Source organism: Ilumatobacter sp. (assembly GCF_046290335.1).
Lineage (GTDB): Bacteria > Actinomycetota > Acidimicrobiia > Acidimicrobiales > Ilumatobacteraceae > Ilumatobacter_A.
On the sequence record NZ_JBKAGH010000002.1, the window covers coordinates 800144 to 857814 of the forward strand.

The window sequence follows — 57671 nt, forward strand, 5'->3', positions numbered from 1 at the left end:
CATTTCGCAATCTTACTTGCGGTTCCAGAGCGATCAAGGTAGCTTCACTTGCAATCCGCAAGCGAGAGACGAGGGAGAGACGAGGGAGAGACCGTGCTGAAGGGTTCACGAGTACTGGTCACGGGTGGCAGCTCCGGCATCGGCCGATCGCTGGCGACGGCACTCGCGACCGAGGGGGCAAGGGTGGTGGTCACCGGCCGGGACGCGCAGCGTCTCGCCGAGACGGCCGCGGCCCACGAGCACATCGACGCCGTCGTCTGCGATGTCACCGACGCCGCCCAGATCGCTGCACTTCAACAGCAGATGGCCGCGACCGGCGGCATCGACATGCTGGTCAACTGCGCCGGGGTGATGCACTTCTTCGACGTCACGTCCGGCTACCCGCTCGACCGTCAGCTCCAGGAGGTCGACATCGACGTGGCGGGACCGGTCCGAATGGTCGATGCCTTCCTGCCCGGACTGCTCGAACGACGCTCGACGATCGTCAACGTCAGCTCCGGGCTGGCCTGGGTCCCGTACGCGGCCGCGCCGGTGTACTCGGGTGCCAAGGCGTTCGTGCACGCGTGGACGGTGTCGCTGCGCGAACAGTTGAAGGACACCTCGGTCCGGGTCGTCGAACTCCTGCCGCCGGTCACCGACACACCACTGGCCGACGGGCTGAACCCGAGCTTCAAGCGGATGCCGCCCGACGAGCTCGTTGCGGCGTTCGTGAAAGGGCTCGAGCGCGGTGACGACGAGATCGCCCCCGGGCCAGTCGAGACAGCTGAAGTGGTTGAGCAGGCTGGCTCCCGGCTTCATCTTCGGTCAACTCAACAAGGAACCCGCCCGATGACGATCGCCCATCCCGACCGCGACGTCTCCGGTGATCCGCCGAGCACGCCGACACACCAACTGCAACACGACCGAACCGAGGACACATGCTGGACCTAGGGCTCGTCCGCTCGATGCTGAGCCAGGAGCACGGCCTCGCCGTCGTGAGCACCACCCAGTCCGACGGTCGCGTGCTGTCGAGCGTCGTCAACTGCGGTGTCATCGATCACCCGATCACCGGCGACCGATGCGTGGCGTTCGTGTCGATGGGCCGGGCCGCCCGAGTCGGCCACATCCGGCGCGGATCAGAGGTGACCGTCCTCGTGCGGCGGGACTGGAAGTGGGTCTCGATGACCGGGCCTGCCGACGTGATCGGTCCCGACGATCTCCGCCCCGGCATCGACCACGAGGCCGTCCGGTTGCTGCTTCGCGACGTGTTCCGGGCCGCTGGTGGTACTCACGACGACTTCGACGAATACGACCGGGCCATGGCCGAGGATGCTCGCCTCGCAGTGTTCGTCGCGCCTGAGCGCATCCTCGGAGTGGCGCCGTGAGGAGCAAGCCTCGGTGTCATGCACCACGAGCCGGCGGGCGTTGCAGCGTGATCGAGACGTGAATGCCCTCGCCGGCTGGATCGGCATCCAGGACACCCCCGAAGAGCTGCGTGTGTGGCTGGAGGCGATCGGCGAAGAGCTCGATGCGCTCGGCGCCAAGTCCGTCGACGAACTCGAGGTGTCGAGCATGTGCTGGTTCGTCATCACCGACGAGCCGACCGATCAGACCCGCAACGGGAAGCTGACCAACCTCCTGAGCGGAACGCAGGAGCAGATCACCCAGAACCTGATCGAACTCAAGCAGGCCGGCATGACGATGCCGTTGATCTGGCCGCCGTTCGCGGACGTCCCGACGTCGAAGACGCTCGAGGACCTGCGGGTACTCAACGACGAGATCCTGCCGACGGTCAACGCCGCCTAGGTTGCCCGGATGCGGCTCCCCGAGGACCAGGCGCGTCACCTGTTGCAAGCGAACAGCCACGGGTTCATGGCGACGCGACACCAGGAACTCGGCGTCGACGTCGGGCCGACCGTGTACGCCGTGGTCGGCGACCACCTGGGTTCTCCGGTCGACCTGGTGAAACCCAAGTCGTCGACCCGGCTGCAACGGGAACGGAACCTCGAACACGACCCACGCGCGACGCTGTCGATCGAGCACTGGGATCGCGACGACTGGTCGAAGCTGTGGTGGGTGCGCGCCCGCCTCCGCTGGCTCGGACACGGCTCACACGCGCCGACCGACGCCCTCGCGAACCGACTGGCCGAGTCGTTCGTCCAGTACCGGGACAAGCCCTTCGCGGCGGTGCACGTCTTCGAGATCGTCGCCGTCACCGGTTGGGCAGCGAGTGACCCGTCGCCGGCATGAGCTGCGAACCCTGAGACGCCCCCGCAGCGTGGGTCGGACGCAACGACCGATGCCGTGAGTCGTTTCGATGTCGGGTCGGGTCAGTCGTCGTCGAAGAGTTCGGGTGGGAAGCCTCCGGTGCTGACGGGCCCCCAGCGGGTCGGGCGGATGCGGATCACCGACTTGCCCTGGTCGACCATCGCCTGGCGATACTCGTCCCAGTCGGGATGCTCACCGCTGATGCAGCGGTAGTACTCGACGAGGGCGTCGGCAGCGTCGGGCATGTCGACGACCTCGGCATCGCCGTCGATCTGCACCCACGCCGAGTCGAACCCGTCGCCCATCACGAGCACCGACGCATGGGGGTTGCGTCGGACGTTGTTGGCCTTCGCCCGCTGCGGATAGCTCGAGATCAGCAACTCGCCGTCGGAGGTGATCGTCCCGGTCACGAGGCTCATCTGCGGCCGCCCGTCCCGGCGGGTGGTGGCCAGCACGAAAGCGTGTTTGCCGGTCGCGAACCCGATCAGCCCGTCGCGGTCGACGACGTCGGAGGTGGCGATCCGCTTCGCGCGCGGGTCGTCTCTGGGGATCTTCTTCATCGTGTCTCCTGAGCGGTCTGACTCTCACCCTAGGACGATGTCGAGCAGGGCATCACTCGAGGCAGCGACATCACCACCGCCGCGGACGGCGTCGGCGACGCCAGCCCCGGCCAAGTCAGCGAGACGTCGAACGGCACGACGGCCAACCACCCGAGCCAACCACCCGAACAGTGGAGCCGGACCGCACAAGCCACCGGACCAACCGCATGACCCACCCACCCGCCCAGCCGCAGACGTGCGACGTGCGACGAGGCGCCGGCCGATTCGATCGGATCAGCAGATGAGTCGGGCTGTCGATCGTGCCTTGCTCGGCGGGTCACATGAACGTCGACGATGGATCGTCCGAACCTCGCGCCCCACGCTGCCACGAGTCGGGCGGCGCCGATTCACCGTCGATGAACACTCGCTCCCAATCGTGCACGACGACGCGGGTCGAGATCGCCCAGCGCCCGGAACGTCGCTCCAGTCGGTCGAGGTAGCGCACGCCCTGGCAGACGAGGGTCGTACCCCCACCCCGGCGCGAGCGCGTGTACGAACCGATGCAGTACGCCTCGGAGCGAGCGTCGTCCCCATCGACGACGATGAGCGGCGGGCTCAGGTGGTGGCTCGTGGAGTCGAGCGCTCCAGCGAGAGCGGTGAGGAACCCGATGAGTCCGTCGACGTCGCCACGGTAGAGACCGTGATCGTCGGTGGCATCGGGGTGATAGCAACTGCGCACCAGGTCCCAATCGGCCCGATCCGCACCGCGGACGTAGCGCAACAAGACGTCGGTGATCTCGGTGCGGGCCATCAACTCGTCGAGGTCGGCAAGGTCCATGGTCAGATCTTCATGCCGAGCTCGAAGCCGTCACGGATCGCAGCGGTCAGGAACCGCTGGGTTCGAGCGTCGCCGACGACGTGAACGACGTCGGCGACGTCGCCGAGCAACGCAGCGAGTTCGAGGTTCGGTTGATGGTGACTGATGTGCACCACCGCGGCGGCCCGGACCGTCGTGTCCGAACCACCGTCGAGGCAGCCGATCGTGACCACACCGTCGCCGACCTCCGCGAGGTACGCGCGACCCCGAACCGCCACGTCGGCGCGAGCCAGATGCTGACGAGCCGACCAGGTCGACCAGTCGGGAGCGATGCGGTTCGCCATCCCCTCGAACCGGGTCACGACGGTGACGTCGCAGCCCGAGTCGACGAGGTGTTGGGCGACGACGACACCTTCCATGTGGCCGACATCGTCGAGCACGACGACGGGCCCCGACAGCGGGGGCGCCTGCTCGTCGAAGACCTCCCATGACGACAGCAGCCGGGTCGCGTCCGTCGACTGCAACGAGACGGCCGGCCGGCCGAGTTGGATCGGGTCGCCCGGGATCGGGCCGCCGGCGAGCGCAGCGACGTCGAAGCGCCCGATCGTGGCCGGCGAGGTGGCGTCGATCTCCGAGCCGAGATGGACCTCGACGCCGAGTCGATCGAGCTCCGAGACGAGCCAGTCGACGATGAGGCCCATGTCGTCTCGGCCCGGTGTTCGACGCGCGAGCGACAGTTGCCCACCGAGGTCGGATGAACGTTCGTACAGCACCACGTCGTGTCCCCTCGACGCCGCTACCCGCGCCAGTTCGAGGCCTGCGGGTCCACCGCCCACGACGAGGACGCGCCGGGCGGCCGCTGCGCGACCGAGGTCGGCGTCGTCGATCCTCGCCTCGCGCGACACGGTCGCGTTGACGGTGCAGCCCAACTCCCGCTCGAAGAGACCGCCGAAGCATCCCTGCAGGCATCCGATGCACGGCCGCGGCACCTCGCCTCGCTCGGCACGCACGACGAGGTTGGGGTCGGCGATGGTGGCGCGCACCATCGACACCATGTCGGCATCACCGCGGGCGACGATCGCGTCGGCCTCGGCGAGGGTGAGGATGCGCCCGGTGACGATGGTCGGTGTGTCGACGGCCCGCGTGATCGCGATCGAGTCGGGGAGCTCGTACCCGTGCGGCTCGTCGACCGGACCGATCATCTTGTTCATCGACTGGTACACGCCGGCCGACAGGTCGAGGAAGTCGACGAGACCGGACTCGGAGACACGTCGGGCGATCTCGACGCAGTCGGCGTTGTCGAGTCCGCCCGGGAGCTGCTCGTTCCCCGAGAGCCTGATGCCCACCGGGTAGCCGGGGCTCACCGCGTCGCGGACCGCGTCGAGCACGGCAAGCGGAAACCGCAGCCGGTTCTCGAGCGACCCGCCGAAGTCGTCGCTGCGTCGATTGGTCAGCGGGGACAGGAACTGGGCGAGGAGGTAGCCGTGCGCGCCGTGGAGTTCCACTCCGTCCAGCCCCGACGCTTCGGCACGGCGGGCCGCCGCAGCGAACGCGTCGACGACGTGCTCGATCATCGCGGGCGTCATCTCCTGCGCTGGAACACCAAGTGTCCACCCGGCGATCGTCGACGCCGACCACGGCGCCGAACCGTCGAGTGGGTCGAACTGGTTGCCGCCGTGGAAGAGCTGCGCGAAGACACGCATGCCCTGGCCGTGCACGGCCTCGGCGACCCGGCCCCATCCGTCGATGATCTGATCGTTCGATGCGTCGAGCGGCGCCGGGCTGATCGCCTGATCGACCGACGCGCTCTCGAGGATCGTGAGCCCGACGCCGCCGCGCGCCCGAGCCTCGTGGTAGGCCACGAACTGGTCGGACACCTGGCCGCGTCGAGAGAACTGCGTGAGGTGAGCTGCTCGAACCACCCGATTCGGAATCTCGACGCCGCCGAGCCGGATCGGCGAGAGCACCGCCTCGTAGCTCATGGCAGGCGCAACGGGGCGACGGCGGTCAGCATGCGACGCCGCCGTCGACGACGAGGGTCTGGCCGGTCATGTAGCTGCTGGCATCGGAGACCAGGAGGGCGACCGCGCCGTCGAGTTCGCCGGTGCGGCCGAGCCGTCGCATCGGCACCGCCGCCTCGAACATCTCGGTCACCTCGGCATGGTCGGTGACCCCGGTCGTCATCTCGGTGGGGAACATGCCGGGACACAAGGCGTTCACCCGGATGCCGTGGCGCGCCCACTGCAGTCCCAGCTCACGGGTGAGTCCGATCAAGCCGGTCTTTGCTGCGACATACGACGCCTGAGGGAGCAGCTCCATACTGCGGAACCCGGCGACGGAGGCGACCATGACGATCGATCCGGAACCCTGCGCACGCATCGGGCCGTAGGCCGCCCGCGCAAGAGCGAACGGAGCCACGAGGTCGATGTCGACGACCTCGCGGTAACCGTCGACCGACTCCTTCGCAGCGGGGACTGCGTTGGCGATGCCGGCGTTCGCGACGACCACGTCGACGCGGCCGTGTCGGTCGAGCGCATGCTCGACGAGTGCCTCGTTGGCGCCCGCCTCGCCCACGTCACAGGCGACGGCCTCGGCATGCTCCAGGGTGCCGACGAGGTCGTCGAGTCGTTCCTTTCGCCTCGCCGCGAGTACTCCGATGCCACCGAGGCCATCGACCACTTGGGCGAACCGGACGCCGAGGCCAGAGCTGGCACCGGTGATCACGACGACCTTGCCGTCGAGTCGAAAAGAGGCGAGCGGATCGAAGCCCGACATCAGCGAACCTCGTGCGTCGCCGCCGCGTCGGCGTCCATGTACGCGTCGAGCGTTTCATGGAAGTGGCGGATACGGCTCTCCTGATACTTCATCAGGGTCACGCCCGGCTTCTTCGAGGCGCGCAGTCCGCGTTGGATGCGCATCAGGTTGTCGGTGTCCTGGTCGGCGACCATCGCCGCGGAACCGAGTTCAGGAGCGTCCGACCACATCTCGTCGAGCCCGAGCATCCGCATCTCGGCAGGCTCGGGGTGGCTGCCGTCGGGACCCTTCGCGAACAGGAACATGATCTCCATGATCGACGTCTCCGGATCGTCGCCGTTCGGGCGGAATCGATACGTGAGCGGCAAGGCCTGGCCGCCCCACGGCACCATGTTCGGGAACAGCATGTACTCGATCAGGTCGAGCGCCTCGGTGTCCGACAGCTCGGACAGGTCGGTCCCGGTCGAGCGAGAGATCTTCTCCCGCGAGCGCTCGGCGAGCTTGTCACGAGCACGTTCGCCGCCGGCAACGTCGATCGGTTGACCGCCGAAGAACGGCACGTCGCGCCGCATCTCCTCGATCGTCTTCTCGGGCGGCGTGGTCTTGACCGAGGGGCTCGGCACGCCCTGCACGCTGATCATCCGGCTGACGTGGCGGACTCCCGGCCACACGTCGTACTGGGTGTTGGTGTCGCCGTAGTACGACAGCACCTGCGGATGCGCCGACGACACGTGATACGCCTCGACGAACGCCTCCATCGCCAGCTTCCAGTTGCACGGCATGATCTTCGCCACGTGCGCCGCCTTGTAGCGGTTCTCCAGATCGAACGCCGCGAAGTGCTCGGGGAGGTTCTCGAGGTACGACTCGAGCGGCTCGGCGTCGAGGTCGAAGTTGACGAACACGAAGCCACCCCAGGTACCGACCTGCGCCTCCGGCAGGCGAAGCTCGTCGGGGTCGATGTCGGGCAGATCCCACTGCTGCGGGATGTGGGCAAGCGTGCCGTCGAGCTTCCACGTCCACGAATGGAACGGGCAGCGGAACCGCTGCACGCAGCCGGCCTCGGTGCGCAGCATCGTGCCGCGGTGCAGGCACGAGTTGACGTAGGCGCGGATCTCGTCGGGCGCGGTCCGAACCACCAGGAGGGAGTCGTGGACGATCTCGTAGATGATGTGATCGCCGACGTTCGGGATCTCCTCGACCCGGCAGGCGAGTTGCCAGCACTTCCGCCACACCTGCTCGACCTCACGGTCGTGCCACTCCTTCGAGAAGTAGCGATCGATCGGGACGTCGTCGGTGGACTGCCCCACCGCCGGCGACTCCACGCGCATGAGATCGGGCGCCGGGTTGACGTCGTCGGCGAAGACGTCCTGCACCGACGGGCTCGGGCGGTTGGCGATGAGGTCCATGTGTCTGCTCCAGGTGGATCGATCGTTCAGGTGGGTCGTTGCCACGAGGCGTCGGTGCGCAACTCCTTGCGCAGCACCTTCCCGGTGGCGTTCCGGGGGAGGGTGTCCACGACGTGCACTGCGGTCGGGCACTTGTAGTGGGCGAGCCGGTCGCGTGCGAACGCGATGACGTCGTCGGGATCGAGATCGCGGCCGGGTTCGGGAACGATCGCGGCGACGGGGGTCTCGCCCCATCGGTCGTGTGGCACGCCGATCACGGCGACGTGTGCGACGTCGGGGTGGGCTTGGATCACGTTCTCGACCTCGACCGGATACACGTTCTCGCCGCCGGAGATGATCATGTCGTTCAGCCGGTCGCGCAGCTCGACGTAGCCGTCGGCGTCCATCACGGCGACGTCGCCGGTTCGGAACCAGCCGTCGCCGACGAGCACCTCGGCGGTCTGCTCCGCACGGTTCCAGTAGCCGGACATGATCCGTTCCGATCGCGCCCACAGCTCGCCCGGCTCGCCCGGCTCGACGTCGACGCCCGTCGTCGGTTCGACGACTCGGAGCTCGACGCCCGGCCTCGCCGTTCCACACGTGCGCAGACGTGACGGGTCGCCTCCGTCGGCCAGCGCGGCCCGATGATCGTCGGCGGTGAGCAGGGTGAGCACGCCGGTGGTCTCGGTCAGCCCGTAGGGCTGCATCACCGCGCAGTCGAGGCGATCGAGGACCGTCGCGAGCACCGACTCGCTGATCGGCGCCGCACCGTACGACACCGTGCGAAGCGTGCGGAGATCGGCTGCGGGGAACTCCGGCGCGTCGACCAGGGCCTGGAGCATCACCGAGGCGAGGATGATGTGGGTGAGGCCGTGGGTCTCGATGTCACGCAGCGTCGCCGCAGCGCTCGCGTCGTCGGCGATCACGAGCGTTCCGCCAGCCCACAACGTCGCAGCAGCGGTGCCGATGCCGGCGATGTGGAACATCGGGAGGACCGACAGGACGCGCGAGCCACCGTCGAGCCCCCAGAAGCCAGCCGTGTCGGGCATGGCTGCGGCGAACCCTCGGTGGGTCAGGCGCGCCCCCTTCGGCACGCCGGTCGTCCCCGACGTGTAGAGCTGGACCGCGACGTCGTCGGACGAAGGTTGTACGGGCGGCACCGCGCCGGTGCCCGATGTCATCCACCGGTCGTACTCGACGGCGCCGGTGGGGACCTCGATGTCGCCCGCACCGGATCGAACCACCAGACGGGGTGGATCGACCAGTTCGCCTGCCGCGGCCGCGGCGAGCGGCACGAACATCGCGTCGCACACGAGCAGGTCGGGTGCGCTGTCGGCCAGGACGACGGCGAGCTCGCGTGGGGCGAGTCGCCAGTTGTAGTACACCCCGACCGCCCCGATCCGGGCACACCCGATGAGGAGCTCGATGGACCCGGCGCTGTTGAGACCGAGATACCCCACGTGGTCACCCGGTTCGACTTCCGAGCTCGACAGCGCGGACGCCGCGAGATCAGCCCGCCGGTCGAGCTCGTCGTAGGTGAGCCGCTCTGCGCCGTGGATCACGGCCAGCCGGTCGCGACCGACGTCGACACGAGGCGCACCGAGCGCCGCCATCGAGAACGTGGTCATCGTACGTCGGACCATTCTTCGCGGAACTCGCCGAGCTCGCTGGTGAGTCGATCGCGGCGCAGACGCTTGGCCTGCATCGCAGCGATCGTCCGCGCCCCGACGGAGCCGCCCGTGATCACCGCGGGCGGGGCCGGCGCACGCTCGACCGAGCGCAGCGGGACGAATTCAGGTGCCTGCATTCCGCCAGGCTGACAGGAAGTTGACGGGGTGTCAACTCCCTGTCGTCTCCGTGAACCGTCAATCGACGGGAACGCCGACCGCCCGGGCCCAGATGACCGCAAGCGTCCGGATCGCGACCTCCTCGTCGATCTCCTGGCCCAGCAGATATCGGCCTCGCGCCATGTCCTCGACCATCCCTCCGAGCGCGACCGCCACCGACTCGACGTCCAGGCCTGCAACGGGATCCCGCGGCCGTCGACCGAGCGCATCACTGATCGCACCGGCGAACCGCATTCGGATCTCGAGGCGCACCCCGCGGAACCTGTTGCTGGCGACCGTGGCCTGGTCGAGCACCGCGAGCAATGGCGCCCGATCGCGATAAGCGTGCATGAACTGACGGATGCTCGACGTCAGCGTTTCGAACGGAGTCGCGCCGGAAGCGAGCGCGCTCGTCGACGCGTCGAACAGACCGTCGGCGAGTTCCTCGACCAACTCGAGCAATGCGTCGTCGGCCGACGTGAAGTACGAATAGAAGGAAGCTCGCGAACCACCCGACACGCGCACGATGTCCGCCACCGTCGCACTCGAGTAGCCGACGTCCTCGAACACCCGGCGCGCCGCGTCGAGCAGTTCGCTCCGACGTCGGCGCGCCCGGTCGGTCAGGACCGGATGATCAGGTGAGCGTGCCATCCCGTCGAACCTACGCGGGTCGACGACCGGCGACGCAACACGGGCGCAGTGACGGTGTCATCCCAGCCGATACCGGCCACGTCCGGAGCCGCGGCCAGATGCTGCTGGGCGGGCACGCTCACGTCGTCGGCGACGCCTGATTCACGGGCGAACCGGCCGCCGACGTGATCGGCTTCGATGGATCGAAAGACGGCGGCGACCAGATGGTCCCGCCCCACGAGTGGGCGCGACACACCGTGGCAACGGCCTGTCGCCACGCTGATCCCCTGCGGCCACTACGTAGCTGACCACCGATGACTCGGCGACACCGATGTGGTTGCTTGGGAGCACTGGGCCCCTCCGGAAGGGTCCGAAGGCACAGAGGCGGAATCGAAGATGAACGACATGGCGCACGCTCGTACCGACGAGATCAACAGGCGTCGGATCGTCCGCGCCATCGCGACGACGCTCGCCGCCGCAATGGCGTTCACCGTCGTCACCACGGGTGGGCCGTCGGTCCCGATCGCAGTGGCCGACACGATCCCCATCGACCCGACGCCCATCGAGTGCGACCCGGCCGACTTCCCGGATCTCCCCTTCGATCCGTGTGAGGTCCTCGGCGGTGGAGGAACCCCGGCCGAGCTTCCCCCGGCCTGCACCGGGACCTTCGCAACCGATGCCCGCCGAAATGACCGGGCGGTCGTCGTGCAGAAGTTCAACCTGTCCAATCCCTCCGGCGGACCGGACGTGACCATCAGCGGTGTCCCGGTCTGCCTGCTGGAGCAGAACGTGATCGCCGAGATCACCGAAGAACGCGGCGTCGAACTGAACGCCGAGGAACGAGATGAGATCCTTGCCTTCGGTCGCGACGAGGTCCGGACGCGCCTGTTCATGAAACTGATCGCGATCCAGGAGCGAGTGAACGCTGGCGAGACCGTGTCGGCGCTCGAGCGAGGCGCACTCACCTGGGCACAGACACTCAACCTCGCCACACAGCGAGCGATCGCCCAGGCAGCCGTTGATGAGTATGCGAAGTGGAAGGCGGCGCCGTGCGACTACGAGCCGCCCGCACCACATCAGTACGTTCCCGACTTCGACCCCGGTTGCACCGGCGGCCTCGCCGGCGTCTTCACCTCCGTGACACCTCCGAGCTACACCGAGTTCGCCGCGTACGGCTACGCGGCGTACACCGGTGAACTGCAGCTCGGCTCCACCATCGCCTCCGGCGAGATGTCAGCCTCCCTCACAGCCGGCCTGGCAGCAGCGCTCGTCGGGGCCGGAGTCTTCGGTAGCGCCGTCGGCACCTTCAGCATCGCCTTCCCGTTCGTCACCGCCCTCAAGGCGCTCGTGTTCGTCGCGAAGAGCGTCGGGACCGCGAGTCTGGGTGGTGGCTTCGCCGTGCTTCCGGTCATCGTCATCGCGCTCACGGTGGCCACGATCATTCGAGCCGTTCAGGTCTTCGAGCAGGCGGCGATCGAGGGTCAGCTCAACGACGACCTGGCCGCCGCCAACGCCTCGACGGGCGAACTCGACATCGCCAGGTTCCTCCCGACGTTCGCAGAGGCCACCACACCTCGTTTCGCACCGACCTCCGAGGTCCGCACCTCCTCCACACCGGATCCGACCCTGAACGCGCCGTACTTCGTGACCACACAGGAAGGAACCTCCACCCTGAGCCAGGAGATCACGTTCTCGTCCGGCGGCGAGACCTTCGCGGCCTGGCTGTCGGACGGGTGGTGGGTGGTCGAACCGCTGTCGGCGACCGGCGAGCGCACGCTGTTGCCGTACTTGACCCTGCACGACACCGACGGCAACCCCGAACAGTTCATCAGCTTCGTCGACGGCCGCATCGGCGTGGTCGACCTGACGACCGACGAACCGGACTACGGCATCACCGACTCGTTCTCCGCAACCGCACCACGGCGGTCATCACCGACCAACCCGTCGAACCTCGTGACCGGCACGTTCCGATTGGCCGGACCGCTCGTGGTCGAACTCCCAGCGTCGATCACGGTCGACGAGGGCGAGACGGCGACCTTCGCCGGCATCGCTTCGTCTGCCGAATCCGTCGACATCGAGGTGACCGGCGGGCCGACTCCCATCGCGCTCTCGACGCCGACCGACGCCCGCACCAGCGCCTTCAGCACCGCCCGGCAGTTCACCGACGACGGAAGCTTCAGCGTCAGGATCACGCCGGTCGCCGGTGGCGCGATCGGCCCGGCGAACACCCTCCCGCTGACCGTGCGCAATGTCGCTCCGACGATCGACTCGACCTCGATGACGATCAACGGTTTCGCCTTCGGCACGGTGGCCGCCGAGACCGGCGACACGATCGCGCTCTCCGTCGACTTCGCCGACGCCCCGGGAGCGATCGAGCACCACACGGTCACCGTCGACTGGGGTGACGGCACCTCGTCGTCGATCACCGGAACGCCGGGAGGGACCAACCGACTCACCCACGTGTATGCGGTGAGCGGCGAACAGACAATCGACATCGAGGTGTCCGACGGCACCGACGCCACGACGACGAGCCGGACGCTCGACGTGATCAACCGCCCGAGAGTGGTCGGTCTGAGCATCCCCGGCGGCGGGATCGAGGGTGTCCCGGTGACGATCAGCGGCCAGATCGTGGGGACGGTGCTGGCCGAGTCGGGTATCCAGATCACCGTCGGGGGCCAGACGACGAGCTACCCCGTGTCGCCGCTGACCGGTGAGTTCTCGATCGATCTCGTCTTCCCCGACGAGACCTTCGAGATCATCGACGTCGAGGCGTTCGGCGAATCGGGCCAGCTGAGCAACTCGACCGGACTCGATCTCTTCATCCTGAACGCGGTACCGACGATCGGCGACGTCTCCGTCCTGCGTGTTGCGGGCGCCGGCCCGATCTTCGCGGGCGAAGAGGCCGAACTCGCGCTCGACTTCTCCGACACGGGCGTCGTCGACACCCACACCGTGACCGTGTCGTGGGGCGACGGCACCTCGGAGATCGTGCCGGTCACCAACACCGGTATCGCGACGAGGCGCCCGTCCGCCGTCCACATCTGGACGACGCCGGGCACCTACACCGTCGACATCGAGGTCCGTGACGACTCGGGCGCCGCGGTCGACACCTCGGTCGAGGTCGAGATCGTCGACCCGATCACCACCACGACCACCACGACCACCACCACCACCACGACGACCACCACACCGCCGAGCACCGACGCATCGACCACCACGACGACCGACCCATCGACGACCACCGCGGGACCGACGACGACCGACCCATCGACAACCACCGCGGGACCGACGACGACCGACCCATCGACGACGACCGCGGGGCCGACCACGACGGCGCCCGGCCCGACGATCAGGGTGTCATCGTCGCAGCCGATGACACCGAACCGAACCATCGATCTCACCGTCGAGACGCCGCAGATCCAAGCAGGGCGCACCTATCGCGGCATCGTCCGGTCGACGCCGTTCGAGGTCGGCCCGACGCTTGCCACGGTCGACGGATCGATCACCTTCACCGGGGTCGTCCTCCCGGCCGACTGGGACGCCGGCGAGCACACGGTCACCCTCATCGACGTCACGTCGAACGCGACCGAAGCGGTCGTTACGTTCACGGTCGACGACGACGGAATCGTCGTGGCAGCCGCACCGGGAGCGATCCCGATCGCCGCGCCGATCACCACGCCGTCCGCGCCCGCCGCGCCCACGCCGACGCCGGTCGGTTCGCTCCCGAGCACCGGCGGCGAGTCATTGCCCGTCACGACGGTCGCGATGCTGCTGCTCCTCCTCGGGATCGCGCTCGCAGCCGCCGCTCGCCGCCGCACGACCCGTGGGGTCCGCATCAGCTGAGCCCGTCCACGACGCCGTCGTTCAGGCGCCGTCGTTCAGGCGCGGGCGGCGAGGCGTTGGCGCTTGGCTTCGTACTCATCGCTGCTGAGCATGTCGGCTCGGCGCAGCGCGGTGATCGCCTCGATCAACACGTCGGCCTCGAGGTCGCGCTCGCGCGCGAACGCGTCGGGCCGGTGGACCGAACGACGGATGGTGGCGTCGGTGGGAGCAGGCACGCAGATGTATCGGCAGAGCGTGCTCGATCTTGACCGAGATCACTTCGTCGATCGAGCAGCCACACAGATCGCGTTGCCACACGTAGCGGAGCGGCAGGGTCGCCGCGCCCGGTGACGGCGGGTGCGCTCGTTCGCGAAACCCGCCGCGCATTCCTCGCTCAGGCAGTCCTCCAACCCGCACGCCAGGCCGACCCGGTGCCGCTCGGCCTGCCGACGAAGCACCCACTCCGGATCGTGCAGCGCTTTCACCGAGTCCGACGCCGATCCCGAACTCGGCATTGCGGCGACCCGACCGAGGCCCCGCTGAGGGCAACGTCGACGACGGCCCGATGTCGGCCGTGCCGGGCGGGCCCGCGACACTGGGGTGATGGAGTTCGAACCGGGGACCGACCGCTACGTCGAAGTCGTCGACCACGCGTTGACCACCACCCGCGCCGTGCGCATGCGCCTCGACCTGGAGCGACCGGTCGACGACCAGGTCCTGCTCGACTGCATCGACGTCGCCGAGCAGGCGCCCACCGGCGGCAACATGGGCAGCCGCCGATGGATGATCATCCGGGACCAGGCCACCAAGGACCGGCTCGCGGAGCTCTACCTCGCGGCCGGCGGCAGTTGGGTGATCGAGACGGCCGAGCGGCTGGAGGGCACCGACCATCCCAACGCCCGGATGATGCAGGGAGCGAAGCGGCTCGCCGAGAGCATCGCGTCGATGCCGGCGCTCGTGATCCCGACGATCATCGGCCGCCACGACGGCAGCGGCCGGCCCGGCCTGTTCGACTCGGTCATCCAGTCGGGATGGAGCTTCATGGTCGCCCTGCGCAGCCGCGGGCTCGGCACGGTCTGGACCACGATGTACCTCGGTCAGGCCGATGCGGTGGCCGAGCTGCTCGAACTGCCCGACGACGTCACCCAGATCTGCCTGTTCCCCGTCGCCTACACCAAGGGCGTCGACTTCTCGCCGTCGCACCGGCGCCGCCCGGCCCGCGACATCACCTACTTCGACCGGTTCGGCCGGATCCGGCCGTCCGCCGACGACCCGAGCGTCGTCGAGGTGGTCGCCGAAGCGGACGTGAAGGCGCGTCCCGAGGTGATCATCGCAGCGATCGCCGACTCCGCGCTCGCCGGCCTGCGCGTCGACGTCGAGCAGATCCCCGGCGGCAGCAGGATCCGAGCGCACGCAGCCGCCGGCAACGACCCGTCCGCTCGTCGCTCCGAACTCGTCGCCCAGCTCGCCGACGTCGTGCAACCCCTCACCCACCAGGACTGAGGCACGACACGAACGCTCAGGCGTCTCGGGTGTGCTGCTCGAAGAGCGCCCAGGCGTCGGCGGTGGCGTCGATGTCGAAGGTGCTGTAGCCCTGCAGCTCCGTCAGCTGGTCGACGACCGGCGAGTCCGGCTCGGTGAGCGGTGAGCTCGGCCAGGCGTGCCCGCCATCGACGACCTCGTGGAACACGAGCGGCACGCCGTCGTCGCAGCCGGAATAGGTGGTGGTGACGACATCGGTCGACGTCTGGACCCGCTCACCCTCGGGGTCGCAGCCCATGACCGCCGCGAACTGGGCGAACTGGTCGGGGATCGGCGTCGAGAACAGCAGCTGTGCGAAGGGTTCCGTCTCGAACCGCGTGCCGGCGAGGTCGCCGTCGAACGGCACCGTCGGGTCCTGCGTCCCGTGGATCGCCGTGAACGGCACCGCCTCGGCCGGGTCGCACGATGCCGGGTAGTAGATCGCGGCGACCGACACCGCGGCGGCAAGTCGATCGGACATCTCGCACACGAGTTGGCTGGTGAAGATGCCGCCGCCCGACATGCCCGTCGCGTACACCCTGTTCGCGTCGATGCAGTAGTCGTCGATCAGGAGGTCGAGGAGCTCGTTCGTGAACTCGATGTCGTCCTTCTCGGGGTCGTCGGTGACCAACGTCTCCCAGGAGTTGCGTTGCTGTTCGTCGGCGCTCGAGGGAACGGCGGTCGGATGCACGACGGCGAAGCCTTCGAGCTCGGCGAACTCCTCGTAGCCGGTGAAGGCGGCCTGCTGGTCGCCGTTCGATCCGAAGCCGTGGAAGTTCATCACGAGAGGGAGCTCGGAGCTGCCGTCGAAGGTCGTGGGGACGTACATCCTCACGTCGTGCTCGGCACCACCGGCATCGAGGACGAACTCGGTGACCCCGGTCGGCACCGCAGCGCAGTCGATGGATTCAGCGACCTCCTCGACCTCGGACGCCACGGTCGTCGGTGTGACGGTCGTCGGCGTGACGATCGTCGGCGGAGCCGCGGTCGTCGGCGGAGCCGCCGTCGTCGGCGCGGCGGTCGTCGGCGTGGCGGTCGTCGCTGGGGCGTCCGGGGCCTCGGTGTCGGCAACCGTGGGCGCGTCGTCGGAGCCACATGCCGAGACGAGCACGGCACCGGCGAGTACGGCGCCAGCGAGTCGCCAGCGTGAGCGCCACGGTCGGATGGCGTGGACGGGGAGCGTGGTCATGAGAGGTTCCTTCCGGTGGATGAGCCGGCGCCCGCGATCACGGCCGTGATCGCCGAGATCCAGGCTCGACGGGTCTGGGCCGAGGTCCGGCCGTGGCTGTGGCTTGACTGCTGCCAGGACTCGATCGAGGTCAGCGCGGCGATCGTCGTGACGACGTCCTCACGGTGCTCGTCGTCGAGCGGCTCGAGGTCACGTTCGAAGTAGGCCCGTACCTGATCGGCGAGCAGCGTGCGGCCCAGGTCGATCGTGGCGGCCGCATCAGGATCGGCTCCGTGGCGGCGCTGGAGCAGCCCGAGCGGGTGGAGCGTCTCGTGAAATCTGAGGCGGGAGTCGACGAAGTCGGCGGCCCGGTCCGCGGGCGAGACCGCCGACGGCTCACCGAGCTCGAACAGGTCGACGAAGCGTTCGAGCACCCGGCCCGTGGTCTCGGCACGCAGTACGTCGAGCGACTCGAAGTAGCGGAACACCGACGCTCGCGACACCCCGGCCCGTTCGGCGACGGTCTCCGGCGTCGGCGTAGGGTCGCCCTCGAGCACGAGGTCGATGAACGCGTCGATCGCCCGCAACCGCCGCCGGACGAAGTCGGCGCGCCGCGGCACCTCGTGCGCCGTCACGTTCAGGTCAGTCTCACTCACCGAACTGAGACTAGACGTCGCAGTTGAGAGCCGGGTGAGAACGGCGGAGAGGGTCGGTGCCGTCGGTCGCCGCCGTGAAGATCACCTCGGCGACCTCGTGCGGCTCCTGGTTCTCGTCCGACGCCTCCTCCTGCAACGCGGCAGCGGCCATGTCGACCAACGGCTGGTAGTCGGGAAACCCGGGGTCGTGGGTGAACACGAACGATCGACCACCGAAGTCGGTGTTCACGCCGCCCGGCTCGACCAGCTCCACCCGGATACCGAGCATGCCCAGTTCGAAGTGGAGCGCCTCGGAGAGCCCTTCGACGGCCGGTGCGGATCGCGCCGATCGGGGCGCGGTCATCGACCTCGGACCCCCAGTTCCGCCAGGCCGGTTGCCACGACCGTGTCCGAAGGGATCGTGGCGCGTGGCCGTCGCTCGCCCCGGTCGGACACGGCGACGTCGATGTCGACCGCCATCGAGGAGTCGACGCCAGCATGATCGTGGTGGGCAATCACCGGGTTCGTCGGTGCGATCGGTGTGGAGCGTCGGTCCCGGTCGTTCGTGCGAGGGGCACGGCCTCAGATCCACACAGGTGTCGAGCCTCGCTGGGCTTCGAGCCAGCACCGTGCCAAGCTCTGGCTGATGACGGGCGGGACCACCTTCGAGTTCAAGGTCTTCGGACCCCTCGAGGTGCTCCGCAACGGTGAACTCGTCGACCTGGGCGGGCCGCGCGGGAGGACGCTGCTCGCCGCACTTCTGTGCAATCGCGGCACCGTCGTGTCCATCGACCGACTGATCGAGATCGTGTGGGGATCGACCCACGCCGACCGGCACCGTGCCCTGTGGACGGCGGTGTCTCGCCTGCGGTCCGCACTCGAGCCCGCCCGGCCGAGCCGCACGGACGGCACGCTCCTGCTGACACGACCGACCGGATACTCCCTGAGTGCCGCTCCCGAGACGATCGACGCGGTTCGATTCGAACGACTCGTCGAAGCGGGCAAGACGAGCCTCGTCACGAACCCTGGGGTGGCGTCGGCGGTGCTGCGCGACGCGCTCGACCTCTGGAGGGGGCCGCCGTACGTCGAGTTCGATCACGCTGCGTTCGCCCGGCCGCACATCGCCCGGCTCCACGAGCTTCGGCTCACCGCGACCTCGCTACGAATCGACGCCGACCTCCAATGCGGACGGACCGCAGAACTCGTCCCCGAACTCGAAGCGCTGGTTCGGGAGCATCCACTTCGCGAGGACCTCGTTGCGTCGTCGATGCTGGCGCAGTATCGGTCCGGGCGCCGAGCCGACGCGCTGCGCACCTTGGCTACCCATCGACGCCAGTTGGTCGAGCGAGCCGGACTCGACCCATCTCCCACGATCCTCGACCTCGAGACTCAGATCCTGAACGACGACCCGAAGCTGCGGCCGCCGCGACCGAACCGCGAGACGCGGTCGCGCCGTACCGACAACCTTCGACCCGAACCGAACGAACTCATCGAACGTGGCGACATCGGCGACGTCGTGTCGAAGCTGCAACCACACCGAGTCGTCACCGTGCTCGGGCCGGGAGGTATCGGAAAGTCACGGTGCGCTCGAGCGGCGGCACAGCGCGCACGCGACGGCGACATCTGGACCGACGGCGTCTGGTACGTCGACGTGACCACCATCGACGAATCAGCCGGCGTGTCGAGCGTCGCGGCAGCCGTCGCAACGGTGATCGGTGCCGGACATCAGGCGACCGTGCCCTCCGCTGCGGAGATCGGCACCTACCTGAACGGCCGCAGCGTCGTGCTCGTGCTCGACAACTGTGAGCACATCCGACCTGCGGTCGCGGCCTTCGTCACCGAGGTGTTCGATCGCTGCTCGAGCGCAGCGGTGTTGGTGACATCGCGTGTCCGGCTCGGCCTCGCCTGCGAACGCCCCATCGACCTCCCGACGCTGTCGGTGGCCGAGGCCGTCGCCCTGTTCAACGCACGCACGACCGAACTCGGCTCGGGACCCTTCCCGACCGACGACGTCGAGCGACTGTGCGTCGCGCTCGACAACTATCCGCTGGCACTCGAACTCGCGGCCGCTCGCACCCGAACCCACTCGCCGAACGAAATCGTGGCCCGGCTCGTCAGCCACCCAGCGCTGGCGCAGCAACCCATCGCCGCATTGGCCGCCGAAACCGGCGAACGCCACGCCAGCCTCGACACCGCGTTGGATTGGTCGCTTGCCCAACTCGACGAGTCAGCGCTCACGACGTTGTACCGCTCGGCGGTGTTCGCCGACGATTTCGATCTCACAGCTGCAGAGTCGGTACTCGCAGACGACGCAGCGACACCGGCACGACTCCTCGACGACCTGGGCGTTCTGGTCGAGCAACACCTGCTGGTCCGCGATCAGCCGTCGGCGCGGTTCGCGCTGCTCGAGCCGATCCGACAGACCGTGTTGCGGCGCGCTCCCCTCGGCGAGTCGACCCGGCGTCGCCACGCCGAGCACTACCTGAACGAGGCGGCGCACATCGGGGCGGGCATCGTCGGCCGCGACGAGGCCCAATGGTGGAACCGTCTCCGCACAGAGCGAGCCCATCTTCGAGAGGCTGTGCGTTGGGCAAGCGAGCGCGGCGACATCTCTTCGCTCGAAGCCGCGATGGAGTGGATGCCGCTCGTGGTCATCAACGGCGGTGAGATCGGGCCGAGCGCGTGGGCCGACGACGCCCTTGCACGACTCGACGCCGATCCGACCGATGCGCCGCTCACGGCGCTCACCGCTGCGAGCGGTCACTTCACGAGCCTGCGGCTCCGCGACACCGACCGGACGATCGACCGACTCCGCAATTCATCTGACCCGCGAGTGCGCGCGATCACCGCCTATCTCGCGAGCGTTCGGCACCCTGCCGAGATGATCCGCTTCGCCGGAGAGATGGCAACACACGCTGAGCGGGCCGGCGATGAAACGCTCGCAGTGCTCGCAGCTGCGCAGGGGCGACACTCGGACGCGTTCGCGCGGGCCGACGCATACGGAAACCCGACGCTGCGTTCGCTCGCTCGGTTCTGCTCCTACGTCTCGATGTCGCCCGACGAACGTCGTCGCGGCGCTTCGGTAGCTGACGAGTGCTACGCCGCCGCCATCGCATCGAACAACGCCGTCGTGCTGAGTCAAGGGTCAGCGCTGCGCGGCAACGCCATCTGCCGCACGGGTGCGGGCCTCGACCGGGGCGCACCACTCATCCTCGATGCACTCGAATTGGTACTCCGCCAGCGAGCTGCGCAGATGTGTTGGACACTGATCGAGTCGATGGCGGGCATGCTCGCTGCCATGCGACGCGAACCGGAGACGGCGGCAGCGCTCTGGGCGGCAGTCGACGCGACTGGCTACATCCCGTCGTCACGGATCACTCGCTATCCCGAGTACCCCGAGTGGGTCGAGTCGCAGCTCACAGCGAGCGAACTCGCCCGCGCCCGCGCGCACGGCGCGAGCCTCGACCTCGACGCGGCGGCTCGGGAACTGCGCTCTGCCATCGAACGTTTCGTCGATACCTGACGACCAACGGCCTGACGATCACCCTGAGGCCAGGCCCTCGGCGGCCTTTCGTGCCTGGCGTGCCGCAGTGTCCATGTCGAGTTCAGAACCTTCGGCGCGTGCTCGTCGTCTCTCTTCGTCGGTCAATTGCGAGCCGACCCACTCGGGGAGTCTCGGGTCGCGGGTCAGGCGAGAGTAGGGGACCGTCCCCGATGCGGTCACGCCCGTCCACAGCTTCTCGGACGTGTATGGATCGGTACGCGCCATGGCGAGCAGCACGGCGATCATCTCGACCCCGTGCCAGATCCAGAACGGCGACCTCCCCTTCGCGAAGCGCTCGATCATCTCGACAGCGAGCGGCGACGCGCTGAGCGGGTCGCCGTCGAAGCAGTGCTGGATCGCCATGAAGCCTTGGCCGCCCGCGATGGTGTGCTCGTTGTTCGAGGTGAGGGCGATCCGATACAGATCGATCTTGTTCTGGCGAGCTTCGGCCCCGTGCTTGTCGTGGAGCACGTAGGCAGAGTGGAACGATCGTGCGAAGACCCGCAGCGTCGGATTGCCGAACCGGTCGGCGAAGTCGACGTCTGGGCGTTCCTTGTCTTGGATCGCTGCGTACACCTGCAGCGACTCGTCGCCGCACGCCTCGGCCGCGTCACCCAGCAGCGTGATCCAGCGGCTCGAGGCGGGATCGTTCAACGATCGGATGGCGTAGCTGGTGGCGGCGACGGCCGGGTCGGTCTCGGCACCGTCGAGCTGATCGAGGAGCGCATCGCACGTGTCGCTCTGCTTGTGATGCGCGTAGTACGCCGCAGCCGACAGCGCGATTCCTGGGGCCTGGGCCGGGTCGATCTCGAGCTCGCGCATGGCGCGCAGCGCCCAGTCTCCCGGTTCGACGAACCCACCGACCGGGCTGGAGACCGCGATCTCGCGCATCACCCGGTCGAGCAATTCGACATCTCCACGATCGATCGCGTCGAGCGCCATCGCACGGACGTGCGCCAGGTCGGCGCGCAGACGATCCCACCACACCGCTTCGTCGCGCCCACGCAGCCCGCGGGCAGCTTCGATCGCGAACGCCGCGAAGTGATCCGAGTAGCGCTGATGGGCCGACGAACTCGCTCGACCCGCAAGATGTTGACGGATCGGTTCGAGTACGTGGAAGCGAGCGCGCCCGTGATCTCGGCTCACGAGATGGTGTTCGACGAGTTCACCGAGGTCGGAGACGATGTCCCCGGCACCGCGTCCAGGGGTGCCGAGGACCGCCTCGGCGGTGTCGAGATCGAAGTCGCTCACGAACACCGTCGAGCGGTACAAGGTGTCGCGCACCTCCGGTGCGAGTTGTCCGAGGGACCAATCGAGTGCGGCACCCAGGTCGGCGTGGCGCCGCTGGGACCCGACTGCAGCCGCATCTCTCGACGAGTGGAGCAACTCTGGCTGTTCGGACAGCCTGGCCACGATCTCCTGGGGCGTGAGTGCCCGGGTCCGTGCTGCGGCGAGTTCGAGTGCGAGCGGATAGTTGTCGAGTGCGGCGCACAACTCGGCGCACGCTTCATCGGCGAACGGGCCGGCGCCGGTTTCGGCGATCCTGGCGGCGAGCAGCTTCCGGGCGCCCGCATCGGTCAGGCGATCGACCGTCACGACCGACTCGGAGGCAAGGCCGAGCCGGACACGGCTCGCTGCCACCACCACGGTCGTCGGCGCCACGGCGAGGAGCGCATCGACGAAGTTGGCGGCAGCGACTGCCACGTGCTCGCAGTTGTCGAGCACGACGAGCGCGCAACGCTGTGCGAGGTAGCTGGCAACGGTGTCGGTGAACGACACGCCTGGCTGCTGGCCCAACCCCATCGCCGATGCGGTTGCCACCGCCACGTCGGCGGAACCCTCCGAGAGCGGAGCGAGATCGACGAGCCACACACCATCGGTGAAGCGGCCGTCGGCGATGCACTGTCGAGCGACAGCAGCGACACAGCGACTCTTGCCGATCCCCCCGGCCCCCACCGCGGTGACGACGCGCCCGGGGCGAAGCGCCTCGATGATCGTCGTGATCTCCGCGCGCTCGACCAGCTCGTTCGGTTCCGGTCGGAGGTTGTCGGTTGCCAGGGTGACCTCGGCGACCGGCGGAACACCTCTCGAGGTCGTCGGGTGCCCGAGCAGCTGCTCGTCCTGTTCGAGAATCTGACGGTGTAGCGAACGCAGCTCAGGGCCTGGTTCCACGCCGAGTTCCTCGACGAGCAGTCGACGAGCACGACGGTAGGCCGCGAGCGCCTCCGACTGGCGCCCCGACCGATACAACGCAAGCAGCTGTAGGCAACGGATGTCCTCGCGAAACGGATGGTCTGCCGCCAGCGCCTCGGCGTCGGCACAGCACTGCTCGTGCTGGCCCAGTTTCAGCTGCGCATCGAGCAGCATCGTCTGCAGACGCACCCTCGCATCTCGCAATTCGACGAGGCGCCCGCTCACCACGTCGATACCGAGGTCGTCGGCCACGGGATCGCCTCGCCACAGGCTCAACGCTTCCCGCGCCATCGTCACGAACGAACCCGGATCGCGTTCGGCCAACTCCAACGCCGCAGCAACGCGATGTTCGAACTCGGCCACGTCGCACTCGACGTGCGCAGCGCTCAGCCGATAGCCGTGCTCCGACGTCTGCAGCTCGAAGGACGGGCCCAGTGCGCTGCGCAACCGAGAGATGTGGACCTGGATCGCGTTGCGAGCGCTCTTCGGGGGGTGTTCGCCCCACACCGCCTCGATCAGCGTGTCGACTCTCACCGTCGTGTCGAGGTGATGTGCGAGCGTCACCAGAATCGCTTGCGGACGCAGCCCGCCAACGCTCACCGAGTCGTCGCCACGTCGGACGACGAGCGGGCCGAGCACTCCGATGCCGATCGTGCCGTCGCCGCTGCCCTCCACCTCGCAAGTCTCGCGCACGCTCGTCCGACTCGGACCCGGTGGCGTCGATGGGTGACGACCAGCGCTGCCCGACGATGCGAGCGTCGCACCGTCGGGCAGCGGCCTGGCCCACGTATCGGTTCGAGTTCAGCGCTCGAAGCGGTACAGGCTGTTCACGCCATCGTCGGAGACATAGATCGCTCCGTCGGGTCCGATCGCCACGCTCGACAGTGCACCGTTGGGCAAGAAGCCTTCGATCGGGATCGCCGAGAAATCGAGCCCGGTGATCACCGGTGAGATCTCGCCGGAGGCCAGGTCGATCGCGATGACCTGCTGGGCTCCGGTCTCCACCACCAGCAGTCGATCACCGTCGATCGCAATGCCTTCGGGCTGCGCCAAGCCTTCGACCACCACGTTCGCACCTCCGTCGTCGACGGCCCACACGTTGCCGGTCGCCCAGTCGCTGACGTAGAGGGTCGTTCCATCCGAGGCGAGGCCTGTCGGAATGGCGAGGTCGGCGAGCAGGACATCGTCGAGATCGTCGACGTTGACGACGTTGCCGCCACCGGCCTGTGCGGCCACGATTCGATCACCGTGGCGGATCGCGTTGACCGGGAAGACCACCGTTCGCACGTCTTGGAGGATTTCCCCCGTGGCAGGATCCATCAGCTGGATGGATCCGGAGAACGTGTTCGACAAGATCAGGTTGTCGCCGTCGGCGGACACCGACGCGGCGCCGGCGAAACCGGTCCCGGGCTCGGCGAACGCGTCGTAGAACGACGTGGTCACTTCACCGTCGGCGTCGTAGCCGCGCAGCACGAAGAGCTCGGCGAGCCAGACGGTGCCGTCGGGCGTGACCGCCACGCCGCCGGGGAGGCCGATGCCGAGTTCGCCGAGTTCGGTCACGCCGTCGTCGTCGATTCGGATGATCTGGTTGTCGTTGCCGGCGATGACGAACAGGCGGTCGTCGGTGTCGAACGACATGTTGTCGATGGTGCCGTCGATGTCGAGCAGCATCTCACGGTCGCCGCTTGCGAGATCCAGCTTGAATACCTGTCCTTCCTCGAGGTCGACCACGTGTGGTTCGCCCGCCGAGTCGAACTTCACGGCCGAGGAGATGCCGAAACCCGACGCGACGACCTCGGGAGCGATCGGGACCGCGTCGACGTCGATGCGCAACACGTCGCCGGTGAAGAACGACGGCGCATAGAGCGCACCGTCGGGTCCGAAGTCGAATGCGTTGAGGCCGGCCAAGGTCTCGTCGAGCGGGATCGGGTCGGCGTCGAGCATCGGGTCGATCTCGTAGAGACCGTCGCCGAGGAAGATGCGCGCGACGAACAGGCGACCGTCGTCGGACATGGTGATCGGGTTCACGCCGGGTCCGACCATCTGCTTCTTGAACTCGCCGTCGGGGGTGATCATGCCGACGTTGCCGGCGAGCAGATCGGTCCAGTACACGGTTCCGTCGTCGGTGACGAACACGTCGTCGGGTCCGTTCACGCCGCGTTCGGGTCCGATCCGGTCGAGGATCTCGCCGGTCTCGGGGTCGTGCACGGTGATCTCGTTGCCGCCGACGCTGGCCACGTACACGTTGCCGTCGAGGGGTGACACGCTCACACCGTTGAGCGAACTGGTGTCGGCGGGTCGACCGACGAGCGTGGCGAGCGACACGTCGAACGGTTCCTCCGGCGGGGGTGGCGGCTCGGTCGTCGTGGTGTCGGGAGCCTCGGTGGTCGTCGTTTCCGGCGCTTCCGTCGTCTCCGGAGCTTCCGTCGTCTCGGGGGCGTCGGTGGCCGGCGGCTCCGTGGTGGCCGCTTCGGATGACGCGGGCTCGGTGTCGGCGGGCTCATCGGCCGCGTCGTCGCTGGCGCACGCGGCGCCCACCAACGCGAACGCCGTGGCCATCGCGACCCAGCGTCGACGGTGGGTTCTCCGGAATCGACGAGTTCGAGGCTCGGAGCGGCTGTCTACGAGGTGTTCGGTGTTCACGGATGCTCTCCTGTCCGGTGGGTTCGGACCCGCTGGGTCCGGTTGCTGAACGCCGTCATCGCAGAGCGGGAGACGACACCGATCACGGTGAAGCAACCCACTTACATCTCGCTTACAGCTGCCTGTGAATCACTCGCCATCACGATGTCGGCGGCCAGTGGGGACGGCGCGATGGCGGACGACAGAACCTGCCCGGTCACCGCCAGGTCACCACGCTCGGCCTGCGGAGCTGCCGCGTCGACGCGCACCGCGCGCCAGCGTTCGAGCGGTGGCGTCAGGCGCAGTCGGTGAGTCGCCGGCGCTTGGCTTCGTACTCGTCGCCGCTGAGCATGTCGGCCTGGCGCAGCGCGGTGATCGCCTGGATCAGGACTTCGATTTCGAGGTCACGCTCATACGCGAACGCGTCGGGCCGGTCGACCGAAACGCGGATGGGGGCGTCGGTGGGAGCATGCACGCACGCGTATCGGCAGGCCGCCCCATGGTCTTAACCGAGATCAGTTCGTCGATCGTGCGGCCACGCAGATGGCGTTGTCGCACGTCGCAGATCGGCAGGGCCGACGGGCTCGGTGACGGCGAGTGCGCTCGTTCGCGAAGCCTTCGACGCACTCCTCGCGAGGGCAGTCGTGCGCCCCACACGCCAGGCCGACCCGGTGCCGCTCGGCCTGTCGACGAGACATCCACTCCGGGTCGCCCGAGACCGAGCGCGAGACCGGGCGCGAGGCCGCCCCAGGGCCCGACTCCGGCGCCACGAGCACGTCGACGTCAGCAGCTGATGTCGCAGCAGCGGCCTCGCGGCCGGCGACGCACACCTCGAGTGTGCACCTCCTCCGGCCGCACGGCTGCCCCTTCTCGTGCGCGCGGGCTTGAGCGGCGGCGATGCGTTGCTGCTTCTTCAGTCGACGTTGCTCGACGAGCGGTGCGCACACGACGCAGCCCCGCTTCTTGCAGATCCGCCCGCGATCGTGGGCGATCTCCTGCAAGCTCCGTGGCGGGAGCGGTTCGTCGGGCGTTGCGTCCGCGCGACGGCGCGGCTCGTCGCGCTCGGCGGATCGGAAGTCTGGCGAATCACCCATGGTGCGGTCGAGTATCGCTGACGATTCCCGCGAACTCGGTGATGGAGACGTGCTCGAACAGCCCGGCCACGAGGTAGGGATCGTCCGCGAGCTCGGCGGTCGCGGTCTCGATGTCGGGTGCTTCGAAGATGATCAACGTTCCGCACGCGTCACCATTGCGGTCGAGCAGCGGACCGCCGAACAGGTTGTTCCGGGCCGACTGGAACTCGAGGTGCGCGGCGCGGGTCGTTGCGCGGAGATCCCCCGAGTTCGGACGGTCGATGGCGTGGAAGACGACGAGCATGAAGCAGATCCCTTCGGTGAATCGAGGTCAGACGACCTGGTCGTACCCGCGGCCAACTCGGGCAGCGGCGGCGATCGTTGACGGCGAAGAGTTGAGCGTCTCCATCGCGAAGCCGGCGGCGGCCTTGTAGCTCGACATGTACCGCTCGATCTCGTCGCGCTCGATCACGTCGTCGATGTCGTCGAAGAAGCCGTCGGATCGTTCGTCGACCAGTCCGAGGATGCCGATCGGCCCGTGGCCACGGTTGCGCAGCACCAACGCCGACATCGGCTCCAGCAGGTCCGACTCGTACGCGCGGAGCGCATCGACACCGACGCCGTGCTCGACGAACTTCGCGCCGATCACCCTGGCGTCGACGATGGCCTGGCTCGCACCGTTCGAGCCGACCGGATACATCACGTGGGCGGCGTCGCCGAGCAGACAGACCCGACCGTCGACCCACCGGTCGACGGGGTCGCGATCGACCATCGGAAACTCCCACACCGCCGGCGCACCCTCGACGAGCGACCGGATGTCGAGCCACTCGAAGGTCCAGTCGTCGAACGCCGGAAGGAAGGTGTTGGTGTCGACTTGCTTGTTCCAGTCGCTGCCGGCGAGCCCGGCGCCGGTGTCGACGGTGAGCTCTGCGATCCAGTTCTGGAGCTGCAATCCGGTGTTCGGATCGGGCGACGAGATCGGGTAGTGGACGAATCGTTGGTCGAGCGTGCCGATGAGCGTGAAGGACGAGCCGGTGCGAACCGGCGGGCCGGGGGTGGCACCTCGCCAGAGGATCTGGCCGCCCCACTGCGGTGGCGGCTGATCGGGATGCATCTGGTTGCGCACCGCCGAGTGCAGGCCATCGGCCGCCAACAGCAACGACCCGGTGACCTCGGTGACACCTCCGTCTCGGGTGTCGACCCGGACAACGACCGCGTCGCGGTCGTTGCGATAGCCGACCACGCGATGCCCCGAGCGGACCGCGTCGGGGCCGAGGCGTTCGACGACAGCGCGGTGGAGCAGCATCTGGAGTTGGCCTCGGTGCACGGAGTACTGGGGCCACCGGTACCCGGCGGCTCGACCGCGGGGTTCGGCCCAGACGTCCCTCCCACCACGAGCGACGAGCGCCCACTCGCTGGTCTCCACCCCGATCGAAGCGAGTTCGTCGCCGAGACCGAGGTCGAACAGTTCCCGCACGGCGTTCGGCTGCAGGTTGATACCAACGCCCAGCGGGGCGAGTGAGCGCACCGACTCCAACACGACGGCCGACACCCCGATCTGGTGGCACGTGAGCGCCATGGTCAGACCGGCGATGCCACCACCCGCGATCACCACCGGTGCGCCCGCCGCCGAGTCCGTCGCCAGGCCGGTCACGGCCCGCACCGTGCGTCGACTCGCTCGGACCTGATCGTCACGGCCGCTACTGGGGTGCGAGACATCGGTGTCACGTCGCGGCTCGGAACGGGAACACGTCGTCGCTCGGGCCGTACTCGCGAAGGTGCTCGATGCGGTCCAGTGCCTCGGCGACGCTCGGAATGTGGCCTACAGGAATCCACCAGCACACGCTCACCGGGCCGTCGGGTCGCTCGAACCATTCACGGCGGCGACGCAGGTAGGCGCTGTGCCCCGACCGTGTGACGAAGTGTTGGAGCGAGGCGAGGTCTTCCCACACCGACAGGTTCACGATGAACAGGTCGTCGTCGACACCGGTCTCCACGCCCGTCGCACCCTCGCCGTCGTCGTCGGCCAGCCGCCAGACGAAGCCGGGCGTCGCGTCGGCCAGCGCGTTGATCGGCCCGAGCGCCGCCATGAACTCGGCCACCTCGGGCGAGTCGACGCCCGCGACGAGCCGACCGACGTTGCACTGTGCAAGGTGCCGCTCGACCACGGGGGCGAGTCTGCCATGTCGAGCGAGATCACCGGCGGCTGATCGGCAAAGGGCGACCGGCCAGCTCGGCGGAACAGCGAGACGCAGTGCCGGCCACCGGTTCGCTCGACCGAGCCCCCGATGCCGTCTCGATGACGTCTCGATGACGCCCCGTCATCTACAACGCCCACCATGCGCCAACTTCGTCAGCGAGCCGCTACATCCCGCAGACTCCGGGGTGCTCTCACCATCGGGGCCGCTGCACTCCTCGTCGCCAGCTGTGCCGGGGCCGAACCAACGGAAGGTGGCTCGACGCAAGCGTCCAGCGATACGACAGCCCCGGCAACTGCGGCGACCACCGCCACGACCGCGGTGCCGCGCGATGCGACGCCGGCTCCGTCCACCACCCAGCCCGTCGATGTCGCGACGACACTGGCATCCGCGCCCACCTCCACCGCAGCACCATCGACGACATCATCGACGGCATCATCGACGCCCGTCCCCACCATGGTGATCGGTCGCGACGACAACGGCGACGACATCACGATCGAATTCGAGATCTCGGAAGCGTGCGGAACCACGTTCCACACGTCGCTCGATGCGGAATCCCCGAGCTTCATCCGGTGGGTCTTCCAGGCACCCGGGCTCGAACCTGGTACCGAGGTCCAACTCACCGGCTCGGATGGCTTCATCCAGTTCACCAAGGTCCTCGACGACCGAACGATCGTCACGGAACAGGGAATCTCCAGCTACGGCGACTACGCGTTCCCATCCGTCGAGTGGAAAGAGGGCAGCGGCTCGACCGCCACCATCTCTCCCGACGGGAACCACACCGTCGACGACCGTGAGGGGGAGCCGTCGCTCACGTGCCGGTCATAGAACGCGACCTCGGATGAGTGCGACGCTGCATCGTGCGCACGGGGCAATCGCTCGCGGCGAAACACCCCGGGATCGTCGGCGCGTCGACGCCTGCGGTGTCGTTGCGTTCACAGCGGCAATCGCCCGCGGTGCCGCGTGACGGGGGCGAGCGAGAGCGCTCCGCCTGATCCGAGTTGCGAGGAGGGCGAGGTCGACCGATGATGTGGCCGTGACGTCGAGCGGACCCTTGGAACGCCGACTCGGTGTCGGAGACGCCGTCGTCATCGGCGCCGGCTCGATGATCGGCGCCGGGGTGTTCGCCGCCTGGGCCCCCGCTGCCGACGCCGCGGGCACGGGGTTGATCATCGGGCTGGTCATCGCCGGAGTGGTCGCGTTCTGCAACGCTGCGTCCTCTGCGCAGCTCGCGGCGATCCATCCGGAGTCGGGCGGCACGTACGTCTACGGACGCCGCCAGCTCGGACCGTTCTGGGGGCATCTGGCGGGCTGGGGCTTCGTCGTCGGCAAGACGGCGTCGTGCGCTGCCATGGCGTTGACCGTGGGCGCCTACCTGTGGCCCGACAACGACCGCATCGTGGCCGTCGCTGCCGTGGTCGTCATCACCGCGGTCAACATCGGCGGGTTGTCGCGCACCGTCGCGGTCACCAGAGTGCTGCTCGTCGTTTCCGTCGCTGCGTTGGTCGCGGTGGTGGTCGGCGGCTGGTCGAGCCCGGACGCGAGCCTCGACCGGCTCACACCCTTCGACGGCGATGCGTACGGCGTGCTGCAGTCGGCGGGCTTCCTCTTCTTCGCGTTCGCCGGGTACGCGCGAATCGCGACCCTCGGCGAAGAGGTCAAAGACCCCGCGGTCACGATCCCGCGGGCGATTCCTCGAGCGCTCGCTGCGGTGTTGGCGGTGTACCTCGTGGTCGGGGTCACCGCGCTCGCCGTCGTCCCCACCTCGGCGCTCGGTGCAACGTCGGCACCGCTGCAGCTCGTGATCGAGTCGGGACGCCTCGATGCGCTCTCCCCCGTCGTCGACATCGGTGCCGGTATCGCAGCGCTCGGCGTCTTGCTCAACCTCATCCCTGGCGTGTCACGAACGACGCTGGCGATGGCACGAGAACGCGAGCTCCCGACGTGGTTCGCCCACGTCGACACGAACCGATCGCTCCCCCTGCGCGCCGAACTGACCGTTGCCGCCGTCGTGATCGCGCTCGTCGCGGTACTCGATCTGCGCAGCGCGATCGGCATCTCGGGCGTCGCCGTACTGACGTACTACGCGATCACCAACGCGGCGGCGCTGACGCTGCGACCCGAACAGCGACGGTGGCCGTTGCCCATCGCCGTCGTCGGTCTGATCGGCTGTGTCGTACTGGTCGCAGCACTGCCGCCGATGGCGATCGCGACCGGCTCCGTCACCTTGGCGATCGGTGTGATTGCCAGGATGTCGTTGCGCACCAACCGAGGATGACCTCGTCGATCGACCGGATCAACTCGCTCACCGGTTCGAGGCGAGCCGCACCGAACCCGATGCTCGACACTGCGACGGGGAGTAGGTTTCGCTCATGGTTCGCGTGATCGGGGCCGGACTCGGACGCACGGGTACGGCATCACTCAAGTTGGCGCTCGAGACGTTGCTGGGCGGACCCTGCTACCACATGTTCGAGTTGCTCCAGCGCCGCGACGACGCTGCGACCTGGGCCGCGGCGCTGTCGGGGGAACCGGTCGACTGGCCGACGTTTCTCGACGGCTGGACGGCGGTCGTCGACTTCCCTGCGTGCGCCGCCGTCGACGAACTCGCAGCGGCGTTCCCCGACGCGAAGGTGCTGCTCTCCACGCGAGATCCCGAGTCGTGGTGGGACAGCGCCGATCGCACCATCTTGCAGTTCGAGCGTCGTCGGGTCGACGGCTCCGCTTCCGGCGACATGGGGGCGGCGATGCTCGGCCGGGTCGGGATCGACCCGCACGATCGCGACGTGAGCATCGCAGCATTCGTCGCTCACGAACGACGAATCCGAGAGACCTTCGGCCCCGAGCGCCTGATCGAGTGGCGGTCAGGTGACGGATGGGAACCGCTGTGCGACGGACTCGGGCTCGCCGAGCCTGACGAGCCGTTCCCACACAGCAACTCCTCGGCATCGTTCTTCGACGAGGTCGAGGCCGCGCTTCGCGGCGAGGTGCGTCGCAACGCCGAGCCACCGCTTGCGTACCGGCGAACCGACTGAGCCGCTGCCCGCGGCGGTCTCAGCGGCCGGGATCGCCAGCGACGACTCGACCCGTCGGTTCGTGGTCGCGGGCGCAACGATCGCGTTCGGGCACGCCGGCGAGCGCCTGCTCGATGTGGGCTCCGCAGCCGACCCACGTCGGCTTCTGACATTCGCTGCACGTCACGCGTCGACACATACCCCTACAGATACCCGCTCCATGGTCGCGTAGCTACCGCTACGCCCCTCGACGGCCAGACTTCGCACCCCGACCGCGCGGCGACACGGCGAAGAGAGGCCCGTGTGGACGTCCCGACCGAGGGGCGGCTGCGGTCGAGCGTCGCCGGTTGCGCTCGGCGACTGACCGACGCCGTCACGACCACCCTGCACGGCGTTGTACCGTGACGCTGGTTTCATCAGCGCAGCTGCGCACTACCGAAAAGGGCACCCGTCATGCAACAAGTCGAAGTCACCATTCCCTACGTCGAGTCACGCAACCGCGGCACGGTGGCGGTTCGCCTGATCCTGGCGATCCCCCACATACTGCTCACCGGCATCTGGCAGTACGCGGTGCAGATCGCATCGGTCGTCCAGTGGTTCATCATCTTGTTCACCGGCAAGCGAAACGAAGGCATCTGGAACTTCACCAATCGTTGGTTGGCCTACGCGAGCCGCACGTACAACTACCTCGGTCTGATGTTCGACGAGTATCCCGGTTTCATCGACGACCAGGGCAAGACGCCGGTGGTGTATTCCTCGGCCTACTCCTCCGAGGCGAACCGTCTCACCAACGCACTGCGCCTCTTCTGGGCGATCCCGGCCGTGATCATCATGATGCTGCTCGCCACCGCCGGCTACGTCCTGACGATCATCTGCTGGTTCGCGATCGTCATCACCGGCTCGATGCCGCGCGGGATGTTCGACTTCCTCCTCAAGGCCCACCGCTACGCCATCCAGGCCAACGCATACACGACGCTGATGACCGACACGTACCCGAAGTACGGCGACGCACCGGCCGGTCTCGTCACCACGGCCTGATCTCCGAGCGGTCCGCGGCGACATCGGCGGCCCAGCGCGACCGCACATCGAGCATCGGGCCGTCCAGGCCGACCAGGCCCACTGCTACGGTGCGCGCGTGGCCGATGATCAGACGTTCCACGACGACATCGAGGGGTACTGCACGCCCCAGAGCGTGCGGGCCGACGCGACCGTCGCTGTCCACGTGTCGACGCATGCGGATCGCTACGACGTGGTCGTCGAGCGATGGGGAGCGACGCGCGACGAGGTGTGGCGCGCCGACGGGTTGGTCGGTGTGTTCACTCCCCCGCCACCCGACGCGGCCGCCGCCGGTTGCGCCTGGCCGGTGTCGGTCGAGATCCCGGTCGACGCGTCGTGGCGGCCGGGTTTTCACCTCGTCACGCTGATCGCGCACGGCGCACCAGCCGGACGGGATCAGGGCACCGCGTGGTTCGTGGTCCGCAGCCCCGAGCCGTCCGGGCCGCTGCTCGTGCTCGACACCAACACCTGGAACGCGTACAACACGTGGGGCGGAGCCAGTCTCTACACCGGCGGCTCGGCCGTGTCGTTCGCCCGGCCACTCGCCCGTGGGATGCTCCAGCGGCCCGAGGTCGAGCGCGACGATCGCAAGGCACGACCCGTTCGCTGGCGTGAGGAGCCCGACGCCGACGGCGCGATCTTTCAGGCGTATCGAACCGAGCACGCCTATCCGTCGGCGATCGGGTCGGCCGGCTGGTTCACTCACGCACGCCGATTCGTCGAATGGGCCGAGCGATCGGGCTACACGATCGACCTCGCGATCTCGACCGACCCGCACGACGATCCGTCGCTGCTCGAGGGCTACGACCTCGTCCTCAGCGTCGGACACGACGAGTACTGGTCGGCAGCGCAACGCGCCGCGATCGAGGGACACGTCCGGCGTGGCGGCACGTTCGCGAGCATGTCGGGCAACACGATGTTCTGGCAGGTCCGCATCGAGCCGGGCGACACGATGGTGTGCCACAAGTACGCGGCACACACCGACGACCCGGTCGTCGCCGACGGAGATCCGGCGTCGATGACCGGCATGTGGTGCGATCCACTCGTCGCTCGTCCCGAGTGGAGCTTTCTCGGCGCCGGGTCCGCATTCGGCCTGTACCACCGCTTCGGCAACGCCACCGCGCGAGGCGTCGGTGGCTACCTCGTCTACCGACCCGACCACTGGCTCGTCGCCGGAACCGGTCTCCGCTACGGCGACGTGCTCGGAGCAGCCGATGGCGTCGTCGGCTACGAGACCGTCGGCCTGCCGATCACGTTCGACGAGTTCCAGCAGCCGGTGCCCGCTCCACGCGACGATCTTCCGGATGCGATCGAGATCGTCGGCCACGTGCCGTCGAGCAACCTCGGGGTCGGCGACTACCCGGCGTCGATCGCAGCACTGTCCGACCAGGGCGATCTCGAGTTCATGGCGACACGGCTCTACGGCGACGACGACGACGAGACGTCGCGTCGACGGGTCCGCAACGGCAACTCACTCATGCTCACCTGTCGGCCGTTCGGCATCGACGGCGGCGAGGTGATCACGATCGGCACGACCGACTGGGTGTTCGGCCTGGCCGACGACCCCGCCGTCGCCCAGGTGACCCGCAACGTCCTCGACCGGCGATAGCCGCGACCGCGAGCGACACCGACGCGACCGGGAACGCGATACGTTTCGATGCCGTGGCGGGCTACCTCATCGGCATCGGACTCATCGTGTTCGCGCTCTGGCGGTTGCAGTCACATCGCAAGCCGACCGGCGCAACCGAGTTCACGGGGACGGTCGTGGAGGAAGTCGCCAAGAAGTCATCCGACGCTGCCCGCAAGACGGTGAACTACGCACCGCGTGTCTCCTACCAGCACCCTGGAACCGGCACCACCGAGATCTATGAACCGACGCGATTCGGTCAACACCGATTCGCGGTCGGCGAGCGTACGACCCTGTTCTACGATGCCGAGTCCGGCAAGGTCACCCGACCGCTCGACCGCCCCAAACGCGAGACGTCGCTCCTGCTGGTGATCGGTGTCGGCTTCATCGCAGCGCAGTACTTTTCGCGCTAGGTCAGCTCGACCAGATACCTCCGTCGAGCAGTGCCACCGCACTGTCGAACACACCGTCGGACGCATCGGCCACGGTGATTCTGACCACGACAGCCTGGCCTGGCGTGACCGGCACCGAACACGTGAGCGGCGTCGTCAGACCATTCATGCTGGTGCCGTAGCCCGCAGCACCACCACTGTTGTCGACGTAGAACTCCGCATTCGATCCGATGTTGATCGTGTTGACCGACACCGGAATCTGTGTTCCGGGCACCAACGCACAGTTGGTTCCGCCCACGAACACCGCCATCACGTCGTTGAACTCCGATCCCACGTAGTCCGGGTACTCCTCACTCGCGAACGCATAGCGGACGTGGAGAGTGCCACCCTCGGGAATCACGGTGGTGGTGTATGCCGCAGCATCTCTCGTCTCGAAGCCTGCCAGAGCCGTGAGTGCAGCATCGCCAGATTGACCCAGGTCGGTCGATGCGAAGTCGGACGCTGGGCCGACCGCATCGGCGACGTTTCCGGTGCTCAGCACCCAGGATCGCTCGCCGGGAACGAAGCCGTCGACCTTGCCCCACTGGTCGAATGACCCGTCAATGTCGTCATCCACGACCTCGACACCGTCACCCACGACATCGTCGGATGGATCACCCGCCAGTTCGAAACGGCCTTCGAACAGCACAACCTGGAGTCGGAGAAACTCGATGTTCCCGAATTCCTTGTCGTAGTCGATCGGACCGAGGTCGATCTCGATCTCGAGGCTGGCATCGAACGGCACGACGAGTTGCAACTTCCATGGGATCTCGAGTGCCACGAGGTCCGCGAACGCCTCGAGTTCGATCTTGGGCCTCGCCTCAATCTCGAAGCCAGCCTGCCCCCACAACAGCGCCTCGAGGTCCATTTCGATCCCAGCTGCGACGGTGGCCGAGAGGCCCGCCTTGAACTCAGGACCGCCGCCAGCGAGCCCTCCAGTGAAGCTCGAGTTGCGGTAGGCGCCGCGGCCAGCGCCATCGCCCCGGTACTCGTATCCGGCGACGATGGAGATTCCCAGCCCGTACTCGAGCTTGACCGCCGCATCGACGTTGACCTCGTAGAACGCCTGTCCCTCCACCTCGAACTCGATCGTGATCGCCCCAACCGGCAAGGGGATGACGACGGCTCCGATCTGGAAGTCGTCGAAGCGGGGTCCGAAGCTGTCGGTGTCCTGGAACAGCTCGAGTCCCCGATACGTGAACTCGGCTTCGACGCCGATCTCGATGCCCGCTTCGAAGAAGATCCGGTCGACGATCACCTTGGGGACGCACCACGTGCAGTTGTCGCGCCGGAAGTCGATGTCGATGTCGACCTGGAAGCCGGGGTCGAGCGTGAGATTCGCCTCGAACTCGAAGTCATCCGAGGCGAGCTGCGATGCGGTGGGCAACAGCGGGGGCGGTGCAATCTCGTTCGCAGCGCCGGAGCCGATGCGAGCGAGAAACTCCATCGGATCGTTCGTGCCCGGAGGAACGTAGAAGGAAACGTCGATCTGACGCACGTACTCGGTCAACCCGGCATCGCGGGTCATGACCACGGTGGTCGCCCCGTCGAACTCGAACGCGGTGACGACCTTGAGGTAACCGGCGGGAGCGAGCGGCACCGGATCGCTGACGAGCCCGTCGCCGATGCGCATGTTGGCGGTGACGTCGCCAGCGAACGTGAGCGTGCCGGTCGCCTCGTCGAACACAACGAGATCGCCGTCGTGCTGTTCGGTTTGCGAGAATTTCGGATCGAGGAGCACGTCTTCAGGCGCTGGCGCCACGAGATCGAGCGTGACCCGCCGAGTGTCGGTCCCCCTCGCGCCGTTGGCGGACACGGTGAAGGTGCGGCGCTCGTTCTCGTCAACGATGGCTTCGATGCTCCACGCGGCGAGACAGCCGACGACCGACACCTCGGCGTTGCCGACCTCACCGGCGACGTCGACCAGAACCGCCGCAGCGCTCAACGGTGCGCGGCCACGCAGCACGACCGAACCGCTCGCAGTGCCCGCACCAGAGGTATCGACGACCTGGCCATTCGTGTGACTGTCGATCGTGAGCGACCCGTCGTCCGGGCATTGCGGCGGAGCGATCGAGGCCACCACGTCGATCGCGAAGTGTGCGGAACTCGAGGTGTACAGACACACCTCACCAGCACTGTTCAAACCGACCGTCGTCGCGTTCGCGATGTTCACCCCCGCCGAGAAATTCAACGACGACGCCACCGGCGGTTCCACCGAACACGGATACAACGTCGCGAAGCCGTTCCCTTCCGGCCGAATCGCCGCCACGTTCAACTCCGCCCCGGTCGCATTCCGCGGCACCCCACCGCGACCCGACACCTGCACGCGAATCACCTCGCCCGCGGCCGCTTTACCAACCCCCGCGGACACACCATCCACCGTCATCCCGTCAGCGCGAGTCTCCAACAACCGAGCCGGCTTCACCGTCACCAAATCCGAACCAGCCGGAACGAACGCCACCACGTCGATCGCGAAGTGTGCGGAACTCGAGGTGTACAGACACACCTCACCAGCACTGTTCAAACCGACCGTCGTCGCGTTCGCGATGTTCACCCCCGCCGAGAAATTCAACGACGACGCCACCGGCGGTTCCACCGAACACGGATACAACGTCGCGAAGCCGTTCCCTTCCGGCCGAATCGCCGCCACGTTCAACTCCGCCCCGGTCGCATTCCGCGGCACCCCACCGCGACCCGACACCTGCACGCGAATCACCTCGCCCGCGGCCGCTTTACCAACCCCCGCGGACACACCATCCACCGTCATCCCGTCAGCGCGAGTCTCCAACAACCGAGCCGGCTTCACCGTCACCAAATCCGAACCAGCCGGAACGAACGCCACCACGTCGATCGCGAAGTGTGCGGAACTCGAGGTGTACAGACACACCTCACCAGCACTGTTCAAACCGACCGTCGTCGCGTTCGCGATGTTCACCCCCGCCGAGAAATTCAACGACGACGCCACCGGCGGTTCCACCGAACACGGATACAACGTCGCGAATCCCGTGCCCGTTGCCTGGATCGCGGCGAGGTTGACTTCGACACCCGTTGCCCCCACCGGCACAGCGCCTCGTCCAGCGACCTGCACACGCGCGACCGCTCCGGCCAGCACCTTGCCGGTCGCTGCGTACTCACCGTCGACGGTCGTTCCAGTCGGCCGTGTGTCGAGCAAGCGTGCGGGCTCGACGGTCATCATGTCGGACTGGCTGAGCGACGCCTCGGACACACCGGGCACGATCGCGAGCGCCGTACCGGTCCAGAACATGGCGGCACCGACGGCAAACGCGGTGCACCGTGCGGCGTTGCGACCCTGAACACTCATGTTGGAACTCCTCCGACCCGAGCCCTCGACGTTTTGTCAAGAAAGCTGCCAGACACTACTCACCGGGACCGCGCACCGCAAGGGGTAGTTGGAGCGCTCGCGATCGACCGTCGCCCGGCATCGGCCCCCTTCCGGAGTTCCGCTGCAAAAGACGACCCTCCGGAACGCCAGAGACGACCGGTTAGTTGGAAACGTCAGGGCCAAAACCCCGTGTTTCATAACGACGAGAGCCAGCGCGCACTGGAAATTGCCGTTGTACCCAAACAGCCGGTCGTTTATGATGGGCCCGTGCCGAGCGCTGAGATCGCCCCCCATGCCCCTGGGCTCCCCGACCCTCGGCCGCGGGTCGTCTCGATTGACGACGGCTGGATGGTCGCTGGCTGGCGCTGCTCCAGATGTAGCGTTCCGCGCGCTGTTCCAGCGCCGTGGTGTCCGGACTGCCGAGGTGAGCTCGCCGAGACGGTGTTCGGGCCGCGTGGCGTCGTGTGGGCCTCGACCGTGGTCCATCTGGAGATCGGCGGTCTCGACGCCCCCTACGAACTGGCATACGTCGACCTCGTCGACGGGCCTCGCATTCTCGCGCACGTTCGCGGTGGCGACTCCCCCTCGACGGTGGGCGCAGCAGTCGACGTGATCGGCTCGACCCCCGAGGGAAACGTCGCAGTTCGCGTCAGGAACCCGGTCGCATGATCGCCAGCATTCTCGGCGTCGGCACGTCGTCGTTCGGAAAGCAACCACACCTCCACCCTGCCGAGCTCGCCTGGGCCGCTGTCGCTGAGGCGCTCGAACAGGCGGGCGATGGCCCGGAGATCGACGCGGTCTACGTCGGCACGGTGTTCGGAGCCCCCGGTGTGGCGCAGCGGGCCTTGCATGCGCTGGGGATCGTCGACGTGCCGATCCTCACGATCGAGAACGCCTGCGCCAGCGGCACCTCGGCGTTCCACGAGTCGGTCCACGCCGTCGCGAGCGGCCGCTTCGAGCGAGTACTGGCGCTCGGCATCGAGAAGATGACCGACGCCTTCGACGGGCCGATCATTCCCGAACCGACCGACACCGAAGGCCGTAGTGGCCTGGCACTCCCAGCGCTCTATGCGATGTCGGCGTCTCGATACCTTGCCAAGCACGACGTCACTCGTGACGATCTCGCAGCCGTCGCCGTCAAGAACCACGCAAACGGCACCCTCAACCCTCGGGCCCAGAAGCAGCGTCGGCGAAGCATCGACGACGTGCTCGACTCGCGAATGATCGCCGAGCCGCTGACGTTGCTGCAATGCTGCCCCATCGCCGATGGCGCAGCGGCGGCCGTCATCGGCCCTCCGGGATCAGGCGGGGATGGATCGGTCGGAGTCCGGTCGTCGGTGCTGCGCTCTGGCGGTCTCTGGGATCATCGGTCCGATGCAGCGTGGGGCTTCGAATTGGTTCGGCACACCGCGGAACTCGCGTACACCGAGGCGGGGATCCAGGCGGACGACATCGATGTGCTCGAGTGTCACGACGCGTTCACGATCGGTGAGATCGTCACGACCGAGGCGCTCGGCCTCGCCGAGACCGGACAGGGCGCCGCGCTCGTTCGCGACGGAACCACGTCACTGGGCGGATCGACGCCGGTGAATCCGTCCGGTGGCCTGCTCGCACGCGGGCACCCCCTCGGAGCGACCGGCCTCGCACAAGTCGCAGAGATCTGCTGGCAGCTGACCGATCGGGCGGGCGAACGCCAAGTCGCCGACGCCTCGATCGGCGTGGTCGAAACGATGGGCGGCGGCGTCGCTGGCGTCGACGGAAACGCATGCGTCATCGCCGTGCTCGAACGATGAGGCTCACCCCCACGCCGGTCGGACGACGCAGAGCGTGCGAAAGGACAACCGATGGTTGATGACGAACTACTGACTCCTGAACGAGTCCGCGACCCGTACCCGTACTTCCGACAGTTGCAAGAGGAAGCTCCGGTTCACTGGAACGAGAAGTACCGAGCGTGGGTCGTGTCGCGTTTCGACGACGTCAGCGAGGCGTTCCGCGATCCCCGGTATTCGTCCGACCGAATCTCTGCGTTCTCCGCGATTCGCCATGTCGACGACGCCGACGCCGGATTCGACGAGGTGCTGCGGGTCCTGTCCGGATGGTTGGTGTTCAAGGATCCGCCAGACCACACCAGATTGCGACGCCTCATGCAGGGCGCATTCACGGTGAAGTCGATCGAAGCGTGGCGCCCCCGCGTCAGCGAGATCGTCACCGAACTCATCGACGACATCGACGCCGACACGATCGACGTGGTCCGCGACATCGCGTATCCGCTCCCCGCGATCGTCATCGCCGAGATGCTCGGCGTGCCTCCGGAGGATCGCGATCTGTTCAAGCAATGGTCGGATGAGATCACCGCGCTCGTCTTCGGAGCGCTCGACCAACCCGATCGCCGGGAACGGGCCGTCGCCGGCATGTCCGAGTTGGCCGACTACCTGCGCGGACTGATCAACGCTCACCAGGGCGACGCCGATGACGACCTCTTGGGGTCTCTCCTCAATGCTCGCGATCAGTCCGACGCGTTGACGACCGACGAAGTGTTGTCGACGTGCGTGTTGCTGTTGTTCGGCGGGCACGAGACGACGACGAGCCTCATCGGGAGCGCGACGTTGGCGCTCCTCGAGGCGCCCGATCAGCTCGAGCAACTGCGATCGAATCCGCAGATGATGGGGTCGGCCGTCGAGGAGTTTCTCCGGTTCGACGGACCAGCGAAGGTGTCGGTGCGCATCGTCGCCGACGAGATCGAGTTGCGCGGCGAGACGCTGCTGCCAGGCCAACGGGTCTTCCTGGTACCGAATGCTGCCAATCGGGATGCTCGGCGATTCAGCCAGCCAGACACGCTCGACATCGATCGGCCCGACGGTGGCCATGTCGGGTTCGGCGGCGGCATCCACTACTGCCTGGGAGCCCCACTGGCACGGCTGGAAGGTGGCCTCGCCATCTCTGGGATCATCAATCGGCTGCAGGGTCTCGAGCTCTGCGACCGCGACGCACTGTCCTGGCATCCGACGCTCTTGAGCCGCAGCCTGCAGAACCTGCCGGTTCGCTTCGACGAGGTGGCCGACTAGATGTCCGCGCAACGGCAACTCACGATCTCTGCCGACACGTCGACATGCGCCGGCACCCGGCAGTGCGTGCTGCACCATCCCGAGGTGTTCGGACACGATGACCGCAATCTCGTCGTGGTCCTGCACCGAGAGGTCGCCGACAGCGATCTGCTTCGCGACGCCATCGAAGTGTGCCCGACCCAGTCGCTGGCGGCAACGGACCCCTCGACCGGTGAGATCGTCTACGGCGCGTGACGCCGGCGGGAAACCCTCAGCGGCGCCCGGTTCGGGTGATGAGCCCACCGAGGAACGTGCTGGCGATCTGATCGGCGAGTTCTTCCGCCGACAGTTGGCCGCCTTGCTCGTACCATCGGGTCATCCAGTTCAATGACCCGATCAAAGCCATCGCGCTCAGCGTCGGATTGGTCGACGGGCCGAACAGGCCACTCGTGCGACCTTCGTCGATGATCTGGCTGAGGAGTCGCACGTACCGGCGATCCATCTCGAGCCACTCCTCGGAGTGGCCCTGCCCAGCGATCTCCTGGACGTAGACCGCGACGTACGGGAAGTACTCCTCGAGCACGCCCGCATGACTCTTGGCGACGAGGCGGATCTTCTCGGTGGCAGGAAGATCAGCCTCAGCCAACTCCGACAGCGAACTCAACAACCGTCCGGCGGGCGGACGCACCACGGCGAGGAGCAACTCCTCTTTGCTGCTGATGTAGTTGTACAGGCTGCCCTTTTGCATGCCGAGCGCTTCGGCGATGTCTTCGAGGCGCGTCGCGTGATAGCCCCGTTCTTTGAACACATTCGCAGCGGCTTCGACGACATCGTTCAATCGGCTTGGGCGTGGCATCGTCAGCTACTCGTGATCGCAATCGGAGGGAACCGCCTGAAAGGAAGGCGTCCGGGATGGTATCGGCGACTCATGGTCAATTCGGCAATGTATGAATTGCACGGCCGAGCGCTCCATCCGCCAATTCGCCGAACATCTCGCTCAGGGTCGGATGCGGGAAGATCGTTCCCGCCAGGTCCTCGACCACGGCACCCATCTCGATCGCAAGGGTCGCGGTCGAGAGCAACTCTCCGACCCCGTCGCCAATGAGATGAACACCGAGCACGAGTCCCGAGGATCGTTCGTGCACGATCAGCCCGAAACCGTCCGTTCCCGTGGTGAGCGCACGAGCGTTTGCGGTGAGTGGAAACCTGAACTGTTCGGCGTCGAGCCCACGGTCGAGGGCTTCGTCGAGCCGCAGACCGACCACTGCGACCTCCGGCGTCGTGAACACGATCGCGGGGATCGCAGCTGGCTGAAACCGCACGGAATGCCCCGCGATGACCTCCGCAGCCACCCGCCCTTGGCTCATCGCCCGGTGAGCGAGCGCCGGGCCAGGGGTGACATCTCCAACGGCGAAAACGTTCGCCACCGCGGTGCGCAGCTGCTCGTCGACGTCGATGTGGCCCGACGCCGTGCAGCCGAGACCGATCGTTTCGAGGCCGAGGCCCGCGCTGCGCGGCGTTCTGCCAGCAGCGACGACGACCAGGTCGGTGGCGTGCTCCGACGTACCGTTCGCGTCACGCAGGCAGATGCGCCCCTCACCTGCAGACGCGACCACCGTCTCCAGGCGGACGTCGATGCCAGCGGCGGTCAGGCGTCGACGAAGGTGACGTGTCACGTCGGCATCGACACCGACGAGCATCCTGTCGGTCGCCTCCACGACGGTGACATCGACGCCGAACCCCGTGAGGGCCGACGCGAGTTCGAGGCCGATGTACCCGGCTCCGACGACGTGCACCTTCGACGGCAGCGATGACAGCCCGAGAACCTCTCGGGCCGTCACGACGAAGCGGCCGTCGGCGACCAGCGGCTCCGGGATCACCGCCTGCGAACCCGTGGCCACGATGGCGCGCCGGAACGACACGCCCGTGGCCGATCCACCCACCACATCCAACTCGCCTGGGGTACGAAACGAGCCGGTTCCGCTCACGACGCGGACGCGATTCGCCTGCAGCAGTGCGCCGACTCCCGTCCGAAGCTGACGGATGACCTTCTCGCGATGCGTCAACGACGCAGCGAATCGCTCACCGCGACGCGCGTCGTCGAGCAGACCGAGGGTGCTGTCGCCCGCGACCTCGACCGAGTCGTGAATCAGCGCCTTGCTGGGCACGCAGCCTTCGTTGAGGCACACGCCACCGAGATCGCCGGCCTCGACCAGGACGCAGTCGACCCCGAGTTGTGCGGCGCGAATCGCGGCGACATATCCGCCGGGGCCACCACCGAGAACGACGAGGTCGGTTTCGACGCGGCTCATGACATCGCCACGAGCGGGTGCTCGATCATCTCGGTGATCTCGTTGATGAACCTGGTGGCATCTTCCCCGTCGATGTAGCGGTGATCGAAGCTCAGGCTGCACGACATGACACGGCCCGCGACGATGTTGCCAGCCTCGACCACCGGTTCGTCACGGATCCGAGACATCCAGAGCAGCGCGACCTGCGGCAGGTTGACGATCGGTTGGGTCGAGAGCACCCGCGCTCGTTCGATGCCTCCCGTACTCGAGATGGTGAACGTGCCGCCACGAAGATCACCGACACCGAGGGCTCCCGTTCGGGCCATCGCTGCTCGGTCAGCGATCGCGTCGTGGAGAGCGGAAAGTCGAAGCGTCTCGGCATCGCGCACCACCGGTACGGTCAGGCCGTTCGGCGACGCCACGGCCACACCGAGATGAACGTTTCGATGCATCAGCAGGTCGTGGTTGTCGGGGTCGACGGTCGCGTTGAAGCGGGGGTGACGCGTGAGCGCTTGCACGACGCACATGCTCGTCGCGGCCAAGACCCCGATCTTGCGCTCGGTGTCGGTTCGTCGACCGACCTCATGGATGAGTGCTTCGACCGCTTCGGTCCGCACGGTGAAGGTCGAGGTGGTGGTGGCGAGGTCCGTCGACGACGTCGCCATGTGCTGCCAGATCACGGCGCGCACGCCAGTGAGCGGCTCCCGAGTGACGAGCGCGTCCGACTCGACCGGCCGGTCGACCGTGGGGCGCGCCACCTCTCGATCGTCGGCGATCGACCGTTCGACGTCGTGGCGGAGGATCCGTCCACCGGGTCCGCTGCCCGCGATGAGGAACAGGTCGACGCCGAGTTCGGCGGCGAGTTTGCGCGTCGACGGAGCAGCGATCGGCCGCCCGAGCGCCGCGGCCATCGGAGCCGACGCCGTGGGCGCAGACGGCGTCTCGTGGCGGCTCGGCACGTTTGCCTGACCTTCTTGCTCGGTCGATACGGGACCCGCTGCGGAGGCACCCGTGCCAGTGTCGAAGGTCATCAACACCTGCCCGACCTGGAGCACGTCCCCGACGTCCCACGGGGTCGCCGTGACGACACCGCTGACAGGGGACGGCAACTCGACCGTCACCTTGTCGGTGTTGACGACGGCGACGGGCTCGCCGTCCTCGACGTGGGCGCCGACGACCACCAACCATTCGAGCAACTCGGCTTCGTGGATACCTTCGCCCACATCAGGGAGGAGAAACTCATGCATCAGAACTCGAACTCCATCGCTCGGCGCACCGCAGCTCGGACTCGCTCGATGCTCGGCCGGTAGTACTCGTCTCCCGTACTGAAACCGTACGGCAGGTCGTGTCCGGACACCCGTTGGACCGGGCAATGCAGATATCCGAAGTCGTGCTCCTGGACGGCGGCGGCGAGTTCGGCACCGAACCCCAATGTCTGAGCTGCCTCGTGCAGCACCACCAGGCGACCCGTTCGCCGCACCGAGGCGGACACCGTCTCGCGGTCCCACGGCACCAGCGAACGAAGGTCGATGACTTCGATCGAGTACCCATCGCTCGCCGCCATCTCCTCGGCCGCACGGACTGCGAGATGTCGAGGGGGGCCGTAGGTCACGATCGTGACGTCGGTGCCAGAGCGCACGACTTCGGCCTCGCCGATTCGACCGGGCACTCCGTCTTCGACGACCGGGCCGGACATGGTGCGGTAGAGCGGGACGGCCTCGAGCACGAGGACCGGGTCCGGGTCGACGATCGCTGCGAGCAGCAGGCTGTAGGCGTCCTGGGGTGTCGACGGCACGACGACCTTCATGCCGCCGCCGTGAATGAAATACGACTCCGGACTCTGCGAGTGCCAGAACCCGCCCTTGATCCCGCCGAACGACGGCGCACGCACCACCATCGGACACGTGTATTCGCCGCCGGTGATCCAGCGGTACTTGGCACCGCAGAACATCAACTGCTCGAACGCATCGTGGATGAAGCCGGAGAACTGGATCTCCACGATCGGCCGGAGGCCGTACAGCGCCATCCCGATCGCGTGGGCAGCGATGCCTTTCTCGTCGAGCGGCGTGTCGATGACGCGGTTCGCTCCGAATCGCTGCTGGAGCCCCTGAGTAGCCCGGAAGATCCCGCCCGCGGTCCCGACGTCTTCGCCGAGCACCAGCACGGATGGGTCGACGTCCATGGCTTGCGCCATCGCCGACGTGGTCGCTTGCAACACGGTGAGGTCGTTGCTCATGACGCCCCCGAACCCGCCAGGTCGTCCAGCAGTACCTGCTGCTGGTCGTCCAACATCCAGTTGCTGGCTTCGAAGACGTCCACGAACTGCGCCTCCGGGCCTTCCTTCGGGAGCTGCTCCGCGGCGGAGATCGCCGCTCGAAGCTGCTGAACGCACGATTCGCGGAGCGCCTCGTCCTGCTCGTCGCTCCACCATTCTCGATGCATCAGGTAGCCCCTCGTCCGGTCGAGCGGATCCCACCGTTTCCAGTTGGCCACCTCCTCCTCGCTGCGGTACAAGTCGGGATTGTCCGACGACGTGTGGAACCCCAAGCGGTACGTCACGGCCTCGATGAGCGTCGCACCCTCCTGCGGCATCGCCTCGAGCGCCGCGGTCGTCGCGGCGAACACCGCGAGCGGGTCGTTCCCGTCGACTCGAACGCTCCTCACCTTGTAGGCGTCGGCCTTCTCGGCGAAGGTGTCGGACGCAGTCTGACGGTCGTTCGGCGTCGAGACCGCCCAGCCATTGTTCTGGCAGAAGAAGACGACCGGTGGGCGATGAATCCCCGCGAAGTTGAGCGCGCTGTGGAACTCGCCGCGAGAGGTCGCTCCGTCGCCGAAGTAGACGATGAATCGTGTGTCGTCTCCCTGCAGCTTCGCTGCCCAGGCGGCACCTGCCGCGTGCGGGAGGTACGAACCGACCTGGGTCGTGCACGGCACGATGTTCAACCGGCGGTCGCCGAGCAGGAGCGGCAGCCGTCGGCCCTTGAGCGGTTCGTCCCGACGGCCGAAGAACTGAGCGAACATCTGCGTGAGCTGCGCTCCGCGCCAGATGAACGACCCCGGCTCACGATCGGCGAGGAAGATCCAATCAGACGGATCCAACGCCGCGGTCGAAGCGACGTGGGCTGCTTCTTGCCCTCGCGACGGGATCCAGAACTCGAGCCGACCGGAACGTTGAAGCTGCCAGCCGATTCGGTCGAGTTCTGCGACCATCACCATGGTCTCGTACATCTTGACCACGACCGAACGATCGAGCATGGGGTCAGGATGGTTCCCGTTCGGGAGGCCGTCTCGGTCGAGCACCTGCACGATGCCCAGATCATCGGCGCGCTCGAGGGGTACCGGCTCGGGTGGCCGCGGCGCTCCCTCGAACTGGGTGATGGTCGATTCTTGCATGGTCATGTCAGCTTTCGGTAGGGCGTGCCGGAACGAGACTGCTCCGGTCGAGCGAACGGAGTCGGGGGACACCCAACAGGCGAAGGGTGTGGATCAGATCGTCTCGGAGCTCGTCGAGGACGGCGGTCATCGACGCCTGCCCCCCGGCGGCGAGGGCGTAGATGACGAGTCGACCCAGGCCGACGGCGTCGGCACCGCGGGCCAGGGCGATCACGACGTCCGCGGCGCAGCGAACACCGCCATCGACGAGCACGTCGAGTTCATCGCCGACGGCCTCGACGATGTCTCCCAAGGCATCGAGTGTCGCTGGCACTCGGTCGAGCTGGCGACCACCATGATTCGAGACGTAGACACCCTGCACGCCCGCCGAGACGGCTCGACGTGCATCGCCGGGATGGAGAACGCCTTTCACGTACACCGGCAGGTGCGTCGACGCGACGAGCTGCTCGATGTCGTCCCACGTGATCGACGGGTCGATCTGATCGGCGAAGTAGCGCGCGACGACGGAGCCGTCGGTCGGCCCGCCCAGGTCAGCGGCACCGTACGGTTCCAGGTTGGCCCAACGGATCTCGGGACCGACCGAGAAGTTGTTGCGGACATCGCGGAGTCGGCGACCGAGAACCGGCGCGTCGACGGTCACGACGAGCGCGCGGTATCCCGAGTGCTCGGCCCGACGAACGAGATCGGCGACCACGCCGCGATCTCGAAAGCAGTAGAGCTGATACCAACGCTCGTCGGGCGCAACTGCTGCCAGCTCCTCCATCGAGACCGATGCGGCCGTGCTCGTGACGTACACGGCGCCCGAGGACTTCGCCGCTGCTGCGCTGGCGAACTCCGCATCGGGATGGAACAGCCGGTGTGCCCCACTCGGCGCCACGAAATAAGGAACGTCGAGACGTGCGTGACGGAGCTCGACCGACACGTCGACGGTCGAGACATCGACGCAGGTGCGCGGCAGCAGACACCAGCGTTCGAACGCGCGCCGATTGGCGTCCAGGGTGATCTCGTCCGTCGCACCGCCGTCGAGAAAGTCGAACGCCGACCGCTCGAGCCGCTCAGCCGCCTGCGCAACGAGCACATCGAAGGCGGACGGCTGATCGGCGACGCGAGTCACGACTCCGTGGTCGTCACGGCTGCCGTGTGGCTCCGGTACGCCTCGGACTGCCAGTGGAAGTTGACCTGACGGCGCTCGAAGCGCCAAGCGCCATCGTCGTGGAGTCGCACCTGATCGTCGTAGTGCCCGTACCCGGCCGTCTGACCGGATTCGAGATCGACGACCAAGAAGTAGGCCGTGCTCACCGCGGTGTTGCCGTCCACTTCTTTGACCCAGAGGTTGAGGTAGTGGTGGCGAGGGCGCCCGCCGCCTCGCGAGGCGATGGCGCGGATCGCCTCGTGACCGGCGAACTCTCGTTCACCGACGGCGAATACCCCGTCGGCGTCGAAGCACTCGGCGAGCAGGTCGGGGTCGTTGCCGTCGATCCCGTAGCAGTACTTCGAGTAGAGGGTCTGGATGCCCAGTTGGGCGGCGATGTCGTGTTCGGTCATTGGGAGCTCCGCTTCGTTGGTGGTGGATGGCGAGTGGCCGGTCAGTTGGCTGGTCGGTTGGCTGGTCGGTTGGCCGGTCAGTTGGCTTTGGTGTACACGCCGCCGTCCAGGAAGAGCTCACGTCCGTTGAGCATCTCCGAGGCCGGAGTGGACAAGAAGTGCACCACTTCGGCGACGTCGCTCTCGGTGACGTTGCGCTTCATCGGATTGGCGGCGGCGGCGGCCGCCGCTCGGTCTTCGGCAGCGTCGCCGAAGAGTGTTCGCAGCGCATCGGTCAGGACCAGGCTCGCCGAGACGACGTGCGCTCGGACACCGTGCTCCGCGAGTTCGATCGCGAGGTACCGGATGAACGCTTCACCCATCGCCTTCGGCCCGCCGATCGGCCCGTAGTTCGGCACGGCGACCTTCGAGCCTCGGCTCGACAGGAAGAAGACGGTCGCACCGGGCTTCAGCAGCGGCAGTGCCGACCGGGTCAGATGCACGAGTGCGGTGCCGTTGAGCGCGACTGCTCGGTCGAGTTCCGCGGGATCGGTGTTCAGCAGGCTCGTGGCGTACGGGTAGACCGCGGCGTGAACCAATTGGTCGAGCCGTTCCGTGTGAGCAGCGACGTCTTCGAGCAGTGCTGCCGCCGACGCGGCGTCGGAGATGTCCCGCTTGAGCAGTACCGGAGTGCCGCCGCTGCTCTCGATCAGCGCAGCTGCTTTCTCCGCCGCCTCGTCGTCGCTTGCGTAGTTGAGAAAGACGGTGACTCCGGCACCGGCGAAGCGCTCGGCAATGCCGAGACCGATCCCCTTGGTGCCTCCAGTGATCAAGATGGACATGATGGACCTCTCCTTGTAGGGGTACTGATTCGAAATGTTGAGCGCCGAGCCGGGCTGGCGGTGGGCTGGATGATCGCCATGGTCGTCACTGCACCGCCGAGGCACGCCGCAAGACTCGGCCGGCCTTGACCCCGACCGGCTTGTCGTCGTCGACCACGACGACGCCCCCCACGATCACGGCCCGATACCCCTGCGCCTCTTGAAGCAGTCGAGCGGACCCTCCAGGCAAGTCCACGACACGACGGCTTGGTTGCAGCGCAACGCGTTCGGGGTCGACGACGACGAGGTCGGCCGGCGCCGACGGCGCGATGACTCCCCGATCCTCCAGCCCGAACAACGCCGCCGGTTTGCCGGTGAGTTCATGTACCGCTTGTTCCGTCGACATCGCCAGCTCTCCACGGGCTGCGCTGGCCAGGAGGAACGTCGGATAGGTGTAGTTGGTGATGCTCGACACGTGTGCGCCGGCGTCACCCAGACCGATCAGGGTGCTCGACGCTCCGACCGCTTCGGCGACCTGCCCCGGTTCGAGATTGACGAGAGGCACCTGCACGACCGTCTCGAGGCGGTCACTGATCGCGAGGTCACAGAACGCATCGATCGGATGCGTCTGCAGCGCATCGCCGACCTCACGGAGACTCTTGCCCACCAACTCGGGGCGCGTGGAACTTGCAGCCAACACCCACCGGTCGAAGCACGGGGACAGCATCGCGCCGCAATCCTCCGGTGTGTCACGCAACACGCGCCGGAACGACTCGTCGGCAATCAGCTCGAGCCGTTGCGCGGCGTCGAGTCCGTCGAGGCGCCGTACCGCCGGCGACCACCCGGTGATCGATTCCGCGAACGAACGACCGGAGAACTCGATCGACGAGACGAGAGGCAGGGGCGAGACTTGCGGCAGTACTCGACGACCGCCTCGCTGCTCGAACTCGCTGGCCTGGTCGACGAGGCGACGCCACACGACGGTGTCTCCGGGCGTGATCAACAGCGGCGTCCAGGAGAAGTCGGCTCCGAATTCCTCGCTCCACGAGACGTACTTCGCCACCTCTGCCAGGCTCGCGTCGCCCGTCGGGTCGGCCTTGCTCTGGATGTTGATCTGCCAGATGCGATCGGCGCAGGCTTCGACCAGCGCACGCAGTTCGTCGTCGTCGGCCAGGCGACTCGGCACCGGCTGGCCCGAGCCGTCGACGTGATTGGGTCCCCTCGACGTCGCGAATCCGACGGCTCCTGCTGCCAACGCGGCCGTCAGCTGTTGCTTCATGGCGGCGAGATCGTCAGGCGTCGCTGGCTCGGTCCACGCTCGTTCTCCCATGACCGAATGACGCAGCGGAGAGTGGGGAACGAGCGCCGCGACATTCACGCCGAGATCGAGATCGCCAAGTGCGTCGAGATATGAAGAGAAGTCGCTCCACCCGAACGGAACGGCTTGGCGCGTGCTCTCGTACGGGATCTCCTCGACGGCTTCGAGACATCGAAGCAGGTATTCCTCTGCTCCGTCACCGCATGGAGCGATGCCGAAGCCACAGTTCCCGGTGATGACGGTGGTGACACCGTGGAGCACCGACGGCTGGCCCGACGGATCCCAGAACAGCTGCGCATCCAGGTGCGTGTGCGGGTCGATGAAACCGGGAAGCACCCAGCAGCCGTCGGCGCGGATCTCGCGGGCGTCGACGTCGCCGATCTGTTCCTCCACGACGCTGATCACGCCATCGGTGACCAACACGTCACGCGCCACCGGCGCTGCACCGGTGCCATCGAAGACGAGGCCGCCTCGGATCACGAGCGATTCGTTGGGCATGGTTCTCCTAACGGATCCTGGGATCGAGAGCCCGGTGAACGAGATCGACCACGATGGACGCGATGATGGCAAGACACCCGATCAAGAGCGTTGCTCCTTGGATGAGCGGATAATCCCGAGCCTTGATCGATTCGAGGATGAGGCGACCGAGTCCGGGGATCGCGAAGACGTACTCGATCACCACGACGCCTCCGATGACGGCGACGAAGAGGAGCCCGGCGGTCGTGACGACCGGGATGAGCGAGGGACGGATCACATGATGCGTCAAGACCCGTCGACGAGGCAGGCCTTTGCCGATGGCCGTGCGAACGTGGTCCTCTTCGAGTGTCGACAGCACCGAGCTTCGCATCAGTCGAGTCATGATCCCGACCAGCGACAGCGACATGGCGGTCACCGGCAAGATCAGGTGCCGTGCCCACTCCCACAACCCACTGGACAGCGGCTCGTACCCGAACGACGGGAGCGCATCGAAGCGGCGAGCCACGAAGATCAGCAGCAGCAGTCCGACCACGAAGTCCGGAACGCTGGAACCGATGATCGAGCTCAGCGTCGAGAGCCGGTCGGCGATCCGGTCTCGGCGCAGAGCTGCCACGAGACCCAAACCGACCGAGGCGAAGAAACTGATCGTGACCCCGAGCACCGACAACGTCAACGACGGGCCGAGCTTCGACCGCAACTCCTCGGTCACCGGGTTCAGGCTCCGGATCGACTGGCCGAGGTCGCCCTGCACCAAGTTGCCGATCCACCGCAGATATTGCACGACGACGGGTTCGTCGAGGCCGTACTTCGCGCGGAATGCCTCTCGGACCTCCGGACTGATGTTCTCCGTGCCGAGCATCACATCTTCCACGGAACCGGGCAGCAACCTCACCATGAAGAACGTGACGATGGTGAGGACGAACAAGCCGAGAGCCGCCCCACCCAGCCGACCGAGCAGCGAACGCTTCATCGCAGCGTCACCATCTGCTCGCTGAGGGGCTGGCCGGCGAAGTGGCATGCCGTGGCCGAACCGTCATGATCGAACTCCGGCTCCTGCGTCCGGCAAACGTCCCGCTCGGGATTCGCCTCTGGGCCGACCGGGCAGCGCGGATGGAAGCGACAACCCGATGGAGGATCGGTCGGATTCGGAACGTCGCCGGACAGGATGATCCGCCGCTGCTGGCGCTCGACGACGGGGTCGGGTACCGGGATGGCCGACAGGAGCGCCTTGGTGTACGGGTGCCGCGGCGACTCGAACAGCTCGGTCGTTTCGCGGACCTCGCAGAGACGCCCGAGGTACATCACAGCGACGCGATCCGACACTTGCCGGACCACTCCGAGGTCGTGGGAGATGAACAACACCGTCAGACCGAGGTCTGCCTGCAAGTCACGGAGCAGGTTGACGATCTGGCCCTTGACGGAAACGTCCAGGCTCGAGACCGCCTCGTCGGCCACCAGCAGTTGCGGCGAGACGGCGAGCGCGCGAGCGATCGCGATTCGTTGAGCCTGTCCGCCGGAGAACTCGTTCGGGAGGCGAGCGAGACAGTCCCCTGGCAGGCCGACCTGATCGAGGAGTTCGGCCATGCGCTTCGCTCGCATCGAGCGCTCCACCCCTGCGTTGTTGAGCGCTTCGTCGAGGTGTTGCCCGACCGTCATTCGACGGTTCAGCGAGCTTCGTGGGTCTTGGAACACCATTTGCGCGACTCGCCGCCTTTGACGGTCCGCCTTCCGATGGCCGGTGGCGATCCCGCGCCCATCCAGCAAGATGTCGCCGTCATCGGATGGCTCGAGCCCGACGAGCATTCGCCCGAGGGTCGACTTTCCGCAGCCCGACTCCCCGACGAGACCGAGGAACTCGCCGCGCCGAACCTCGAAGTCGACTCCGTCGACGGCCCGAAGCACCGGGGCGCGCCGCCCCTTGCCGAGTTTGAAATGCCGCGTGAGGCCACGGACCACGAGAAGTGGATCTTCGTCGGCTGCACCGTGCGCGGTGGGCACGTGTTCATCGGCTTCGCGCTCGGCTTCATCGATCAAGGCGACGGCCACCGACCTCGTCACGTCATCGCGAAGACACGCTGTCTGCCCGTTCATTGCCGTGCCTCGAAGTGGCGGTACCGAGACCTCGCACGCGTCGATCGCCACCGGGCAGCGCGGAGCGAAGCTGCAACCCGACGGCAGCGCGTTCGGATCGGGCGGGCGCCCCGGAATGTACGGAAGCCGCCGCAGGCCTCGATCGATTCGCGGAACCGAACTCAGCAACGAGGCCGTGTAGGGATGCTGCGGATCGGCAAAGATCGCTTCGGTCTCGCCGCTCTCGACGATCCTGCCGGCGTACATCACCAGGACGCGCTCGCAGAGGTTGGCGATGACACCGAGGTCGTGGCTGACGATGACCGTCGCGCTACCCGACTCGACGGCTCGTTCACGCAGCATGTCGAGGATCTGCGCTTGGATGGTGACGTCGAGCGCGGTCGTCGGTTCGTCGGCGAACAGCACACTCGGTGACAGTGCGAGAGCCATTGCGGTCATGACCCGTTGGCGCATACCCCCCGACAACTGATGCGGGTATTGCGACGCTCGGCGAAGCGGATCGTTGATCCCGACGCTTTTCAGGAGTTCCACCATGATGGAGTCGTGGTCACCGGGCGCATCGTGTGCATCGAGCACCTCGATGATCTGCGCACCGATCTTCATGACGGGATTCAGGGCCCGCAACGAATCCTGATAGAGCATCCCGAGACGCGGGCCGTGGATCCGACGCAGAGCCCGAGGACCTGCCGAGACGAGCTCGGTGCCATCGAGTCGAACCGAACCTGCGGTGATCGTCGCGTTGGAAGGGAGCAGGCGTGCAGCGGCGAGAATGACCGTGGATTTGCCCGACCCGGATTCGCCGACGATTCCCAGCGACTCGCCAGGGAACAGGTCGAAGTCGACGCCATGCACGACGGGAACCGCGCCACGATCTCCCGCGTACGCAACGCGCAGATCGCGCACGCTGAGCACCGGCGCTTGGCTCGACGGCGCCGGGACGACCCCATTGGAATCCGCCCCCGTCACCGGCTGCCCCCCTTCGCGCTGTACCTCGGGTCGATGCGATCCGAGAGCGCATCGCTGACGAGATTCAGCGACAGGACCGTGACGCTCAACACGATGGCCGGCAAGATCAACTGGCTCGGCCGACTGAAGATGAGATCTCGGGCGTCGGCGATCATGACACCCCAGTTGGGATTGGGTGGTTGGGTGCCGGCTCCGAGGAAGCTCAGACTGGCCTCGACGATGATCGCCCGCGAGACCACCACCGAACCGACGACGAGCAACGGCCCGACGACGTTCGGCAGGATGTGTCGAAGCAGCGTTCGGCTCTCACTGTTGCCGAGGCCCTTCGACGCTTGGACGTAACCGAGGGTGCGCTCTCCCAACACCGCGGCACGACTCACTCGAACGATGAGCGGGGTGTAGACGATGGAGAGCGCGAAAATCGCTGTTCTCGTGCTCGGGCTCATCACCGCGGCCAAGACGAGGGCGAGGAGCAACGGCGGGAAGGCGAGGATCCCATCGGCGATCCTCGTCACGCCCGCATCGACGCGACCGCCGAGATATCCCGCCAGCGACCCAAGCGTTGCACCGACGGCCATGGAGATCATGGCCACACTCAGTCCGACGATCCAGACGAGTCGAGCCCCGTAGACGAGTCGGGTGAAGATGTCTCGGCCGAGTTGGTCGGTGCCGAGGAGGTGGCCGTCTTCCCCCCACGCTCGAAAGCGGTCGACCGGGCTGGCCCGATTCGGTTCGAAGTCCGTCAGCAGCGGCGCCAGCACCGCACAGACCATCGTGACGACGACCACGCCGATCGCAACCGAGTTGATGGTTGCGGCGAGAAGTCGACGCCGACCAGCCGACACGGCGGGCGCAGCGCTTTCTTCGATGGCGATGGTCGTCGTCACGTGGCCGGATCCTCAGGCGGGCACGCAGGCGGACGTCATGCCGCCTCCCCGGTACGAGACGTAGTAGGCGCCCTGCTCGTAGCCAGTGACATCCGCACCGACTCCGACGAACTGGAAGGGTCGCACCGTGAAGAACTGAGCGAAGCTGTCGAGGTTGATCTGCATCGCCTCGCTGTAGATCTCCTTGCGAGCCTCGGGATCGCTCGTCGTCCGACCGTCAGAGACCAGCGCATCGAGTTCGTCGAGTTGGAGGCCGCCCGTCAGGCCGTTGCGAGCCGAATCGGACTCGAAGAAGCTGTACGGACGGTTGGGGTCGGTGATCAGACCCACCCAGAGGTACACGACGTCGAACTCACCGGTACCGGCGTTCTCGACGATCGTGCCGATGTCGACCTTCTCGATCTGCGCATCGAGGCCGATCTCGTTCCAGGCCGACGCCACGATCTGCGCTTCGGCATCCGAGCCGAGGGCGTCCCACTGCAGAATCGTCACCGGAGTACCAACGGCGTCGGCCTCCTCGATGAGCGCTCGGGCAGCGTCGAGATCAGCATCGACACGGAGTTCCTTGTCCAAGTACCAGAACGAGGTCTCGGCGAACGGCTGCAGGGTCGGCGCGGCAAACCCGTTCCATCCTGCCTCGGCGATGTCGGTGCGAGACACCGCAAGCCACATCGCCTCACGAATTCGAGGATCGTCGAACGGGGCCGCGTTCTGGTTGATCGAGAAGAAGTTGCCACGGTTCTGCTGGTTCTCCTGAATCACGAACGAGCCGTCGCTGGCGAGCGACTCGGCGTCTTCGGCAGGCAGATTCCAAGCGAAATCGAGTTCACCGCTCGCAAGCGCAGACAGCCGAGCCGTCGCATCCGGAAGGATCCGCACCTCGAGCCCTTCCAACTGCGGTGCGCCGTCCCAGTAGTCGGCGTTCGCATCGAGGACGAGGCGGTCGGCGGCGGAGTACGAGACGAAGGTGAACGGACCGGTTCCGATGTGCTCGACGATCTGCCCATCGTCCCCAACCGCGTCGGGGTGCATGATCGCAGCACGACCCTGCTGTGCGAGATCGCTCAGCAACGGGCCGCTGGGCTCGGTCAAGTTGAGGACCACCGTTTGCGCGTCCGGAGTGTCGATCGAATCGATGATCGCGAGGACGCTCTGCGACACCGCCGCGGTCTCAGGATCGATGATCCGCTCGAGACTGAACTTGACATGCGACGAGTCGAGCGCTTCACCGTTGTGGAACGAGACACCGTCTCGAAGCGTGAAGGTGTAGCTCAAGCCATCGTCGGAGATCTCCCAGTCGGTCGCGAGACCGTCGGTCACCTCGGCATTGACGTCGACGCCGACCAGCGTTTCGTAGATCAGCGAGAGCCACGTCGCAGGCGTCTCGCCCGACCCGGTGTGGGGATCGATGGCATCGAAGTCCTCCGGCACGCCAGCGACCAGGACGCCACACGCCGCTCCAGCGGGTGTCGTATCGGGTGTCGTAGCGGAGGCTGCGTCCGTTCCTTCGGGCGCCTCCGTCTCCTCGGTGACGTCGTCATCCGGTTCGGCAGCGTCCGGGCTGGCGTCATCTGAGCCACCACAACTCGCTGCCACGAGAAGTGCTGCGACCAAGAGTCCAGCACTGCGTCGGTTTGTGAATTTCATGTCTACCCCCTGAGTTCTACGCGGAAAAGTCGGTCGCATCGGATCTGAACCGTCGAAACGCGACCCCCATTCGACCTCGACCGTGCCGTACGCCGTTGAACTCAACGGAGCACTTCGGGCCGCTCATCCCCTCGTTCAGAATGGCACGCCATCAATGAACGGTTGTTTGTTTATCACTCGGCTCAGAGCATGTCAATCCGAATGATTCGCCGGTAAGTCATGGCGGCTGGGCGATTCCAGCAGTCGGCGTTGTTGACTATCGGTTTGTTTAACTCCGAAGTGCCGGCCCCGGAAAGCAGAGGGGCTCTGTCCGTAGGAGAACCTCTGCCCCCCACGAAAGCACCGACCCGCATCGAACGACGAGACGGGCGAGCGACCGAGAACCGCGGTAGCTCGCAGCACCGCACCTTCTCGTGCGTCGTGTGGCACCGACGGGGTCTCGGCCCGAAGCGGGCCCGCGGAAACAGCGAGGATCGTGCTGTCGGCCACGCTGGCGACAGCCGCGTACGGGCGCGTCGTCGACGGGTCCACCACCCGACGCAGCGGGCGGCGCCACCACCCGACGCGAGACCGGTGACCGAGATTCAATGCCGGCGTCGGTTCGGTCCCAGCGTCGGGTGCGACCACGAACCCGACTGCTGTTCGCAACCGCCGCTGACCAGAGCGACAGAGTGGGTCAGACCCACTCTGTCGCAATCAGCGACGGAAGGGGTTCGCCAGCCTGAAGAACGCCCGTGCCACCGACTTCACCTTCCGCAGCACCCGCTGTT

Annotated in this window: 52 protein-coding genes (2 of these 52 running past the window's edge); 17 read left to right on the plus strand and 35 right to left on the minus strand. The window is 67.1% G+C overall.

Features of this window, described 5'->3' with window-relative positions:
* Positions 1-3: the start of a winged helix-turn-helix transcriptional regulator gene (locus tag ACE37B_RS12270; protein ID WP_409923599.1), read on the minus strand. Its footprint begins 417 nt before the window's first position; only the first 3 of its 420 coding nucleotides appear in the window; the start codon lies at positions 1-3; the stop codon falls past the left edge of the window.
* Positions 4-93: 90 nt separating this feature from the next.
* On the opposite strand from ACE37B_RS12270, the gene ACE37B_RS12275 reads away from it, so the two are divergent.
* Genes ACE37B_RS12275 through ACE37B_RS12290 form a run of 4 tightly spaced genes read left to right on the plus strand, consistent with a single transcriptional unit; the run spans position 94 to position 2229 of the window.
* Positions 94-930, plus strand: coding sequence for an SDR family oxidoreductase (locus tag ACE37B_RS12275; RefSeq protein ID WP_409923600.1), 837 nt, complete (start codon positions 94-96; stop codon positions 928-930).
* Positions 918-1364 (plus strand): pyridoxamine 5'-phosphate oxidase family protein, encoded by a 447-nt coding sequence (locus ACE37B_RS12280; RefSeq protein ID WP_409923601.1) that lies wholly within the window; start codon positions 918-920, stop codon positions 1362-1364. The genes ACE37B_RS12275 and ACE37B_RS12280 overlap by 13 nt, the downstream gene beginning before the upstream one ends.
* A gap of 58 nt (positions 1365-1422) precedes the next feature.
* Entirely contained in the window at positions 1423-1785 is a 363-nt protein-coding gene (locus ACE37B_RS12285; protein ID WP_409923602.1) for a hypothetical protein, read from the plus strand.
* A gap of 9 nt (positions 1786-1794) precedes the next feature.
* Positions 1795-2229: a pyridoxamine 5'-phosphate oxidase family protein gene (locus ACE37B_RS12290; RefSeq protein WP_409923603.1), complete on the plus strand. Its 435-nt coding sequence runs from the start codon at positions 1795-1797 to the stop codon at positions 2227-2229.
* An 80-nt stretch (positions 2230-2309) separates the two neighbouring features.
* Here ACE37B_RS12290 and ACE37B_RS12295 read toward each other — a convergent pair whose 3' ends face one another.
* The 8 genes from ACE37B_RS12295 to ACE37B_RS12330 form a co-directional block, all read right to left on the minus strand.
* Positions 2310-2807: a PPOX class F420-dependent oxidoreductase gene (locus ACE37B_RS12295; RefSeq protein ID WP_409923604.1), complete on the minus strand. Its 498-nt coding sequence runs from the start codon at positions 2805-2807 to the stop codon at positions 2310-2312.
* 316 nt (positions 2808-3123) lie between these two features.
* Positions 3124-3624, minus strand: a complete 501-nt coding sequence (locus tag ACE37B_RS12300) for a nuclear transport factor 2 family protein (protein WP_409923605.1) — start codon at positions 3622-3624, stop codon at positions 3124-3126.
* Between the two features lie 2 nt (positions 3625-3626).
* Positions 3627-5585, minus strand: coding sequence for an NAD-binding protein (locus ACE37B_RS12305; RefSeq protein WP_409923606.1), 1959 nt, complete (start codon positions 5583-5585; stop codon positions 3627-3629).
* Between the two features lie 25 nt (positions 5586-5610).
* Complete coding sequence (locus tag ACE37B_RS12310; RefSeq protein ID WP_409923607.1) at positions 5611-6378, minus strand: SDR family NAD(P)-dependent oxidoreductase; 768 nt, start codon at positions 6376-6378, stop codon at positions 5611-5613.
* Positions 6378-7763, minus strand: coding sequence for an aromatic ring-hydroxylating oxygenase subunit alpha (locus tag ACE37B_RS12315; protein WP_409923608.1), 1386 nt, complete (start codon positions 7761-7763; stop codon positions 6378-6380). Before ACE37B_RS12315 ends, ACE37B_RS12310 begins: the two co-directional genes overlap by 1 nt.
* 26 nt (positions 7764-7789) lie before the next feature.
* Positions 7790-9370, minus strand: coding sequence for a class I adenylate-forming enzyme family protein (locus tag ACE37B_RS12320; protein WP_409923609.1), 1581 nt, complete (start codon positions 9368-9370; stop codon positions 7790-7792).
* Entirely contained in the window at positions 9367-9549 is a 183-nt protein-coding gene (locus ACE37B_RS12325; RefSeq protein WP_409923610.1) for a hypothetical protein, read from the minus strand. Before ACE37B_RS12325 ends, ACE37B_RS12320 begins: the two co-directional genes overlap by 4 nt.
* Positions 9550-9607: 58 nt before the next feature.
* Positions 9608-10219, minus strand: a complete 612-nt coding sequence (locus tag ACE37B_RS12330; RefSeq protein WP_409923611.1) for a TetR/AcrR family transcriptional regulator — start codon at positions 10217-10219, stop codon at positions 9608-9610.
* Positions 10220-10603: 384 nt separating this feature from the next.
* On the opposite strand from ACE37B_RS12330, the gene ACE37B_RS12335 reads away from it, so the two are divergent.
* The gene (locus tag ACE37B_RS12335; RefSeq protein ID WP_409923612.1) at positions 10604-14041 is read left to right on the plus strand and encodes a PKD domain-containing protein; all 3438 of its coding nucleotides are present in this window, start codon (positions 10604-10606) and stop codon (positions 14039-14041) included.
* A 35-nt stretch (positions 14042-14076) separates the two neighbouring features.
* On the opposite strand, the gene ACE37B_RS12340 is transcribed toward ACE37B_RS12335, so the two are convergent.
* Entirely contained in the window at positions 14077-14256 is a 180-nt protein-coding gene (locus ACE37B_RS12340; protein WP_409923613.1) for a hypothetical protein, read from the minus strand.
* A gap of 367 nt (positions 14257-14623) precedes the next feature.
* Between ACE37B_RS12340 and ACE37B_RS12345 the strand changes: the two genes are divergently transcribed.
* A complete protein-coding gene (locus tag ACE37B_RS12345; protein ID WP_409923614.1) occupies positions 14624-15523 on the plus strand; it encodes a nitroreductase family protein in 900 nt (299 codons plus the stop codon).
* Between the two features lie 16 nt (positions 15524-15539).
* On the opposite strand, the gene ACE37B_RS12350 is transcribed toward ACE37B_RS12345, so the two are convergent.
* Genes ACE37B_RS12350 through ACE37B_RS12360 form a run of 3 tightly spaced genes read right to left on the minus strand, consistent with a single transcriptional unit; the run spans position 15540 to position 17708 of the window.
* The gene (locus ACE37B_RS12350; RefSeq protein WP_409923615.1) at positions 15540-16730 is read right to left on the minus strand and encodes an alpha/beta hydrolase family esterase; all 1191 of its coding nucleotides are present in this window, start codon (positions 16728-16730) and stop codon (positions 15540-15542) included.
* Entirely contained in the window at positions 16727-17365 is a 639-nt protein-coding gene (locus ACE37B_RS12355; protein WP_409923616.1) for a TetR/AcrR family transcriptional regulator, read from the minus strand. The genes ACE37B_RS12350 and ACE37B_RS12355 overlap by 4 nt, the downstream gene beginning before the upstream one ends.
* A 10-nt stretch (positions 17366-17375) precedes the next feature.
* The gene (locus ACE37B_RS12360) at positions 17376-17708 is read right to left on the minus strand and encodes a hypothetical protein (RefSeq protein WP_409923617.1); all 333 of its coding nucleotides are present in this window, start codon (positions 17706-17708) and stop codon (positions 17376-17378) included.
* Positions 17709-17990: 282 nt separating this feature from the next.
* On the opposite strand from ACE37B_RS12360, the gene ACE37B_RS12365 reads away from it, so the two are divergent.
* Complete coding sequence (locus ACE37B_RS12365; protein WP_409923618.1) at positions 17991-20867, plus strand: BTAD domain-containing putative transcriptional regulator; 2877 nt, start codon at positions 17991-17993, stop codon at positions 20865-20867.
* Positions 20868-20885: 18 nt separating this feature from the next.
* Here ACE37B_RS12365 and ACE37B_RS12370 read toward each other — a convergent pair whose 3' ends face one another.
* The 7 genes from ACE37B_RS12370 to ACE37B_RS12400 form a co-directional block, all read right to left on the minus strand.
* Positions 20886-23756 (minus strand): BTAD domain-containing putative transcriptional regulator, encoded by a 2871-nt coding sequence (locus ACE37B_RS12370; protein WP_409923619.1) that lies wholly within the window; start codon positions 23754-23756, stop codon positions 20886-20888.
* 126 nt (positions 23757-23882) lie between these two features.
* Positions 23883-25640 (minus strand): hypothetical protein, encoded by a 1758-nt coding sequence (locus ACE37B_RS12375; protein WP_409923620.1) that lies wholly within the window; start codon positions 25638-25640, stop codon positions 23883-23885.
* Positions 25641-25998: 358 nt separating this feature from the next.
* Positions 25999-26178 (minus strand): hypothetical protein, encoded by a 180-nt coding sequence (locus tag ACE37B_RS12380; RefSeq protein WP_409923621.1) that lies wholly within the window; start codon positions 26176-26178, stop codon positions 25999-26001.
* A gap of 40 nt (positions 26179-26218) precedes the next feature.
* A complete protein-coding gene (locus ACE37B_RS12385) occupies positions 26219-26797 on the minus strand; it encodes a hypothetical protein (protein ID WP_409923622.1) in 579 nt (192 codons plus the stop codon).
* Positions 26790-27080, minus strand: a complete 291-nt coding sequence (locus tag ACE37B_RS12390) for a YciI family protein (RefSeq protein ID WP_409923623.1) — start codon at positions 27078-27080, stop codon at positions 26790-26792. The genes ACE37B_RS12385 and ACE37B_RS12390 overlap by 8 nt, the downstream gene beginning before the upstream one ends.
* A gap of 27 nt (positions 27081-27107) precedes the next feature.
* On the minus strand, positions 27108-28430 hold the full coding sequence (locus tag ACE37B_RS12395) for a flavin-dependent oxidoreductase (RefSeq protein WP_409923624.1): 1323 nt from the start codon (positions 28428-28430) through the stop codon (positions 27108-27110).
* 70 nt (positions 28431-28500) lie between these two features.
* Positions 28501-28944, minus strand: coding sequence for a DUF3291 domain-containing protein (locus ACE37B_RS12400; protein ID WP_409923625.1), 444 nt, complete (start codon positions 28942-28944; stop codon positions 28501-28503).
* A 171-nt stretch (positions 28945-29115) separates the two neighbouring features.
* On the opposite strand from ACE37B_RS12400, the gene ACE37B_RS12405 reads away from it, so the two are divergent.
* The 6 genes from ACE37B_RS12405 to ACE37B_RS12430 all read left to right on the plus strand — a co-directional run bounded on the left by ACE37B_RS12405 (position 29116) and on the right by ACE37B_RS12430 (position 35081).
* Entirely contained in the window at positions 29116-29802 is a 687-nt protein-coding gene (locus ACE37B_RS12405; RefSeq protein WP_409923626.1) for a hypothetical protein, read from the plus strand.
* A 208-nt stretch (positions 29803-30010) separates the two neighbouring features.
* Complete coding sequence (locus tag ACE37B_RS12410; RefSeq protein WP_409923627.1) at positions 30011-31252, plus strand: APC family permease; 1242 nt, start codon at positions 30011-30013, stop codon at positions 31250-31252.
* A 94-nt stretch (positions 31253-31346) separates the two neighbouring features.
* The gene (locus ACE37B_RS12415; protein ID WP_409923628.1) at positions 31347-32006 is read left to right on the plus strand and encodes a sulfotransferase family protein; all 660 of its coding nucleotides are present in this window, start codon (positions 31347-31349) and stop codon (positions 32004-32006) included.
* Between the two features lie 432 nt (positions 32007-32438).
* On the plus strand, positions 32439-33023 hold the full coding sequence (locus tag ACE37B_RS12420) for a DUF4389 domain-containing protein (RefSeq protein ID WP_409923629.1): 585 nt from the start codon (positions 32439-32441) through the stop codon (positions 33021-33023).
* A gap of 97 nt (positions 33024-33120) precedes the next feature.
* On the plus strand, positions 33121-34650 hold the full coding sequence (locus tag ACE37B_RS12425; RefSeq protein WP_409923630.1) for a N,N-dimethylformamidase beta subunit family domain-containing protein: 1530 nt from the start codon (positions 33121-33123) through the stop codon (positions 34648-34650).
* 53 nt (positions 34651-34703) lie between these two features.
* A complete protein-coding gene (locus ACE37B_RS12430; protein WP_409923631.1) occupies positions 34704-35081 on the plus strand; it encodes a hypothetical protein in 378 nt (125 codons plus the stop codon).
* A gap of 1 nt (position 35082) precedes the next feature.
* Here ACE37B_RS12430 and ACE37B_RS12435 read toward each other — a convergent pair whose 3' ends face one another.
* Positions 35083-38421 carry a choice-of-anchor L domain-containing protein gene (locus tag ACE37B_RS12435; protein WP_409923632.1) on the minus strand — a complete coding sequence of 1113 codons (3339 nt, stop codon included), beginning with the start codon at positions 38419-38421 and terminating at the stop codon, positions 35083-35085.
* A gap of 462 nt (positions 38422-38883) precedes the next feature.
* Between ACE37B_RS12435 and ACE37B_RS12440 the strand changes: the two genes are divergently transcribed.
* Genes ACE37B_RS12440 through ACE37B_RS12455 form a run of 4 tightly spaced genes read left to right on the plus strand, consistent with a single transcriptional unit; the run spans position 38884 to position 41741 of the window.
* A complete protein-coding gene (locus ACE37B_RS12440; RefSeq protein ID WP_409923633.1) occupies positions 38884-39111 on the plus strand; it encodes an OB-fold domain-containing protein in 228 nt (75 codons plus the stop codon).
* Positions 39108-40235: a thiolase family protein gene (locus tag ACE37B_RS12445; protein ID WP_409923634.1), complete on the plus strand. Its 1128-nt coding sequence runs from the start codon at positions 39108-39110 to the stop codon at positions 40233-40235. Before ACE37B_RS12440 ends, ACE37B_RS12445 begins: the two co-directional genes overlap by 4 nt.
* A gap of 51 nt (positions 40236-40286) precedes the next feature.
* On the plus strand, positions 40287-41507 hold the full coding sequence (locus ACE37B_RS12450; RefSeq protein ID WP_409923635.1) for a cytochrome P450: 1221 nt from the start codon (positions 40287-40289) through the stop codon (positions 41505-41507).
* Positions 41508-41741, plus strand: a complete 234-nt coding sequence (locus ACE37B_RS12455) for a ferredoxin (RefSeq protein ID WP_409923636.1) — start codon at positions 41508-41510, stop codon at positions 41739-41741.
* A 16-nt stretch (positions 41742-41757) separates the two neighbouring features.
* Here ACE37B_RS12455 and ACE37B_RS12460 read toward each other — a convergent pair whose 3' ends face one another.
* The 14 genes from ACE37B_RS12460 to ACE37B_RS12525 form a co-directional block, all read right to left on the minus strand.
* Positions 41758-42342 (minus strand): TetR/AcrR family transcriptional regulator, encoded by a 585-nt coding sequence (locus tag ACE37B_RS12460; RefSeq protein ID WP_409923637.1) that lies wholly within the window; start codon positions 42340-42342, stop codon positions 41758-41760.
* Between the two features lie 76 nt (positions 42343-42418).
* Positions 42419-43798, minus strand: coding sequence for a dihydrolipoyl dehydrogenase (gene lpdA, locus ACE37B_RS12465; RefSeq protein WP_409923638.1), 1380 nt, complete (start codon positions 43796-43798; stop codon positions 42419-42421).
* A complete protein-coding gene (locus ACE37B_RS12470; RefSeq protein WP_409923639.1) occupies positions 43795-45024 on the minus strand; it encodes a dihydrolipoamide acetyltransferase family protein in 1230 nt (409 codons plus the stop codon). The genes lpdA and ACE37B_RS12470 overlap by 4 nt, the downstream gene beginning before the upstream one ends.
* A complete protein-coding gene (locus ACE37B_RS12475; protein ID WP_409923640.1) occupies positions 45024-46013 on the minus strand; it encodes an alpha-ketoacid dehydrogenase subunit beta in 990 nt (329 codons plus the stop codon). The genes ACE37B_RS12470 and ACE37B_RS12475 overlap by 1 nt, the downstream gene beginning before the upstream one ends.
* On the minus strand, positions 46010-47176 hold the full coding sequence (locus tag ACE37B_RS12480; protein ID WP_409923641.1) for a thiamine pyrophosphate-dependent dehydrogenase E1 component subunit alpha: 1167 nt from the start codon (positions 47174-47176) through the stop codon (positions 46010-46012). The genes ACE37B_RS12475 and ACE37B_RS12480 overlap by 4 nt, the downstream gene beginning before the upstream one ends.
* A 1-nt stretch (position 47177) precedes the next feature.
* The gene (locus tag ACE37B_RS12485; protein WP_409923642.1) at positions 47178-48284 is read right to left on the minus strand and encodes an alpha-hydroxy acid oxidase; all 1107 of its coding nucleotides are present in this window, start codon (positions 48282-48284) and stop codon (positions 47178-47180) included.
* Complete coding sequence (locus ACE37B_RS12490; protein WP_409923643.1) at positions 48281-48715, minus strand: nuclear transport factor 2 family protein; 435 nt, start codon at positions 48713-48715, stop codon at positions 48281-48283. The genes ACE37B_RS12485 and ACE37B_RS12490 overlap by 4 nt, the downstream gene beginning before the upstream one ends.
* A 77-nt stretch (positions 48716-48792) precedes the next feature.
* Positions 48793-49536: an SDR family oxidoreductase gene (locus ACE37B_RS12495; protein WP_409923644.1), complete on the minus strand. Its 744-nt coding sequence runs from the start codon at positions 49534-49536 to the stop codon at positions 48793-48795.
* Positions 49537-49621: 85 nt separating this feature from the next.
* Positions 49622-51331 (minus strand): N-acyl-D-amino-acid deacylase family protein, encoded by a 1710-nt coding sequence (locus tag ACE37B_RS12500; RefSeq protein ID WP_409923645.1) that lies wholly within the window; start codon positions 51329-51331, stop codon positions 49622-49624.
* Between the two features lie 7 nt (positions 51332-51338).
* Positions 51339-52280 (minus strand): ABC transporter permease, encoded by a 942-nt coding sequence (locus ACE37B_RS12505; RefSeq protein ID WP_409923646.1) that lies wholly within the window; start codon positions 52278-52280, stop codon positions 51339-51341.
* Positions 52277-54367: a dipeptide ABC transporter ATP-binding protein gene (locus ACE37B_RS12510; RefSeq protein ID WP_409923647.1), complete on the minus strand. Its 2091-nt coding sequence runs from the start codon at positions 54365-54367 to the stop codon at positions 52277-52279. Before ACE37B_RS12510 ends, ACE37B_RS12505 begins: the two co-directional genes overlap by 4 nt.
* The gene (locus ACE37B_RS12515; RefSeq protein WP_409923648.1) at positions 54364-55254 is read right to left on the minus strand and encodes an ABC transporter permease; all 891 of its coding nucleotides are present in this window, start codon (positions 55252-55254) and stop codon (positions 54364-54366) included. Before ACE37B_RS12515 ends, ACE37B_RS12510 begins: the two co-directional genes overlap by 4 nt.
* Positions 55255-55266: 12 nt before the next feature.
* Positions 55267-56901, minus strand: a complete 1635-nt coding sequence (locus ACE37B_RS12520; protein ID WP_409923649.1) for an ABC transporter substrate-binding protein — start codon at positions 56899-56901, stop codon at positions 55267-55269.
* A 696-nt stretch (positions 56902-57597) separates the two neighbouring features.
* On the minus strand, positions 57598-57671 hold the 3' end of the coding sequence (locus ACE37B_RS12525) for a hypothetical protein (RefSeq protein WP_409923650.1). Its footprint extends 988 nt past the window's final position; 74 of the gene's 1062 nt are visible here — the last part of the coding sequence; its start codon lies off the right edge, out of view; it ends in the stop codon at positions 57598-57600.

Excerpts from the sequence above, each read along its gene's own strand:
- ACE37B_RS12280 (WP_409923601.1), top strand. The coding sequence starts at position 918 with ATGCTGGACCTAGGGCTCGTCCGCTCGATGCTGAGCCAGGAGCACGGC.
- ACE37B_RS12290 (WP_409923603.1), top strand. The coding sequence starts at position 1,795 with ATGCGGCTCCCCGAGGACCAGGCGCGTCACCTGTTGCAAGCGAACAGC.
- ACE37B_RS12295 (WP_409923604.1), bottom strand. The coding sequence starts at position 2,807 with ATGAAGAAGATCCCCAGAGACGACCCGCGCGCGAAGCGGATCGCCACC.
- ACE37B_RS12300 (WP_409923605.1), bottom strand. The coding sequence starts at position 3,624 with ATGGACCTTGCCGACCTCGACGAGTTGATGGCCCGCACCGAGATCACC.
- ACE37B_RS12305 (WP_409923606.1), bottom strand. The coding sequence starts at position 5,585 with ATGAGCTACGAGGCGGTGCTCTCGCCGATCCGGCTCGGCGGCGTCGAG.
- ACE37B_RS12310 (WP_409923607.1), bottom strand. The coding sequence starts at position 6,378 with ATGTCGGGCTTCGATCCGCTCGCCTCTTTTCGACTCGACGGCAAGGTC.
- ACE37B_RS12315 (WP_409923608.1), bottom strand. The coding sequence starts at position 7,763 with ATGGACCTCATCGCCAACCGCCCGAGCCCGTCGGTGCAGGACGTCTTC.
- ACE37B_RS12320 (WP_409923609.1), bottom strand. The coding sequence starts at position 9,370 with ATGACCACGTTCTCGATGGCGGCGCTCGGTGCGCCTCGTGTCGACGTC.
- ACE37B_RS12325 (WP_409923610.1), bottom strand. The coding sequence starts at position 9,549 with ATGCAGGCACCTGAATTCGTCCCGCTGCGCTCGGTCGAGCGTGCGCCG.
- ACE37B_RS12330 (WP_409923611.1), bottom strand. The coding sequence starts at position 10,219 with ATGGCACGCTCACCTGATCATCCGGTCCTGACCGACCGGGCGCGCCGA.
- ACE37B_RS12335 (WP_409923612.1), top strand. The coding sequence starts at position 10,604 with ATGGCGCACGCTCGTACCGACGAGATCAACAGGCGTCGGATCGTCCGC.
- ACE37B_RS12345 (WP_409923614.1), top strand. The coding sequence starts at position 14,624 with ATGGAGTTCGAACCGGGGACCGACCGCTACGTCGAAGTCGTCGACCAC.
- ACE37B_RS12350 (WP_409923615.1), bottom strand. The coding sequence starts at position 16,730 with ATGACCACGCTCCCCGTCCACGCCATCCGACCGTGGCGCTCACGCTGG.
- ACE37B_RS12360 (WP_409923617.1), bottom strand. The coding sequence starts at position 17,708 with ATGACCGCGCCCCGATCGGCGCGATCCGCACCGGCCGTCGAAGGGCTC.
- ACE37B_RS12365 (WP_409923618.1), top strand. The coding sequence starts at position 17,991 with ATGACGGGCGGGACCACCTTCGAGTTCAAGGTCTTCGGACCCCTCGAG.
- ACE37B_RS12375 (WP_409923620.1), bottom strand. The coding sequence starts at position 25,640 with ATGGCCACGGCGTTCGCGTTGGTGGGCGCCGCGTGCGCCAGCGACGAC.
- ACE37B_RS12385 (WP_409923622.1), bottom strand. The coding sequence starts at position 26,797 with ATGGGTGATTCGCCAGACTTCCGATCCGCCGAGCGCGACGAGCCGCGC.
- ACE37B_RS12390 (WP_409923623.1), bottom strand. The coding sequence starts at position 27,080 with ATGCTCGTCGTCTTCCACGCCATCGACCGTCCGAACTCGGGGGATCTC.
- ACE37B_RS12405 (WP_409923626.1), top strand. The coding sequence starts at position 29,116 with ATGCGCCAACTTCGTCAGCGAGCCGCTACATCCCGCAGACTCCGGGGT.
- ACE37B_RS12415 (WP_409923628.1), top strand. The coding sequence starts at position 31,347 with ATGGTTCGCGTGATCGGGGCCGGACTCGGACGCACGGGTACGGCATCA.
- ACE37B_RS12420 (WP_409923629.1), top strand. The coding sequence starts at position 32,439 with ATGCAACAAGTCGAAGTCACCATTCCCTACGTCGAGTCACGCAACCGC.
- ACE37B_RS12435 (WP_409923632.1), bottom strand. The coding sequence starts at position 38,421 with ATGAGTGTTCAGGGTCGCAACGCCGCACGGTGCACCGCGTTTGCCGTC.
- ACE37B_RS12445 (WP_409923634.1), top strand. The coding sequence starts at position 39,108 with ATGATCGCCAGCATTCTCGGCGTCGGCACGTCGTCGTTCGGAAAGCAA.
- ACE37B_RS12450 (WP_409923635.1), top strand. The coding sequence starts at position 40,287 with ATGGTTGATGACGAACTACTGACTCCTGAACGAGTCCGCGACCCGTAC.
- ACE37B_RS12455 (WP_409923636.1), top strand. The coding sequence starts at position 41,508 with ATGTCCGCGCAACGGCAACTCACGATCTCTGCCGACACGTCGACATGC.
- ACE37B_RS12460 (WP_409923637.1), bottom strand. The coding sequence starts at position 42,342 with ATGCCACGCCCAAGCCGATTGAACGATGTCGTCGAAGCCGCTGCGAAT.
- lpdA (WP_409923638.1), bottom strand. The coding sequence starts at position 43,798 with ATGAGCCGCGTCGAAACCGACCTCGTCGTTCTCGGTGGTGGCCCCGGC.
- ACE37B_RS12470 (WP_409923639.1), bottom strand. The coding sequence starts at position 45,024 with ATGCATGAGTTTCTCCTCCCTGATGTGGGCGAAGGTATCCACGAAGCC.
- ACE37B_RS12475 (WP_409923640.1), bottom strand. The coding sequence starts at position 46,013 with ATGAGCAACGACCTCACCGTGTTGCAAGCGACCACGTCGGCGATGGCG.
- ACE37B_RS12480 (WP_409923641.1), bottom strand. The coding sequence starts at position 47,176 with ATGACCATGCAAGAATCGACCATCACCCAGTTCGAGGGAGCGCCGCGG.
- ACE37B_RS12490 (WP_409923643.1), bottom strand. The coding sequence starts at position 48,715 with ATGACCGAACACGACATCGCCGCCCAACTGGGCATCCAGACCCTCTAC.
- ACE37B_RS12495 (WP_409923644.1), bottom strand. The coding sequence starts at position 49,536 with ATGTCCATCTTGATCACTGGAGGCACCAAGGGGATCGGTCTCGGCATT.
- ACE37B_RS12500 (WP_409923645.1), bottom strand. The coding sequence starts at position 51,331 with ATGCCCAACGAATCGCTCGTGATCCGAGGCGGCCTCGTCTTCGATGGC.
- ACE37B_RS12505 (WP_409923646.1), bottom strand. The coding sequence starts at position 52,280 with ATGAAGCGTTCGCTGCTCGGTCGGCTGGGTGGGGCGGCTCTCGGCTTG.
- ACE37B_RS12520 (WP_409923649.1), bottom strand. The coding sequence starts at position 56,901 with ATGAAATTCACAAACCGACGCAGTGCTGGACTCTTGGTCGCAGCACTT.